This is a genomic window from Bifidobacterium imperatoris (assembly GCF_002860405.1).
GTDB classification, from domain to species: Bacteria; Actinomycetota; Actinomycetes; order Actinomycetales; family Bifidobacteriaceae; genus Bifidobacterium; species Bifidobacterium imperatoris.
Genome location: NZ_NMWV01000016.1, coordinates 115,344 through 158,221 on the forward strand (window position 1 = coordinate 115,344; position 42,878 = coordinate 158,221).

The 42,878-nt window shown below is 52.8% G+C and carries 42 protein-coding genes, 2 tRNA genes and 1 pseudogene (1 of these 45 only partly in view); 27 read left to right on the forward strand and 18 right to left on the reverse strand.

What is annotated here, in order from left to right; translation table 11 throughout:
* The 13 genes from Tam1G_RS06710 to Tam1G_RS12050 form a co-directional block, all read left to right on the forward strand.
* A tRNA-Gly gene (locus Tam1G_RS06710) sits at positions 1–41 on the forward strand (it extends 35 nt beyond the left edge of the window).
* Positions 42–315: 274 nt separating this feature from the next.
* On the forward strand, positions 316–2,349 hold the full coding sequence (gene thrS / locus Tam1G_RS06715; protein WP_101625920.1) for a threonine--tRNA ligase: 2,034 nt from the start codon (positions 316–318) through the stop codon (positions 2,347–2,349).
* Positions 2,350–2,446: 97 nt separating this feature from the next.
* Positions 2,447–3,202: a YebC/PmpR family DNA-binding transcriptional regulator gene (locus tag Tam1G_RS06720; RefSeq protein ID WP_033890849.1), complete on the forward strand. Its 756-nt coding sequence runs from the start codon at positions 2,447–2,449 to the stop codon at positions 3,200–3,202.
* 6 nt (positions 3,203–3,208) lie between these two features.
* Complete coding sequence (gene ruvC / locus Tam1G_RS06725) at positions 3,209–3,793, forward strand: crossover junction endodeoxyribonuclease RuvC (RefSeq protein WP_033890847.1); 585 nt, start codon at positions 3,209–3,211, stop codon at positions 3,791–3,793.
* A gap of 64 nt (positions 3,794–3,857) precedes the next feature.
* Entirely contained in the window at positions 3,858–4,484 is a 627-nt protein-coding gene (gene ruvA, locus Tam1G_RS06730) for a Holliday junction branch migration protein RuvA (protein WP_101625921.1), read from the forward strand.
* Positions 4,484–5,548, forward strand: a complete 1,065-nt coding sequence (gene ruvB / locus Tam1G_RS06735) for a Holliday junction branch migration DNA helicase RuvB (RefSeq protein ID WP_101625922.1) — start codon at positions 4,484–4,486, stop codon at positions 5,546–5,548. The genes ruvA and ruvB overlap by 1 nt, the downstream gene beginning before the upstream one ends.
* An 89-nt stretch (positions 5,549–5,637) precedes the next feature.
* Complete coding sequence (locus tag Tam1G_RS06740) at positions 5,638–6,042, forward strand: preprotein translocase subunit YajC (RefSeq protein WP_081890043.1); 405 nt, start codon at positions 5,638–5,640, stop codon at positions 6,040–6,042.
* Positions 6,043–6,095: 53 nt separating this feature from the next.
* Positions 6,096–6,677 (forward strand): adenine phosphoribosyltransferase, encoded by a 582-nt coding sequence (locus Tam1G_RS06745; RefSeq protein ID WP_101625923.1) that lies wholly within the window; start codon positions 6,096–6,098, stop codon positions 6,675–6,677.
* A gap of 91 nt (positions 6,678–6,768) precedes the next feature.
* Positions 6,769–7,971 (forward strand): ADP-forming succinate--CoA ligase subunit beta, encoded by a 1,203-nt coding sequence (gene sucC / locus Tam1G_RS06750; RefSeq protein WP_101625924.1) that lies wholly within the window; start codon positions 6,769–6,771, stop codon positions 7,969–7,971.
* Positions 7,971–8,882 carry a succinate--CoA ligase subunit alpha gene (gene sucD / locus Tam1G_RS06755; protein ID WP_101625925.1) on the forward strand — a complete coding sequence of 304 codons (912 nt, stop codon included), beginning with the start codon at positions 7,971–7,973 and terminating at the stop codon, positions 8,880–8,882. Before sucC ends, sucD begins: the two co-directional genes overlap by 1 nt.
* Before the next feature lie 74 nt (positions 8,883–8,956).
* Positions 8,957–10,231 (forward strand): cell division protein PerM, encoded by a 1,275-nt coding sequence (locus tag Tam1G_RS06760; RefSeq protein WP_479855845.1) that lies wholly within the window; start codon positions 8,957–8,959, stop codon positions 10,229–10,231.
* Positions 10,228–11,865, forward strand: a complete 1,638-nt coding sequence (gene purH, locus Tam1G_RS06765; protein WP_101625926.1) for a bifunctional phosphoribosylaminoimidazolecarboxamide formyltransferase/IMP cyclohydrolase — start codon at positions 10,228–10,230, stop codon at positions 11,863–11,865. The genes Tam1G_RS06760 and purH overlap by 4 nt, the downstream gene beginning before the upstream one ends.
* A 107-nt stretch (positions 11,866–11,972) precedes the next feature.
* Positions 11,973–12,275 carry a DUF3017 domain-containing protein gene (locus tag Tam1G_RS12050; RefSeq protein WP_081890042.1) on the forward strand — a complete coding sequence of 101 codons (303 nt, stop codon included), beginning with the start codon at positions 11,973–11,975 and terminating at the stop codon, positions 12,273–12,275.
* On the opposite strand, the gene Tam1G_RS06775 is transcribed toward Tam1G_RS12050, so the two are convergent.
* A complete protein-coding gene (locus tag Tam1G_RS06775) occupies positions 12,174–13,112 on the reverse strand; it encodes an MIP/aquaporin family protein (RefSeq protein WP_101625927.1) in 939 nt (312 codons plus the stop codon). The two genes, Tam1G_RS12050 and Tam1G_RS06775, sit on opposite strands and share 102 nt — an antisense overlap.
* Positions 13,113–13,294: 182 nt before the next feature.
* On the opposite strand from Tam1G_RS06775, the gene Tam1G_RS06780 reads away from it, so the two are divergent.
* Both Tam1G_RS06780 and der read left to right on the forward strand, forming a co-directional pair.
* Positions 13,295–14,065, forward strand: a complete 771-nt coding sequence (locus Tam1G_RS06780) for a pseudouridine synthase (protein ID WP_101625928.1) — start codon at positions 13,295–13,297, stop codon at positions 14,063–14,065.
* The gene (gene der, locus Tam1G_RS06785; protein ID WP_101625929.1) at positions 14,062–16,191 is read left to right on the forward strand and encodes a bifunctional cytidylate kinase/GTPase Der; all 2,130 of its coding nucleotides are present in this window, start codon (positions 14,062–14,064) and stop codon (positions 16,189–16,191) included. Before Tam1G_RS06780 ends, der begins: the two co-directional genes overlap by 4 nt.
* A 110-nt stretch (positions 16,192–16,301) precedes the next feature.
* On the opposite strand, the gene Tam1G_RS06790 is transcribed toward der, so the two are convergent.
* On the reverse strand, positions 16,302–16,844 hold the full coding sequence (locus Tam1G_RS06790; protein WP_101625930.1) for an aminoacyl-tRNA deacylase: 543 nt from the start codon (positions 16,842–16,844) through the stop codon (positions 16,302–16,304).
* Positions 16,845–17,159: 315 nt separating this feature from the next.
* On the opposite strand from Tam1G_RS06790, the gene Tam1G_RS06795 reads away from it, so the two are divergent.
* The 10 genes from Tam1G_RS06795 (at position 17,160) to Tam1G_RS06840 (ending at position 28,610) form a co-directional block, all read left to right on the forward strand.
* Positions 17,160–17,233 (forward strand) — tRNA-Pro (locus Tam1G_RS06795).
* 146 nt (positions 17,234–17,379) lie between these two features.
* Positions 17,380–18,651 carry a DNA methyltransferase gene (locus Tam1G_RS06800; RefSeq protein WP_101625931.1) on the forward strand — a complete coding sequence of 424 codons (1,272 nt, stop codon included), beginning with the start codon at positions 17,380–17,382 and terminating at the stop codon, positions 18,649–18,651.
* Between the two features lie 5 nt (positions 18,652–18,656).
* Positions 18,657–19,382: a DNA methylase gene (locus tag Tam1G_RS06805; RefSeq protein WP_133124991.1), complete on the forward strand. Its 726-nt coding sequence runs from the start codon at positions 18,657–18,659 to the stop codon at positions 19,380–19,382.
* Positions 19,383–19,533: 151 nt separating this feature from the next.
* Positions 19,534–20,379 (forward strand): hypothetical protein, encoded by an 846-nt coding sequence (locus tag Tam1G_RS06810; RefSeq protein ID WP_101625933.1) that lies wholly within the window; start codon positions 19,534–19,536, stop codon positions 20,377–20,379.
* A gap of 385 nt (positions 20,380–20,764) precedes the next feature.
* Positions 20,765–22,297 carry a UTP--glucose-1-phosphate uridylyltransferase gene (locus Tam1G_RS06815; protein ID WP_207553047.1) on the forward strand — a complete coding sequence of 511 codons (1,533 nt, stop codon included), beginning with the start codon at positions 20,765–20,767 and terminating at the stop codon, positions 22,295–22,297.
* Between the two features lie 158 nt (positions 22,298–22,455).
* Positions 22,456–24,369, forward strand: coding sequence for a helix-turn-helix transcriptional regulator (locus tag Tam1G_RS06820; protein ID WP_033891119.1), 1,914 nt, complete (start codon positions 22,456–22,458; stop codon positions 24,367–24,369).
* 9 nt (positions 24,370–24,378) lie between these two features.
* The gene (locus Tam1G_RS06825; RefSeq protein ID WP_101625934.1) at positions 24,379–24,696 is read left to right on the forward strand and encodes a hypothetical protein; all 318 of its coding nucleotides are present in this window, start codon (positions 24,379–24,381) and stop codon (positions 24,694–24,696) included.
* Between the two features lie 23 nt (positions 24,697–24,719).
* The gene (locus Tam1G_RS06830; RefSeq protein WP_101625935.1) at positions 24,720–27,296 is read left to right on the forward strand and encodes a DEAD/DEAH box helicase; all 2,577 of its coding nucleotides are present in this window, start codon (positions 24,720–24,722) and stop codon (positions 27,294–27,296) included.
* A gap of 90 nt (positions 27,297–27,386) precedes the next feature.
* The gene (locus Tam1G_RS06835; RefSeq protein ID WP_033891122.1) at positions 27,387–27,734 is read left to right on the forward strand and encodes an RNA polymerase-binding protein RbpA; all 348 of its coding nucleotides are present in this window, start codon (positions 27,387–27,389) and stop codon (positions 27,732–27,734) included.
* A 156-nt stretch (positions 27,735–27,890) separates the two neighbouring features.
* Positions 27,891–28,610: an HAD hydrolase-like protein gene (locus Tam1G_RS06840; protein WP_101625936.1), complete on the forward strand. Its 720-nt coding sequence runs from the start codon at positions 27,891–27,893 to the stop codon at positions 28,608–28,610.
* Between the two features lie 219 nt (positions 28,611–28,829).
* Here the strand turns inward: Tam1G_RS06840 and Tam1G_RS06845 are convergent, their stop codons facing one another.
* From Tam1G_RS06845 to Tam1G_RS06915, 15 genes are all read right to left on the reverse strand, one after another.
* The gene (locus Tam1G_RS06845) at positions 28,830–29,231 is read right to left on the reverse strand and encodes a hypothetical protein (protein WP_101625937.1); all 402 of its coding nucleotides are present in this window, start codon (positions 29,229–29,231) and stop codon (positions 28,830–28,832) included.
* 117 nt (positions 29,232–29,348) lie between these two features.
* The gene (locus Tam1G_RS06850; protein WP_101625938.1) at positions 29,349–29,981 is read right to left on the reverse strand and encodes a MerR family transcriptional regulator; all 633 of its coding nucleotides are present in this window, start codon (positions 29,979–29,981) and stop codon (positions 29,349–29,351) included.
* A 79-nt stretch (positions 29,982–30,060) separates the two neighbouring features.
* On the reverse strand, positions 30,061–30,504 hold the full coding sequence (locus tag Tam1G_RS06855) for an FHA domain-containing protein (protein ID WP_033891128.1): 444 nt from the start codon (positions 30,502–30,504) through the stop codon (positions 30,061–30,063).
* Positions 30,505–30,510: 6 nt separating this feature from the next.
* A complete protein-coding gene (locus tag Tam1G_RS06860) occupies positions 30,511–31,332 on the reverse strand; it encodes a DUF881 domain-containing protein (RefSeq protein ID WP_033891130.1) in 822 nt (273 codons plus the stop codon).
* Positions 31,333–31,334: 2 nt separating this feature from the next.
* The gene (locus Tam1G_RS06865; RefSeq protein WP_033891131.1) at positions 31,335–31,667 is read right to left on the reverse strand and encodes a small basic family protein; all 333 of its coding nucleotides are present in this window, start codon (positions 31,665–31,667) and stop codon (positions 31,335–31,337) included.
* Positions 31,667–32,644 carry a DUF881 domain-containing protein gene (locus tag Tam1G_RS06870; RefSeq protein WP_101625939.1) on the reverse strand — a complete coding sequence of 326 codons (978 nt, stop codon included), beginning with the start codon at positions 32,642–32,644 and terminating at the stop codon, positions 31,667–31,669. The genes Tam1G_RS06865 and Tam1G_RS06870 overlap by 1 nt, the downstream gene beginning before the upstream one ends.
* Positions 32,634–33,251 carry a CDP-alcohol phosphatidyltransferase family protein gene (locus tag Tam1G_RS06875; protein ID WP_101625940.1) on the reverse strand — a complete coding sequence of 206 codons (618 nt, stop codon included), beginning with the start codon at positions 33,249–33,251 and terminating at the stop codon, positions 32,634–32,636. The genes Tam1G_RS06870 and Tam1G_RS06875 overlap by 11 nt, the downstream gene beginning before the upstream one ends.
* 14 nt (positions 33,252–33,265) lie before the next feature.
* On the reverse strand, positions 33,266–34,117 hold the full coding sequence (gene hisG, locus Tam1G_RS06880; RefSeq protein ID WP_101625941.1) for an ATP phosphoribosyltransferase: 852 nt from the start codon (positions 34,115–34,117) through the stop codon (positions 33,266–33,268).
* 107 nt (positions 34,118–34,224) lie between these two features.
* The gene (locus Tam1G_RS06885) at positions 34,225–34,488 is read right to left on the reverse strand and encodes a phosphoribosyl-ATP diphosphatase (protein ID WP_007054261.1); all 264 of its coding nucleotides are present in this window, start codon (positions 34,486–34,488) and stop codon (positions 34,225–34,227) included.
* A 47-nt stretch (positions 34,489–34,535) separates the two neighbouring features.
* Positions 34,536–35,204 carry a ribulose-phosphate 3-epimerase gene (rpe, locus tag Tam1G_RS06890; protein WP_101625942.1) on the reverse strand — a complete coding sequence of 223 codons (669 nt, stop codon included), beginning with the start codon at positions 35,202–35,204 and terminating at the stop codon, positions 34,536–34,538.
* 59 nt (positions 35,205–35,263) lie between these two features.
* Positions 35,264–36,199, reverse strand: coding sequence for a prolipoprotein diacylglyceryl transferase (gene lgt / locus Tam1G_RS06895; RefSeq protein ID WP_101625943.1), 936 nt, complete (start codon positions 36,197–36,199; stop codon positions 35,264–35,266).
* Positions 36,200–36,294: 95 nt separating this feature from the next.
* Entirely contained in the window at positions 36,295–37,164 is an 870-nt protein-coding gene (trpA, locus tag Tam1G_RS06900; protein WP_101625944.1) for a tryptophan synthase subunit alpha, read from the reverse strand.
* Between the two features lie 32 nt (positions 37,165–37,196).
* Positions 37,197–39,284 carry a bifunctional indole-3-glycerol phosphate synthase/tryptophan synthase subunit beta gene (locus Tam1G_RS06905; RefSeq protein ID WP_101625945.1) on the reverse strand — a complete coding sequence of 696 codons (2,088 nt, stop codon included), beginning with the start codon at positions 39,282–39,284 and terminating at the stop codon, positions 37,197–37,199.
* 145 nt (positions 39,285–39,429) lie between these two features.
* Complete coding sequence (locus Tam1G_RS06910) at positions 39,430–40,278, reverse strand: deoxyribonuclease IV (RefSeq protein ID WP_101625946.1); 849 nt, start codon at positions 40,276–40,278, stop codon at positions 39,430–39,432.
* Positions 40,279–40,344: 66 nt separating this feature from the next.
* Positions 40,345–40,791, reverse strand: coding sequence for a hypothetical protein (locus tag Tam1G_RS06915; RefSeq protein ID WP_101625947.1), 447 nt, complete (start codon positions 40,789–40,791; stop codon positions 40,345–40,347).
* A gap of 241 nt (positions 40,792–41,032) precedes the next feature.
* On the opposite strand from Tam1G_RS06915, the gene Tam1G_RS06920 reads away from it, so the two are divergent.
* Positions 41,033–41,398, forward strand: coding sequence for a YccF domain-containing protein (locus tag Tam1G_RS06920; protein WP_101625948.1), 366 nt, complete (start codon positions 41,033–41,035; stop codon positions 41,396–41,398).
* An 8-nt stretch (positions 41,399–41,406) separates the two neighbouring features.
* Here Tam1G_RS06920 and Tam1G_RS06925 read toward each other — a convergent pair whose 3' ends face one another.
* Positions 41,407–42,213, reverse strand: coding sequence for a DUF1287 domain-containing protein (locus tag Tam1G_RS06925; RefSeq protein ID WP_423220489.1), 807 nt, complete (start codon positions 42,211–42,213; stop codon positions 41,407–41,409).
* A 312-nt stretch (positions 42,214–42,525) separates the two neighbouring features.
* On the opposite strand from Tam1G_RS06925, the pseudogene Tam1G_RS06935 reads away from it, so the two are divergent.
* Positions 42,526–42,878 (forward strand): annotated as a pseudogene (locus Tam1G_RS06935) (integrase catalytic domain-containing protein); the annotation flags it as partial.

Here is a 42,878-nt window from a genome sequence, read left to right on the forward strand (position 1 = left end):
CAAGGTTGAGACCGCGGGTTCGAGTCCCGTTGTCCGCTCCACTTAAAGCCTCGCTTCAGCGAGGTTTTCTTGTATTCCAATGCATAATCCGCTACTCGCAGCTGGTGGTTGTAATACGTGTGTTCCGACACACTCAAGGCCGTTCGGCCAAGCCTACGGTCGGAACACACGTATTACAACCACCAGCGCCCAATCCCGTTAACGATAACAACGCGCTTTTGCCATTGTCTGACGCAGTGCCTATCGTGTCCACTGTTGATTAACAGTCCAGGCCTGCACATTAGTAACGCGGACCCCGATAGCAAAGGACATATCATGGCGCAAGCTACCATCTCCATAACAGTCAACGGCGAAGCGAAGGAGGTGGAAGCAACCACCACTGGCGTCGAGCTGTTCGCGGAAGATAAGAACATCATCGCAGTCAAGATCAACGGCGAGAACCGTGACCTGTACACTCCGCTTTCCGACGGCGACTCCGTAATGCCTATCGCCCTCGATTCCGAGGACGGTCTCGCAATCATGCGTCACTCGGCCACGCACGTCATGGCCCAGGCCGTGCAGGAAATCTACCCGAACGCCAAGCTCGGTGTTGGCCCGGTCATCAAGGATGGCTTCTACTACGACTTCCAGGTCGACAAGCCGTTCACCCCGGAAGATCTGAAGGACATCGAAAAGCGCATGCAGCGCATCATCAAGTCCTCCCAGTCCTTCCGTCGCCGTTCCGTGACTGAGGAAGAGGCACTGGCCGAGGAGACCGACCAGCCGTTCAAGATCGAGCTCATCAAGGATAAGGAAGCTCATCTCGACCCGGCTGCAGCCACCGAGATTTCCGAGAAGGAACTGAGCTTCTACGACAACGTCGACCGTGACGGCAACGTGGTCTGGAAGGATCTGTGCCGCGGCCCGCACCTGCCGAACACCCGCTACATTAAGGCATTCAAGATCGAGCGTTCCGCAGCCGCCTATTGGCGCGGCTCCGAGAAGAACCCGACCATGCAGCGCATCTACGGCACCGCATGGGCCACCAAGGAAGACCTGAAGGCTTACCAGACCCGTCTGGAGGAAGCCGCCAAGCGCGACCACCGTAAGCTCGGTGCCGAGATGGATCTGTTCTCCTTCCCGGATGAGATCGGCCCAGGTCTGGCTGTGTTCCATCCGAAGGGCGCTGCTGTGATCAACGCGATGGAGGATTACTCCCGCGAGATGCACCGCAAGTACCACTACAGCTTCGTGCAGACCCCGCACATCACCAAGGGCGGCCTGTATGAGACCTCCGGCCACCTGCACTGGTACAAGGACGGCATGTACCCGCCGATGCACCTCGATGAGGAATACGACGAGGATGGCAACGTGACTAAGCCGGGCGCCGACTACTACCTGAAGCCGATGAACTGCCCGATGCACAATCTGATCTTTAAGTCCCGCCAGCGCTCCTACCGTGAGCTGCCGTTGCGCTTGTTCGAGTTCGGTACTGTGTACCGTTACGAAAAGTCCGGCGAGGTGCATGGTCTTACCCGCGTGCGTGGTTTGACTCAGGATGATTCCCACATCTACTGCACCCGCGAGCAGATGAAGGATGAGCTGACTAACCTGCTGACCTTCGTGCTGAAGGTGCTGCGCGACTTCGGTCTGTCCGACTTCTACCTGGAGCTCTCCACCAAGGATGAGAACAAGTACGTCGGCTCCGACGAGATTTGGGAGGAGGCCACCAATACTTTGCGTGAAGTGGCCGAGGCTTCTCACCTCAGCCTCGTGGCAGATCCGGGTGGCGCTGCCTTCTACGGTCCGAAGATCTCCGTGCAGGCCCGTGACGCCATCGGCCGTACCTGGCAGGTTTCGACCATTCAGCTTGACTTCAACCTGCCTGAGCGCTTCCAGCTTGAGTACATCGCCAAGGATGGAACCCACCAGCGCCCGGTGATGATTCACCGTGCTCTGTTCGGTTCCATCGAGCGCTTCTTCGCTGTGCTGCTCGAGCACTATGCAGGTGCGTTCCCGGCATGGCTGGCTCCTGTTCAGGTGCTTGGCGTTCCGGTTGCCGATGAGTTCGCTCCGCACCTGGCAGGCTTCGTCAAGTCCCTCGAGGAAGACATGGTCCGTTGCGAGATTGATTACTCCGATGATCGTTTCGGCAAGAAGATTCGCAACGCTTCCAAGTCCAAGGTGCCGTTCATCCTCATCGTTGGTGAGGAAGACATGAACAACAACGCCGTGAGCTTCCGCTTCCGTGACGGTAGCCAGCTCAATGGCGTGCCGGTTGATCAGGCTCGTGAGCAGATTCTCACCGTGATCAAGAAGCGCGTTCAGGTCAACTCCGTCGACGACTTCAAGGCCGCCGTCGAAGACTGATCTCATTCCTTAATCCCAGGCCGGTAGTTGGCTATGTCTGATTACCGGCCTACAATCATTCCGTTTGACAACATTCGTTTAATCGCTAGGAGCACCAATGTCAGGTCATTCCAAGTGGGCGACCACCAAGCACAAGAAGGCCGCTATCGACGCTAAGCGCGGCAAGCTCTTCGCCAAGCTCATCAAGAACATCGAAATCGCTGCCCGTCTCGGCGGTGGTGACCCGGACGGCAACCCGTCCCTGTATGACGCCATCTACAAGGCCAAGAAGGCCTCTATGCCGGCCGACAACATCGCCCGCGCCGTCAAGCGTGGCTCCGGTGCCGAAGATGGTGCCGCCAACTACGAGGACATCGTGTACGAGGGCTACGCTCCGGCAGGCGTCGGCCTCATCATCGAGTGCCTTACCGATAACCGTAACCGTGCTGCCGCTGAAGTCCGCTCCACCTTGACCAAGGGCAACGGATCCTTGGCCACCTCCGGTTCCGTGTCCTTCAACTTCGAGCGCAAGGGCCAGATCGTGGTTCCTTCCGAAGGCGTGGATTACGACAAGCTCTTCGAAACCGCCGCTGAGGCTGGTGCCGAAGACGTAACCGATGACGGCGAAGTCTACACCGTTATCACCGGCCCGTCCGATCTGTTTGTGGTTCGTAAGGCCCTGCAGGAGGCTGGTTTCGATTACGATTCCGCCGATCAGGTCATGCAGCCGAAGAACGAGGTCGAGCTGAGCCTCGAGGATGCTCGCAAGGTCTCCAACCTCATTGATAAGCTCGACGATCTTGACGATGTGCAGAACATCTACTCCAACTGGACCGCTTCCGATGAGGTCATGGCCCAGCTTGACGAGGAGTAATCTTCAGTGATTATCCTTGGCGTCGATCCCGGGCTTACACGCTGCGGGGTCGGCGTGATTGAAGCCGGCGAACATCGCCGGCTTTCGTTTATTCACGTCGACGTAGTGCGTTCATCCCCGGATATCTCTCAGGATCTGCGATTGTTGGCCATTTACAATGGGCTGTCGGAAAAAATGGATCGTTTCGCCCCGGACAGCGTATCCATCGAACGCGTTTTCGCGCAATCCAACCGCAATACCGTACTTGGCACGGCGCAAGCCGCAGGTCTTGCCATGCTTGCTGCTGCGCAACGCAATATTCCAGTTGCTCTGCATACGCCGACCGAAGCAAAACTGGCTATCACCGGCAATGGTCAAGCACAGAAGATTCAGGTGGAGCGCATGGTGACGCGCATTCTGAACCTTACTAAGATGCCGACGCCCGCCGATGCCGCTGATGCTTTGGCTTTGGCCATCTGCCACGCGTTACGCCCTGCTGGAGCTCTGCAAGGCGGAGAACGAGAACAACATTTGACCCCGGCACAACGGCAATGGGCCGAAGCGGCACAGCATATGGCCAAGCGACGTATCAATCACGACCGAGGTATGTAGTATACTTCGAACAGTTGTTCGATTACATGTGCATGAGAGCACCACGGCGTGAAAGGATGCATGGATGATTGGAATGCTGACCGGTCGCGTTGAATCGGTGGACACCGATACAGCGCTTATTGACGTTGGGGGAGTGGGATACGAAGTTCGCATGGCCGCATCCGATCTCGGTAGAATTCATGCCGGTCAAGAGGCTCGCGTCTACACCTATATGAATATCTCTCAGGATGCCGTCACTCTGCATGGTTTTTTGGATAGGGATGCCAAGAAAACATTCCTTCAACTCATCAAAGTGTCCGGTATCGGTCCAAAAGTCGCGCAATCATTACTTTCCACATTGACTCCGATCCAACTCGCTCATGCTATTGCCGATAATGATGCGATAGCCCTCGCCAAAGCACCCGGTCTCGGCAAAAAAGGTGCGCAAAAAATAATTCTTGAGCTCAAGGGGTCAATTGACCTGAGTCAAATCGAGGGGGCCCATACTGCCGAAACCGCTGTACGTCAGCCTGTGGATACCGGCACGGAACAAGTCGTGGAAGGTTTGATTTCACTGGGATGGCGTCAACAGGACGCGCAGCAGGCAGTAAAGGAAGCCATTGCGGATAACGATATCAATACGCCGCTGGCCGCTGAAGATGTGCCTCGCGTGTTGCGTTTCGCCCTCGCACTCATGGATAGGGGACGGTAATGAACGAATCACTTGATTTCGGTACGTCAAACACCGGCGCAAATGAGGAATCCCTGCGCATGGTGTCCTCACAACCCATTGGCAACGAGCCCGTCAGCGACGAGGAGCTGCGCCCTCATGTGTTGGATGGCTTTATTGGCCAGCCAAGGCTGAAGGCTCAGCTCCAGCTGTTTCTGGATGCCGCGCGTAAGCGCGACGTGCCACCGGATCATATTTTGCTTGCAGGCCCTCCTGGACTTGGCAAAACCACACTGGCGATGATTGTGGCTAACGAATTGGAAGTTCCAATACGTGTCACTTCAGGACCAGCTGTTCAGCATGCCGGTGATTTGGCTTCAATACTGAGCTCATTGGATACCGGCGAAGTTCTGTTCATCGATGAGATTCACCGACTGCCTCGCGCCGCGGAAGAGCTGCTCTACATTGCTATGGAGGATTTCCGCGTGGATGTGATGGTGGGCAAAGGACCTGGTGCGAGCTCCATTCCACTCACCCTTCCCCGATTTACCGTAATCGGTGCTACCACACGCGAAGGCATGCTGCCCAGCCCGTTAAGAGCACGTTTCGGCTTCACCGCCCATTTGGATTTCTACCCGCATGAAGAGCTGGAGAAGCTCATCGACCGCTCGGCGAACGTGCTGGGCGTGAACCTCGATGAGGGCTCGGCACATGAAATGGCGTTGCGATCGCGCGGCACACCGCGAATCGCGAACCGACTGCTGCGCCGCGTACGCGATTGGGCCATTGTTCATGACCTGATTGTGGTGCGCCCAGCAGATGTCAAAGAGGCGCTGTCCTTGTATCAGATCGACTCCGAAGGTTTGGACCGTTTGGACATTGCGGTATTGAACGCCATAGTGCGTAACTTCAATGGTGGTCCGGTCGGTCTCAATAACCTTGCGGCTATGGTCGGCGAGGAATCCGAAACCGTGGAGACGGTTTGCGAACCATATCTGGTACGCGAAGGTTTCCTTGTCCGCACGCCAAAAGGCCGTGTAGCCACACAGAAAGCATGGCAGCACCTGGGATTGACTCCCAGCGATGATGTCAGCAAGCTCTTCTAAACTTTAGCCTGTTTGCATAATCCGGTTATGTGTCAATCTTTGCCGTAGCCGATGTTCTAAAGGAGTTTTCCGTGGATTCTTCATACGTAATGATTATCGTGATGATCGTGGTCATCGGCGGCATGATGTGGTGGCAGTCCAAGAAAGCCAAGCAGCAGCAGGCCGAGAAGCAGGACTTCCGTCGTAATCTGCAGCCTGGCACCGAAATCATTACCATCGGTCAGGTTATCGGCAAGGTCGTGGAAGTCGATGAGCAGTACGAGGAGATCGTCATCGATTCCGAAGGTTCCAAGATGCGTTTTGCCTTCAACGCCATCGCTCGTGAATACACTCGTCCGGCCTACGTTTCCGATGATGAGGTAGATGAGAACGGCAACCCACTGCCGACCGACGAACAAGACGCTCCAGCCAACGATGAGGCCGGTCAAGAGCCCATCGACACCACCACCGTCGAAACTGAAGACGGCAACAAGAACGAAACTGAAACCAAGTAATTTCTTGTATTCAACAGCACACGTAACCACACGATCAAAAGGCGAATAGCACAATGGCACAGTCTGACATCACCATCGAAGCACTGAGCAAAGTAGGCCAGGAAGATGCCGAATACATGGTATCTCTGGTGCGTTCCGTACCCGGTTTCCCCAAGGAAGGCATTATCTTCCGTGATTTCATGCCGGTAATTGCCGATCCTCGTGGTTTGAAGATCCTGTTGAAGGCTCTTGAGGAGACTCTTCCCGTCAGCCCTGACGAATTCGATGCCGTTGCCGGACTCGAATCTCGTGGTTTCCTGTTTGGTCCTTCTCTTGCTGCACATCTCGGCAAAGGCTTTATCGCCGTGCGCAAGGCAGGCAAGCTGCCTCCTGAAACCATCGGAGAGTCCTACGACCTGGAATACGGTACAGCCAGCGTGGAAATCGAAACTGAAGCAGTTGCCAAGGGTGAGCGTGTGCTTATCGTCGATGATCTCATCGCCACGGGCGGCACTGCCAAAGCCGCGGCTGACCTCATTGAAAAGGCTGGCGGCAAGGTAGCTGGCTTCAGCTTCGTCATGAAGCTCAACGGTCTGGACGGTATCGACAAGCTCGGTGGCGTTCCGGTGAGCTCCCTTATCTCGATGCCCGCTTGATTCGTCTCACCAATTAATCTCCGCTTTTATTGTCCGGCATGTACCATGTACAGTTACATGCCGGATTATTCATTTCATCAGGGAAGGATTCATGGACCTTTACGAATACCAGGCACGAGAGTTGCTTGAGGAACAGGACATCCCCACCCCGGGTGCCATCTTTGCCCAGAACTCCCATGAAGTTGCCGAAGCAGCAGATAAAATCGGCTATCCCTGCGTTATCAAGGCACAGGTGAAAATCGGACACCGTGGGCAGGCTGGCGGCGTAAAGATTGCGCATAACCGAGACGAGGCCATTCTCGAATCGGAGAGCATTCTGCCAATGACCATTCACGGGCACAAGGTGTCCGGCGTACTGGTGGCCGAGGCTAAAAACATTCTGCACGAATACTATGTATCCATCTCCGTAGACCGCACTTCCCGTGATTTCGATGTGCTCGCCACCGCCAATGGTGGTACCGAAGTCGAGGAAATCGCTAAGGAACATCCGGAATCCGTAAAGCGTCTCCATATCGAGGCACTGGGTGATTTCGACCTTGCCGCAGCAACCAAGATGGCCGAGAGCATTGGCTTCTACCATGCCGACGTTGATCAGGCGGCTCAAATTCTGCTGAAAATGTGGCATTGCTTCAAGGACAATGACGCCACACTGGTGGAAATCAACCCTCTAGCCAAGATTGGCGATCCGGATGATGAGTCCACCAAGCAGCTGTGCGCACTTGATGCCAAGATTTCTCTGGATGATAATGCAGCCTTCCGCCACGACGGTTGGACTCGCTTTGTTGATCCCATTGTTCCTGACCCCTTCGAGCAGAAGGCTCGTGAGCATGGATTGCACTATGTGCATCTGCACGGCGAGGTCGGTGTTATCGGCAATGGTGCAGGTCTGGTGATGAGCTCTCTGGATGCTGTTTCCGGCGCTGGCGAAGAGCAAAGAACAGGCATTAAGCCGGCCAACTTCCTCGATATCGGCGGTGGCGCATCGGCAGCGGTTATGGCCAGCAGTCTCGAAATCGTGCTGTCCGATCCGCAGGTCGAATCGGTATTCATCAATGTCTACGGTGGCATCACCTCCTGCGTTGAAGTGGCCAATGGCATTCTTGAAGCCGTGAAGACGCTTGGCAGTTCCAAGCCCATCGTGGTTCGTTTCGACGGCAATGCCGCAGCGGAAGGCCTGCATATTCTGTCCGAGGCCGCCAACCCCACCATTCACGTATCTGAAACTATGGAGGGCGCAGCCCAGAAGGCCGCACAGCTTGCCGCTGAAGCCACCCAGTCCAAGGAGATTCACTGATGCTGTTTGTTGAAGACGGTGCACCTGTCATCGTACAGGGTATGACCGGTCATCAGGGCATGACTCATACCGCACGCATGCTCAAGGCCGGTACCAATATTGTCGGTGGCGTTAATCCGCGCAAGGCTGGAACTTCGGTAACGTTTGCCGGTGCGCATAACGGTGAAGATATTGATATTCCGGTATTTGCTACCTGCCAGGACGCTCGTGAAGCAACTGGTGCCAAGGCAAGCGTGGTGTTTGTGCCTCCGCGATTTGCCAAAAATGCTGTGGTCGAAGCTGTGGAAGCCGGCATTGAGCTCATCGTAGTGATTACCGAAGGCATTCCGGTTGCCGACTCCGCGTATTTCGTCGAGCTAGCCAATGAAAAGGGCGTTCGCATCATCGGACCGAACTGCCCAGGCCTCATCACTTTGGGTAATCCCGGTGTAAATCTGGGCATTATTCCGGATGGTATCGTCGGCCGCGGCCCGCTTGGTCTGGTTTCCAAGTCCGGAACCCTCACCTATCAGCTGATGGGTGAGCTTTCCGACATTGGCTTTACTGCATGCCTTGGCGCTGGCGGTGACCCCATCGTGGGTACCACGCTGCTGGAAGCGCTGGAAGCATTCGAAGCGGATCCGAATACCAAGGCTGTCATGATGATTGGTGAAATCGGTGGTTTCGCCGAACAGGAAGCTGCAGCTTGGGCTAAGGAGCACATGACCAAGCCAGTAGTCGCCTATATTGCCGGATTCACTGCTCCTGAAGGTAAGCAGATGGGTCATGCTGGAGCTATTGTTTCTGGAGGCAAGGGCACGGCTCAGGACAAGAAGAACGCTCTTGAAGCTGCCGGTATCCCTGTAGGCAAAACTCCAGGACAGGCTGCGCAAATCATGCGTGACGTCCTTGCTGAAAACCACATTAACTGATCGCGTATAGAACGGTCTTTATGAAAACATTGATACGCCGATGGATGCGGGGGATTGTAGTATCCCTCGCATCCTTGGCAGTATATGCCATTGCTCTAGGTTGTTTTATCGCATTGATGCTGCTAGTCATCTCTATGGAAGAGGGAGGTGACAATCTCACTGACAGCACCATACCTCTGACGAAAGCAATAATGCTGCTGAGCGAAGGCTCCGGGTTTGAAACCGATTCAATAAAACTCACCATCATTCCATTGCTACTTACTGTTTTGCTGATATGGCTTATCGATACGATGGCAGTTCGCCTGAAAGCAGTAGGTATCCATGAATTCGCAGCCGGCTTGATTGCGTGGCTCATCATCAACGAATATTGCCGACGCTCTCTCAATGGTGGACTTGTCGATGCGCAATGGGTTGTATTAGCCAAGGCAGCTCTAATATTTATTCTTGGATATGCATTGGCATTGCTGATTCATTCCGAAGTCATTTTGTCGTTGAATCAGCGACTGCATAGTGTGCTATCCGTTGAAGCCATCAGATGTATTAAACTCGGCATCTTCCTAGGGCTTACTATTCTGGGCCTGTATTTGTTGGCCGGTCTGATCACTGTAATCGTTTGGATAGCATTGAACAATGCTGCAGTGGTCTCGATTTTCACCATGTCGGGAATGGAAACAGGTTCAAGAATCCTGACCAGCATCGCCATGATAATTTGGCTTCCCAACGTAATGATTTGGGCTATCTCATGGTTGGTTGGTGCAGGTTTTGCCATTGGCGATCTTGCCAACTTCACATTGTGGGTCGGGCAATCCAGTTCACTGCCGGCAGTCCCGGCGTTCGGCATTTTCCCCGAACCGGTGACCAATGAGATTTGGCGGACAGTGGCTATGTGCACACCGTTTATCATCGCATTCATCGCTGGCCTATTGATGCTGTTCCTGCCTCGGGGATTCCGCTACCGCCCTATGAAAGTGCGCGACGCACAGATACGAAGCTCCGTGATACTGGATTTGCTTTATCCTGCTGCATCGTTCTCAATCAGCGCCGTAATTATTTCTTTGGGCTCTTCGTTGTGCTTTGTTTTGTCCAACGGCTCTCTAGGCAGTCATCGACTCGCCAATGTCGGTGTCAATGTCATGGCATCCACTAGGGCTGTGGGCCATCCGGCTGCATTGGGACTTGCCGCGGCATGGCTCATCGCACTGATTGGCACAGCGCTTGTTTTTTCGATATTCTGGATAGTTGGAAAAGCCAAGTCTTCCAACACCACTGTTCAGACGGCTCGTAGCACAGCTTCCAAGCCGCACTCAGACGTGTCACAATCCCAAAAATCCAAGGAGGAACAAGGATGACAAACACGAACAGGCCGATACGACGGGCACTGGTTTCCGTTTTCCATAAGGAAGGGATCGAAGTACTCGCCGACGCGTTCGTGAAGGCAGGTACCGAGGTCGTGTCCACCGGCTCGACCGCTAAGAAGCTTGCAGAGCTAGGTGTCAAGGTCACTGAAGTGTCCGACGTCACCGGTTTCCCCGAATGCTTGGATGGACGTGTCAAGACGCTGCACCCGTACATCCATGCCGGCATTCTGGCGGATATGACCAATCCTGAGCACGCCAAGCAGCTCGAAGAGTTTGGCATTAAGCCATTCGATTTGGTCGTTGTCAACCTGTATCCGTTCGCGGATACCGTGCGCTCCGGAGCCAATGAAGCTGACACCATCGAAAAAATCGATATCGGCGGCCCCTCTATGGTGCGTGGCGCAGCCAAGAACCATGCAACCGTAGCCATTGTGACCGATCCGGCTGATTATGCATTGGTTGCTGCTCGCGTGGCCGATGGTACCGGATTCTCTCTGGAAGAGCGTAAGTGGCTTGCCGCTAAGGCCTTCGCACACACTGCGGCCTACGATGCCACAATCAACGAATGGACTTCCAAGCACTGGACGAAGCCCGCTTCCCTTGAATCTGCAGAAGTGGATAAGGATGATCAGGGCACCGAGGTTGATTCTCAGAAGTTCCCGGCTCAGTACACGCGAACCTGGGATCGTGCTCATACACTGCGCTACGGTGAGAACTCTCATCAGCAGGCCGCCCTGTACATTGATCCGCTCAACCAGACCGGTTTCGCTCACGCCGAGCAGCTCGGCGGCAAGCCGATGAGCTACAACAACTACGTGGATGCCGATGCCGCATGGCGCACCGTGTGGGATATGGCTCCGTCTATTGCTGTGGCTGTGGTCAAGCACAACAACCCGTGTGGTTTGGCTATCGGTGCCACCGCTGCCGAGGCCCACAAGAAGGCACATGCCTGCGACCCGATGAGCGCTTACGGTGGCGTGATTGCCTGCAATTCCAAGGTGACACTCGAAATGGCTGAAAGTGTGCGCCCGATTTTCACTGAAGTCATCGTAGCTCCTGATTACGAGCCGGAAGCTCTGGAACTGCTGCAAACTAAGAAGAAGAACCTGCGTATTTTGAAGGTTGCAGAACCACCGAAGGGCCACGAATCCGTGCGCCAGATTGATGGTGGCTTGCTGGTGCAGGATACTGACCTTATCAATGCCACTGGCGATGATCCGGATGCTTGGAAGTTGGTTTCCGGTGAAGCTGCTGATGCCGACACCCTGAAGGATCTGGTGTTTGCTTGGCGTGCAATTCGTTGCGTAAAGTCCAACGCCATCCTGCTGGCTCACGATCAGGCAACGGTTGGTATTGGCATGGGTCAGGTCAATCGCGTGGATTCCTGCCACTTGGCCGTCGAGCGTGCCAATACGCTGGCTGGTGGCGCTGATCGCGCCACCGGTTCCGTTGCCGCTTCCGATGCGTTCTTCCCGTTCGCCGATGGTGCTCAGGTACTCATCGATGCCGGTGTGAAGGCTATCGTGCAGCCTGGCGGTTCCATCCGCGATGAGGAAGTCATCGAAGCAGCTAAGAAGGCTGGCGTGACCATGTATCTGACCGGTACCCGTCACTTCTTCCACTGATCGACGCTAATGAGTCACAGTATTACTCATTAGTACCCAGTAATAAGGCTCCTCTCGTATACTAACGAGAGGAGCCTTGTCGTATCCAGATTGTAAGAAAGAACACCATGCATAATCATCCGTACGTTTCCGAAGCGCATGAAGGCAAACCCTGGTTCGAGTGGATCGTGCTTGGCGTTGTCGTGGTTATTACTGTCATAGCGGCATGCGGATACACAATGGCCGCCACGGTGTTACTTTCCGTGACGGCCATGAGTACGGGACTCATCCGGTTAGTGTTACGAGAGAAGAGTCCGTGGAAGGTGCGCTCAGTGGCGTTCGACTCCTTCATCGGCATCGCTCTGGGAATCGGCCTGCTGATTACGTACTTCAGCTTCTTCGGCCTGTTCTCCAGTTCCTTCCTCCACTGAATCAAATGATTCCTGTGCTGCACCATCGTTCGCTACGGCAGCCGCAGCATCTTCGGTAGACTCAGCCTTCGGCTTCGGCGTGGTGGCCATCTGCACCACAATCATTGCCAGAGCCACAATAGCGGCGGCAAGCACTGGGGCAAGCCAGAAGACCCAAAGCTGCTGCACCGGGTTCTGGGTCAAACCCTCATTCATGGCTGCAAGAGCAATACCAGTGGAACGAGCCGGGTTCAGGCCGGCACCGGTCACCGGATAGCTGATGGCCACGGCAATGCCATAAGCGCCACCCATAATCAGCGGATAACGGTCTGTGGATTCATTGTCCTTGCCGATAGCGGACATCGCAGCTGCCACCACGATCAGCGAAGCAACAACCTCCACCACAATCGCCAATGTTATAGAGAACGTAATGCCGTACTGGGTAAGCAGGCTGTAAGACACCGAACCCTGTTCAAAACCGTTGATAGCGGGGGAGAGCCATACCTTGGCGGCGACCTGTTCGGAAGTCGGCAGCAGCTTGACTACAGCGAAGGCAGCGGCAACGGCGCCGATGACCTGCGCGATGATATACAAAATACCATCCACCACATTGGTTTTGGAGGTCAGTACCGCAGCTACAGTGACAGCCGGGTTCAAATGGCCACCTGATACACGGGCAAACAATGCGGTGATCACCGCATAAGCCAAGCCGGTAGCTAGCGGCACAAAGACAACATTGACGCCATATACGGCAGAACCCCAGGTGGAGAATGCGTAGATGGCGAAGCACAGCAGTAGGCTACCGGCCAGTTCAGCGCAGACACGCAAAGCCAGCGGCTGTTGCTTGGTTTCTTCCATAGTTGTAATCCTTTTCATCTGTTGGAAGGCGGGCGAACCCGCACAAACGTTTGCCAGTCTATCAGTAGTCCGCCTTTCTGGTATTATGTAAAGGTTGGAATTGGCTGAGAATTTCAGCCGCCAATATACGTATTAGATTTCAGGTTGGTTTTTACAACCTGCCCGGCCACGTTGGGAGAACGATGCCAAACGCATATTCTCGCGCCCAGAAGGCGCATGATGATTCCAATTCCATTCGTCTGCAGAAACTGCTTGCCCAAGCCGGCTTCGGTTCCCGCCGCAAGTGCGAGGAAATGATTACCGATGGTCGTGTTGAAGTGGACGGCGAACTGGTTACCGAACTTGGTTCCCGAGTGAATCCTAAGACTCAGCAGGTGCGAGTGGATGGTTCCCGCGTACGTGTGAATCCGAACCATGTAACCCTTGCCCTGAACAAGCCGCGCAAGGTACTCTCCGCTATGGAGGATCCGAAGGGCCGCTACACGCTGCGCGACATCGTGGGAGATAAGTACGAGCGTATCTTCCATATGGGTCGTTTGGATTATGATTCCGAAGGCCTCATCCTCATGACCAATGATGGTGAACTGTCCCAGCATGTCATGCACCCGAAATACGAGGTCGAGAAGACCTATATTGCCACCGTAGAAGGTAAGCTGTCCGGCACTGTGTGCCGTCGTCTGGTGAAGACCGGCGTGCAGCTCGATGACGGCTGGATCAAGCTCGACCATTGCGCCATCATCGACGCCAACCGTGATTACACGATGGTCAAGGTGGTGCTGCATTCCGGCAAGAATCGTATTGTGCGCCGAATCTTCGGTTCCATCGGCTTCCCGGTCAAGCGTCTGGTACGCACCCAAATCGGCCCGATCAAGCTCGGCGATCTGAAGTCCGGCTCCTACCGTGTGCTGTCCCAGACCGAGGTTCGTTCGCTGTCCAAGGAGGTCGGACTGTGATTCGCGTTGCCATCGATGGCCCTGCTGGTGTGGGCAAATCATCTACTTCCAAAGCACTGGCCAAATACTTCGGATACGCCTATCTTGATACCGGTGCCATGTACCGCGCCTGCGCATGGTGGTGCCTCAAGCAAGGCATTGATTTAGACGCCGAAACCGTGGATGAGCGTATTGTGACCGAAGCGGTGGGCGAGTTCTTCACCGGCGATCATTTCGATATCTCCGTTGATCCGGATGCTCCTGGCGTATTCGCTGATGGGGAGAATATTTCCGAGGCGATTCGCTCCTCTGAAGTTTCTTCTCATGTATCCAAGGTTTCCAATGTGATTCCTGTGCGTAACGTGCTTATCGCCGCACAGCGCGCCTACATCGCACGAGAAGCTTCCGCGGATTCCTTCTCCGGTGGACTGGGCATTGTGGCCGAAGGCCGCGATATCACCACCGTGGTGGCTCCGGATGCCGAAGTACGTGTGCTGTTGACCGCCCGCGAGGAGGTGCGCCAGGCACGCCGTACCGGTCAGGCTGTTTCCGGCGTGGGTGCCGAGGATGTGGCCGCCCGCGATAAGGCTGATTCCAAGGTGACCAGCTTCCTGACCGCAGCGGATGGCGTGACCACCATCGACAATTCCGATATGGATTTCGAGCATACGCTTGATGTGCTGATTGGCTTGGTGGAAGACGCCATTGAGAATCAGGAATACGAGCAGTATGCCGCCAATCTGGAAGGCTACGACCTCGATGAGGCCGACGAGGCACTGATTTCCGGCCGCGGCTTTGCTGAAGGCCCGCGCAAGGCCGGCCCGAAGCCGGTTGGCGTGCTCGCCGTGGTGGGCCGCCCGAACGTGGGCAAGTCCTCGCTGGTGAATCGTATTCTTGGCCGTCGTGCTGCAGTGGTGGAAGATACCCCTGGCGTGACGCGTGACCGCGTAAGCTATGACGCCGAATGGGCCGGCACTGATTTCAAACTGGTGGATACCGGTGGCTGGGAAGCCGATGTGGAAGGCATTGATTCCGCTATTGCTTCTCAGGCACAGGTGGCTGTGCAGTTGGCCGATGCTGTGGTGTTCGTGGTGGACGCTCAGGTGGGTATGACCGATACTGATGAGCGCATCGTCAAGATGCTGCGCGCGGCTGGCAAACCGGTCACGTTGGCTGTCAATAAAATTGACGATCAGGCCAGCGAATACATGGCTGCCGAATTCTGGAAGCTTGGCTTGGGCGAACCGTATGCGGTTTCCGCTATGCACGGTAGAGGCATGGGTGAACTGCTCGATGCTGCAATCGATAAGCTGAAGAAGGCCGAAAAGACCTCCGGTTTCCTGACCCCTTCCAATCTGCGTCGTATCGCTCTGGTGGGTCGCCCGAATGTGGGCAAGTCCTCACTGCTGAACCAGCTGGCTCGTGAAGAGCGTTCCGTGGTTAACGATTTGGCTGGTACCACGCGCGATCCGGTTGATGAAATCATCGACATTGATGGCGAGGATTGGCTATTCATCGATACCGCAGGCATCAAGCGCCGCCAGCATAAGCTGACTGGTGCGGAATACTATTCCTCACTGCGTACGCAGGCCGCCATCGAACGCTCCGAATTGGCTCTGATTTTGTTCGACGCCTCGCAGCCGATTTCCGATCAGGATCTGAAGGTTATGTCTACCGCAGTAGATGCCGGCCGAGCAATTGTGCTGGTGTTCAACAAGTGGGATGCGATGGATGAATTCGACAAGCAACGTCTCGAGCGTTTGTGGAACACCGAATTCGACCGTGTGACATGGGCTCAGCGCGTAAATCTTTCCGCCAAGACCGGCTGGCATACGAATCGTCTGGCCAATGCCATGCATACGGCATTGGAATCCTGGGATCAGCGTATTCCCACCGGTAAGCTCAATGCGTTCCTTGGCAAGATTCAGGCCGCGCACCCGCATCCGCTGCGTGGTGGCAAGCAGCCGCGTATCCTGTTCGCCACGCAGGCTTCCACGCGTCCGCCGCGTTTCGTAATCTTCGCCACCGGCTTCCTGGAGCACGGCTACCGCCGCTACATCGAACGTCAGCTTCGCGAGGAATTCGGCTTCGAGGGCACGCCGATTCAGATCTCAGTGAACATTCGCGAGAAGAAGAAGCGCAAGTAGTGTTCTAGCACCGTGCAAGCGTTATCACTTGAGCACCAACGCTTGCACATAGCTAAAGATATAGGGCCTTGCTTGATGTGCATCAAGCAAGGCCCTATATGCGTTGTTGTCTACTTCAGGTAATCGTCGCTGTTGAAATAGCCGACGATATCATTGCTGTCGATGATGAGTTTGGGCGCAATAGCAAGCGTGTGGCGCGTATCCTCCGTACCGCAATACACCATGTCATGTTCCAGTAGTCTGTTGTCAAAGAACATGCGCACACCGTTCAGAAATAGTGGGCCAACCGTGCCAACATCGTAGCCCGTACGTTCCTTAACCATCTCCGGTGATGCCAGGTGAATCTGATGCAATCCCAAAGCACGGCCGAGCTGACGCCACTTCAAGTGTCCCACTGCGGAAGCGACAACGGCGAACATGCCTTCTTTGGACTCAACAATGTAGGTGGCTGCCGCCTTGGTAATGTCGAACACCTTCGCGCCCGATTCCAGATCGACAATCGCAACCTCGTGTTCGATAATCCGGGCCTGATTGGGATGCAGCTCCGCGAATTGCTTGATTTGTTCAAAACTGACCATGTCGCCCACGCCCAAAAGATCTTCCCGCGAATCCGGTCGAGGTTCGAGGGTTTTGTGCTCCCAGAGATTCTTCACATGGTAAGTGCACCAGTAGGCATTTCCTCAGTTCCCTGTCGGTGAGATCGGGATCGCCGCCCTCCGTCATGGCCGAGCGTCATGAAGAAACGAAGGTGACTGTCCAATCCAAACAATTCCGACGCATTGCGCGTGATGGAAGGTATCTACTGGTGTCGCTATACAACGTCACATCGTTCGACTCGGCATTGCGGCTATAGACTATATGCTGTCTTGGAATTCAACTGCCATGAATCATCTTCCCATACGACACGCATCTGATTTTGAGTGATTGGCAATGCATGGTAAATTACCTGACTGTTGCTTTTGCAGCATCGGACCATAGCGCAGTTTGGTAGCGCACTTGACTGGGGGTCAAGGGGTCGCGGGTTCAAATCCCGCTGGTCCGACTAGAGCACCCGGAATCTCAGTGATTCCGGGTTTTGTTTTTGCAAGGCAGCAAAACGGCATTTTTCACCTTTCCGAGTTGCCGATGAAGCATTTTGGAAAACGGAAAGTTCACAGCTCGTCAAGAATCCCGCTAGTCTAGATTCTTATGAAGCAAGACGAGACTAGGCAGAAAGCTGCCACAACGTTCATAGACAACCTTAAGTTGCCGATACACGGCTGGTACCGCTACTCCGCCGGTTTCTCCGCGCAATGGGCGGAATCCGTTATTAAGTCTGAGCATGTACGTACTGGAGGAAAAGACGACTTCACGGTTCTGGACCCTTTTGCGGGCAGTGGAACAACAATGCTTGCTGCCGATCAAGTCGGCGTGCGCTCTATCGGTTTTGAGTCCCATCCATTGGTAAATAAAATTGCCGCGGCTAAGCTTGCTTGGGATACGGATCCAGAAGCATTCGTCCGAAAAGGAAAAGCTATCGCTGATGCTGCAGTCAGTATTACCGATCCAATGTATGAGTATCCAACCATTGTTGAGAAATGTTATAGCAAAGAGAATCTGCAAGAAATCGATAAATTGCGAAAAGCCCTCGAACGATCTGCAGATGATACTCCAGAATATAAATTGGCAAAGATTGCTTTTATTTGTATTCTGCGTTCAGCATCTCACGCTGGAACAGCAACATGGCAATACGTGCTACCTAATAAAACAAAAGCTAAAGTCTCTGACGCTCTCAAAGCCTATCTGCATCAGATTGACGTAATGGCAAATGACCTAATCTATATGCAGAACAGTGGTGCTGTGAAGCAGTCCAGCATTCTAGAGCAGGACTCGCGCAAATACCAGGAAGGAATGGATAACGGAATAGATTTAGTCCTTACTTCACCACCGTATGCCAATAATTATGACTATGCTGATGCCACTCGACTAGAGCTAAGTGTTTTGGGGGAGATTAAAGGATGGGGAGACCTTCAAGACGTAATTCGTCCTGGTCTTGTTCGATCATGCTCCCAGATGGTTTCAAAAGAGAAGAAAAAAACTTTTGAATATCTGGAAAATCCTATCCTCGCACCTATCCATGATGAAATAATTGATGTTTGTAGAAGATTAGATGAAGAAAAAGAGCATCATGGAGGGAAAAAGAACTACCATACGATGGTGGCGTTGTATTTCCTTGATCTTGCTCATGTTTTCCGCAATCTTCGTGCATATTGTAAAGATGGTTCGCGTGTCTGCTTTGTGGTAGGCGATTCGGCTCCATATGGCATATATGTGCCTGTTGATGACTGGCTGGGGCGTTTAGCTCAGTCCGTGGGATTTAATAGTTACTCTTTCGATAAAACGCGTGATCGCAATATCAAGTGGAAGAACAGGAAGCATCGCGTACCCTTGAAGGAAGGGTACCTCTGGGTTGAGGGATGATAACAATGGCAAATTCTCCTACGCACCGTTTCGGTCAGATTATTGGTGATTTACTTGAACAGGCCACAGTTGAGACCGTGCGTCCAATAGTTCAAAAGCATCATATGTATCTAGATTTCATTCACCCTCGTCCAGCTCGCAACGGCAACAGGAAGATACATGTTGAAGATGCCTTAGGCAATTTCCATGATTTGGATTTGGTTGTAGAGGAAGGCGGTAGTGAGGAGGTAATCGGCCGACCGCGCGCCTTCATCGAAGTCGCATGGCGTAGATACACGAAGCACTCAAAAAATAAAGCACAAGAAATCTCTTCTGCAGTACTGGCATGCGCACGTAAATATGCAGACGATGCTCCCTTTACAGGAACGGTACTTGCCGGAGAGTTCACCGAAAACTCATTGCAGCAGTTGAGATCTCAGGGATTTGTAGTAGTACATTTTCCCCTTCGGTCGATTGTAGACGCATTCAAGACAGTCGGTATTGATGCGTATTGGGAAGAAAACACCCCTGACGAAAAGATTGAGGAGCAGGTAAAGAAATTCGAGCATTTGACGGATTCCGAAATAGAAACAATTAAGCACCATCTTTTCCAGGAAGAAAAAGATTCTTTTGAGATTTTTGCAAAAGTGTTGGATCAGTCCCTTGATCGCCATGTGAGTAGAGTGTCTATCACATCGTTGTGGGGTAATAAAAAACCTTTGGAACAATTGAAGATGCTCGTAATTATATAGAATCAATGGACCTTAATGAAAGCACTGGATATGATTTCATTCGTTTTGAGATTCGCATCGACTATTCAAACGAATCAAAAACCATTATGGAATTTACAAATAAATATGATGCTCTAAGGAAACTAGCGCTTATGGACAACGATTAGACAGCATGCGTATTTATAGCATCGGCCCATCAGAAGATGATGTGGAAGAAGTCATATTAGATAGTAATCTCGTCAATCCACTTGTTATCGCAGTCTCCGGGAAGAAACCCATTCAGAGTCTCTTCCCGGATAGACTGATATGGACACTATCCAATGATTGCTCATTGCCAGTTAACTGGCAATTTGGAGCGTGCGAAGAGTATCGTCAACGAGCACATGAGGATAAAGAACAAGTCATTTCCTATTGCAACTCGCTTTTCCCGTACATAAAAACTCTGAGCTATCAACGCTTATTAGAGTTTCTGAATGATACCGCTCGCTCTATTCCTTCTCTGTCAATTTCTAAGACAGCAGATATGTATAACAAAATTTATGCAACACATTTATCATCATATTTTGCACTGCTCCACCTCTTTTCATTACAAAAAAAGATTTCATGGAATGATTTCTATCATTGGATTTTGAGCAATAGGTTTTATTTGGATTCGGAAACACTTAGGTTTTCTAAAGCCTTCCTTTCGGATAGGCTGGGCTTCGCATTTAACCGTCTAACTCATGATAGTGGATCTCATACGGGTGACATGATTGCGAAGTCCGCCTGGAACGTCTCATGGGATTTAACCATGCTGAATGTCACATCTATCAGGCATGGGTCGGTCTTACTTACACAAGATGCTGCACTCTTAGACTATTGGAGATATAGCAGGAATGTATATATCAAGCCTTTAGAGGTCAGTTCGACGAATACGGATATTCAATCTCTCCTGATTAACGAGGAGAATCGACTGAATGTTACCAATCATTTTAATGCTTCTTTAGCCTATGCCGGAGGACTGCGGACGCTCCTTTAGTATCGTTCATCGTCATTCAACATACCCTTGGCACTTCTATACAGGCTTGGCAGCACGCATTGTCTCCACTCCGAAAATCCGAGGACATGATTATGACCGGACAGTGATTTATCAAGTGCCTTCAAGCAATGGAAGACTGGCGCTTAATAAAGAATGATGACTTTCGAAAGGATGGCGGTCCCAAAATTCGGATTTCTATAACCCACGAGCAATGTTCGTTCCGAAACCCCATATACCCCCTATATGTAAGGGGTTGTTACCACGATAGGCACGTCAATCACCCTATGTTCACCATAAAAGCACCTCTTTATTAGGCTTGTTGCGCCACATTCCATCGATTCAAGCGATAGACTTATGCCTTGTAGTTTTGATGAAAGGGACCTGAATGACCGAACAGAACGATGGCACTCAGCTCAGTAACGGGGGAGTGGACTCCAACACTGACATCACTGCCGCTACTTCCGTCAATCCCTCAGCTGTCAAGAATACCGATGAAGAAATTTTCGAGCATTCGGCAGCCAAGATGCGTGAACAGGGCATGACCGAAACAGCCATCAACCAATTCCACCATCTATTCAATGTTTGGCGTCGAGAAGAAGCCTCCAGTTGGATTCGTGAGGATGATGTCGAACCACTGGAACGAGTGCCCAGTTTCCACGATGTTTATGAGACCATCAACCACGATAAGGCCGTGGACGCTTTCGCAAAGACAGCGTTCCTGAAGCTCAACGGTGGCCTTGGCACTTCGATGGGTCTTGAATGTGCCAAGTCATTGCTCCCTGTACGGCGTCATAAAGCCAAGCAGATGCGATTTATCGACATCATTATCGGTCAGGTGCTTACCGCGCGTACCCGTTTGAATGTCGAGCTTCCATTAACCTTCATGAATTCCTTCCGCACCTCAGCGGATACCATGAAGGTGTTGAAGCATAATCGTAAGTTCGAGCAAACCGAAATTCCAATGGAAATCATCCAGCATCAGGAGCCAAAGCTTGTGGCCGCGACCGGTGAGCCGGTGAGCTTCCCTGAGAATCCCGATCTGGAATGGTGTCCTCCCGGACACGGTGACCTGTTCTCTACCATTTGGGAATCAGGCCTTCTGGATGTGTTGCAAGAGCATGGTTTCGAATACCTGTTCATCTCCAACTCGGATAACCTCGGCGCGCGTCCTTCACGCACGTTGGCGCAGCATTTCGAAAACACTGGAGCACCATTCATGGCCGAGGTGGCCATACGCACCCCAGCAGACCGTAAGGGCGGCCATATCGTACGCGATAAAAGGACCGGCCGCTTAATGCTGCGTGAAATGAGCCAGGTGCACCCGGACGATAAAGCCGCGGCACAAGACATCACCAAGCATCCGTATTTCAATACGAATTCGATTTGGATTCGTATCGATGCGCTGAAAGCCAAGCTCACCGAATACAATGGTGTGCTACCGTTGCCGGTTATTCGCAACAAGAAAACCGTCGATCCCACCAACCCGGATTCGGAACAGGTTATCCAGTTGGAAACCGCTATGGGAGCAGCAATCGGACTGTTCAACGGTGCCATTTGCGTGCAGGTTGATCGTATGCGCTTCCTGCCTGTAAAGACCACCAATGATTTGTTCATTATGCGTTCCGATCGCTTCCATCTGACCGATAGCTATGAAATGGAAGACGGCAATTACATCTTCCCGAATGTCGAGCTGGACCCGCGCTTCTACAAGAACATCCATGATTTCGATGAGCGTTTCCCCTATGCAGTACCATCATTGGCCGCTGCAAACTCGGTAACAATCAAGGGTGACTGGACATTCGGCCGTGATGTGATCATGTTCGCTGATGCCAAACTTGAAGATAAGGAAGAGCCGAGCTACGTGCCGAACGGCGAATACGTTGGCCCGCAAGGCATCGAACCGGATGATTGGGTGTGATTTCACCACAAAATTTCAAGAAATTTAACGGCCCCGACAAAAAAGGGCCGTTAAATTTTGCGAAATGACGCATATCATGGAAAAAAACCTCTAAGATAGAGGAAGTGCGAATAACAATCGCATACTTATAAAGAAACAATAACTATACGTGAGGACTAATGGCAGAAGGTACAAGCGGGCGTCGGCGTTTTTCCGACAAGTGGGGCAAGCACGAGCTAGACGTACTGGCTGTGTTGTCATCCGCGTTCCCGCAATGGCTGACTTCTCGCCAAATTGCGCAGCGAGTCAAGGCATATGCGGACTCTTATGGGGAGCTTGCCGATCAGGCAGCCAAGGCTGCATTTGCCAAGCAATTCCAGCGTGATCGCGCCAAGCTTGCGGCTATGGGAATCGCCATTGAATCAAGGCAACCTGAATATTCTTCCAAGTCTGAAGGTCAGGATTTCGCATCCTATCGTCTTCAGCTAGGTGATGAACCTCGTATTCGGCTCATGTTTGAACCAGAAGACATGCCTGTGCTTGCTGCAGCCAATTATTTGGCTCGCTCTATGGCCATCTCTTCTGAACCTGATCAATCGCAAGTCGCACAGCGCGCATCACGTACTACGCCTCGTGTGCCGCAAACGCCGATTCCGGGACTGGGCTTGGATTCCATTGCACCTGGCTTAGGAACGCAGCATATTCCTGACTCTTTGGTCAAGGTCATTGATTCGCGTCGTTTCGCGGCCACTGTGGACGTGGATGGCGAACATCTGAATGTGGCATACACGGATTCCGATGATTTGGCCATGTATGTGCTTGAACATCCGGGTGCCACTATCGTCAGCCCGCAGGAGGCTGTGGATGCCTACCATCGTCGTCTGCATGCCGCCAGCCAGTTCACGCTTGCGGATGAATCCGCCGGCCCTGTCAGCGCTTCTGTGGTATCGCCTTCCATTAGCCGTGATGTCAGCGAGCCTGGTGATCCTGAATCGATTAAGGCTCAGAACAAGAAGAATGGCTCGGCATTCCAGACCGGCAGTGAGGTGGATCGCCGTCTGAGGTTGATGTTGTTCCTTTCCGCTCACCTTGGTGAAGAATTCTCGATGAGCGAACTGGCTGTACGATTTATCGGCAAGCCGAAGAATGATGATGAGTTGAAGAAATTCGTCAACATCATTCATAAGGACATCAACACTCTCACCACGGTGTCTGATGACGGCGAAATGGCTGGTAGCCAGTTCTTTGATATCGATTGGCCGCTGTTGGATGCCGAAGGCATTGTTTCCGCCACGAATTCGCTGGGCTTGGAGCGTCTGGCAGGCATTTCACCGCAGTATCTCAGTATGCTGACCGCTTCAGTCAGCTACTTGGCTCATTCTCCATTGCTGCCTGATAAGCAGCGTGCACAGGCTGAATCACTGTGCACGCGCCTCCGCCGCCATGTCAGCCCCGGTCAGACCCCGTGGTTGAGCTTGACCGGCTACGAATTGGAACCGCGTAGTTTCTCCGTGGTCAAGCGTGCAATCAACACTGATTCGCTGCTTGATATGGAATACACCGATGGTACCGGTCGTACACGCCGCAAGCTCGTTGCGCCTGCCAAGATTTTCATCGATGAGGGTGTCTACTACGCGGCCGTCTATACTGACGTTGGCGCTGCAGCTCCTAAGGAGAAGAAGGCTTACGTCTCTAAAGACAAGACCATCGATAAGGCGAATGGCAAGCCTCGCACATGGCAGGTCTTGCGTTTGGCACGCATCGAAAAGGCCGAAGTGGTTAAACCCACGAAGACCATCGATGTGCCGAACATGCCGGTCAGTGAATTACGCAAATGGAGTTTCGATAATGGCACCGAAGCGGTATTCATTACCGATCAAACGGATTTGCCATTCATTAAGACCCTGCCGGGAGCCACTGTAGAACAGTGCGGAGCAGGGGAGAAGGTTCATCTGACTGTATCTTCTGATTCCTGGTTCGTGGCATTTTGCATCGCTCATGCACGCCATATCACGGCAGTCGCGCCAGATACGCTTCGTACGATGATTATCGCTCGAGCGGAGCGAGAACTCAGCTTGAGCGCAGATAAGTAAGGAGCTTCCATGCCTTGGTGGATATGGCTGGTGCTGGCGTTGTTCATGCTGGCCATGATCATCGCCGGACTAGTGTATGCCGGCGTGCATGGCATGCATGCATTACGAGATGTGAGTGAAATCGGCGGACGGCTAGGAGAGAAGTTCGCTGAAATGAGCGATACGGACGACGACCATCGTGTCATGACGCCCGTATCGTTCACTCAACCGTTGAGCGCGGCACAGGATCGATACGCGGACGCTCATGCGGAGGTCATCAAGCGTAAGGCAGCCAAACGGGAACGTCATATTCAGGCGTGGAATAGGTGGAAGCGGTTCAACAACTAGTCAACTACTAGGCGGAAGACATTATGGCACGTCACCATCATCAGAAGAATGAAGCATCAACAACGCTGAGTCCTTCGCAACGGTACGCATCATTTCAAAAAGTCAAGCAGCGCAGAGCATCTGTTGCAGCACGTTTTGCCGCAACACTGCCCTTTGATTTAGACGATTTCCAGACCGAAGCTAATGAGGCATTGGAACAAGGTAGCAATGTACTGGTTGCAGCGCCTACCGGTGCTGGTAAAACGGTGGTAGCTGACTTTGCCATATATCTTGCTCAGGAACGTAATGTCAAAGCGTTCTACACCACTCCCATCAAGGCACTAAGCAACCAGAAGTACCATGATTTGGTGGAGATTTATGGCCAGGATAAAGTAGGACTGCTCACCGGAGATACCTCCATTAATTCCGAGGCGGATATTGTGGTGATGACCACTGAAGTGCTCCGCAACATGATTTATGAGCGTTCAACGACTTTGACGGCGTTGCGCTATGTGATTTTGGATGAGGTGCATTATCTTGCCGATCGATTCCGCGGACCGGTTTGGGAAGAGGTCATTATCCATTTGCCGCAAACGGTGAGAATCGTTGGCCTATCAGCCACCGTATCCAACGTGGAGGATTTCTCTAACTGGATTTCCTCGGTTCGAGGAGACACCAAACTGGTTATCAGCGAGCATCGTCCGGTGCCGCTTGAACAGCATGTTATTGTGCAGGCTGATGATCATACCGAGCCCGAGGTCCTTGATTTATACCGCAGGGATGGCAACGGTCAGCAAACCACCAAGCTCAATCCGGAACTCATCAATACGATGGATAGATTCGATCGCAAAGCGGCACGACGTCGCGGTGAACAACGCCCAGACAAGCGTAAAGGGTTCAAGGGAAAAGGTCCTAAAGGCCATACGCCCAAACCTCAACGACATACGCCTCGCCGCTGGGCTGTCGTCGATGAATTGAATTTCCTCGGCATGCTTCCGGGCATTTACTTCATTTTTTCCCGTAACGGCTGCGATCAAGCTGTGGAACAGTGCATCAATGCTGGTCTGGAGCTCACCACCGATGAGGAAGCAGTCAAGATTCGCCGCATCGTAGATGAAATGGTATCTGGCCAGCTGAGCCAGGAGGACTTGAAGGCCCTTCATTTCTCGAGGTTCCGTTTTGCTCTGGAGGAAGGTTTCGCCTCGCATCATGCCGGTATGATTGCTTTGTTCCGCCAGATTGTCGAAAGACTCTTTGAAGAGGGTCTCGTCAAAATGGTATTCGCCACTGAAACACTGGCTTTGGGCATCAATATGCCAGCGCGTTGCGTGGTGGTGGAAAAGCTCGAGAAATTCAATGGAACCGGTCATGTGGCGCTCACGCCTGGAGAGTTCACACAGCTCACCGGCCGTGCCGGCAGACGTGGCATCGACACGATTGGCCATGCCATTGTGGTTGATCATCAAGATTTCGTACCTGCTACTGCTGCAGCTCTGTCATCCAAGCGTGTTTATCCGCTCCATTCCAGCTTCCGGCCAACATTCAATATGGCTGTGAACCTGCTGAATACCAGCGACTATGAGACCGCACGCGTCACATTGGACCAATCATTTGCACAGTGGGAAGCCAACGAATCGGCATGGCAGCTTGAATCGCAGATCATCACATTGAAGAACGCTTTGGAAGGCTATGAACAGGCGTTCCAATGCAATCATGGTGATTTCAAGGAATTCATGACCATTCGCATGCAATTAAGCGAGGTTGAAAAAGAAGGCCGCCGCAAACTCAAGCATGAAATATTCCTCACCGAGCAGGATCGTGCCCACGCGTTCCAGCAACTCGATGAGAAAATCAGTACGCTGCGCAAAGCCGAACGTGAGCATCCTTGCCGTAATTGCCCGGATCTTCAACAGCACCTGAAGTGGGGGCATCGGTGGGCACGGGAGACACGGGAACTTGCACGAGTGCAAAATCGTTATGATTCACGCACCGGTTCCGTGGCAAGGCAATTCGATCATATCTGCGATATCCTGTGCCAGCTTGGTTATTTGGATAAGCATGAGCATGATTCAGGCCATATTGATATGACGCTTACGGATAAAGGCCGACTACTGCGTCGAATCTACAGTGAGCATGACCTCGAATTATGTGAAGCGTTGTTGGCGGGAACGTTCAACAAACTCGATGCTCGAGGATTTGCCGCCGTGCTGTCCAGTCTGGTTTATGAATCACGCCGAGGTTCACAAGGGGAGCCGCGCCATTATCCAGGTGGCATTTCCGGTAGGATTGCGATCGCCTCGTCACAGCTTAAAGGCATATGCGCCGGCATCGATATGTTGTGCGAGGATCACGGTCTTGATGAAATGCAGCAACCCGACTGCGGCATCGTCGACATCATGTACGAGTGGGCGGATGGCGGATCACTGGCATCCTGCTTGTATGGTACCGATATGACCGGCGGTGATTTTGTACGTACCGCAAAACGTCTGGCTGATGTACTTCAACAGGTTGCCGTTGCGGGACCACTGCCTATGGATGGGGGAGATGCGCTGCAAGACATCGCCCATGAGGCAGCCGACCGTGTCAATCGAGGGATCGTCTCCTATTCCGGAGTTGAATAATCAGCCGAATCATAAGTATGGGAATAGGCACCAAGTCCGAACTGTTGCGTACAGTAGTACGGTTACTGAAATTGCAAGGAGGATGCCAATATGGCAGAACGTAGCCTTAGGGGTATGAGCATCGGAGCGAAGTCGCTGGAATCCGACGATAATGTGGATTTCGCCGCAAGGAACGATGTGGCATACGTGTGCCCGAAGGGTCACCGTACCATCTTGCCGTTCGCTGAAGGCGCTGAAGTGCCGGATGAGTGGGAATGCCGTTGTGGTTCCGTGGCACATCGTGAAGGCGATGATGACCGTGAAGCTGACGAAATCAGCAAGCCGAGCCGTACGCATTGGGATATGCTGCTGGAGCGCCGCAGTGAGGAAGAACTTGCCAAGCTGCTTGAGAAGCGTCTGCAAATGCACCGCGACGGTTGGATTCCTGATTACGAGTGATGATTTGCTCCTAATTTCACGGAGCAAGTTGAACAACACGTAAACTTATGCCCAGTCAAAGCGACTGGGCATAATCATTGCTGGACATGTTGCTCATACTGCTGGATGCAGCATCGGCAACGCACATCTCAAGAAAGAAAACAGGGGAGTACCTTCATGGCACAGCATCCGAGGAATGTGGTTCTGCTTGATCTCGATGGCACGCTGACCAAGTCTGATGGCGGTATCATCGCATCCGTTGTTAAGACGTTTGAAGCGCTGGGCCGCCCCGTACCGGATGACGCTGAACTGAAGCGATTCATCGGACCTGCCATTATCGAATCCCTGCAGCGCAATCATGTGCCAGCCGACGAACTCGATCATGCGGTCGACATCTACCGTAGCTACTATGCCGATAAAGCCGTATTCGACGATCCGAATGAGCCTGGCAACAAGGTGCCCGGCCGCTTGGTGAATGTGGTATTCCCAGGTATCCGCGAACAGCTTCTGAAGCTTCGCGAGGACGGTTATTATCTGGCATTGGCCAGCTGCAAGCCTGAATACCAGTGCATTCCGATCTGCGAGCATTTCCATTTAACCGAGCTGCTTGATGGTATTTACGGCGCTTCCAAGGACAATACTCGTCTCGACAAGGATCAGGTTATCCGTTACTGCTTCGACAAAATCGGCTTTGACCCGGCGCAAGGGGATAAGGCCGTGATGATCGGCGATCGTTATACCGATATCGATGGTGCCCGTGCTTGTGGGCTGGATACCATTGGATGCCGTTGGGGTTATGCGCCAGAAGGTGAAATGGAAGAACACGGCGTCTACGAAATCATCGAGACCACTGATCAGCTTGAAGACGCAGTGAATCGTTACTTCGCCTCGCACTGATACATGATGAGTGTTAGCGTGAGAGGTTTGGTGTTGTAGTCCTAGGATCGCTCCGGGCCGCTCGGGCCGAGTCTTACGCCTAGGACTACAACACCAAACCTCTCACTATGTGCATCTTAATAAGAAACTGCGTGGCATGTCGGATAGCTCGGGGAGACTGCAGCGCAAACTTGATATAAGAAAAAGCGCAATCTAATCTGACATAACGTACATTATCGGCTATTTTGCCATATCGCCATTCTTATGGATGGCCAGGCCAAGCTGTCGGTCCATTTCGGTTTCCATCGCATTATGCGCTTGCAAATACATAACCAAAATCTCAAGCATCACCAAAACAATAATGATGATTGCCGCAGCCAATGCATTCATTTCATAGAAATCGCGAACATCAGTGTCCATATACCCAGCAGTCAAGGCATATACGGGAAACGGTACAATTGCCATAATAAAAGACACAACATGCAGCATCACCATATTCCAGCTGACCGGATATACCGGTGGACGTTTGCTGCGTGGCGTAAAAATGTGACCTCGCATAATGGTCATACAAATGATGTTGAACGCTAGTACAGCTGCGATAATCCACAGTAATGCCGGTAGTAATTCGACAAACATCGTCATCTCATTCCTATGTTGGTCAGTTCAATCAGTTCATATCGGTACATCAACAGTTTTGCTGATAAAGAAAAACGATTTGCTGATATGCTCAACAAATCGTCCAGATATTTCATCGATGGGTTAAGCCATCTCACGTTGTAATCGACGTGCTTCAAGCTTTTTGCGCATACGCATCGCAGTCAGTTCATCAATCGGCCGACTGGTACTGATTTTCACCGGTTGCGCTTCCAAATCGACATAATCCTCATGTTCCAATGCGGCCTCAATCTGGTGCCACAACGAACCTACAGACACAGCGAACACAGCTTTGCCGCTTTGCAACAGCTCGAGCATTTGCTCGCTCGTAGTGCACTCATGCACATGCTGCCCATCGCACATGATGGTCACATTCGCCAACTGATCAGTACTTCGTTGAGTAAGGAATCCTATGGCAGCTGTCACATTCTGCAGATTAACTCCGGCATCAAGAAGCCTTTTGGAGACGGCCAAAATAACCACATCTTTAAACGAATACAAACGCCGTGATCCTGAACCATGCGATGGGGTTATTGATGGCTCAACAATCTGTTTGCGAGCCCAATAATCCAGCTGGCGATAGGTGATACCGGCTACTTTAGACGCAACAGTACCACGATAACCGCGTTTCACCTCTTGTTCATCAGCAGTGGAGAACAACTCCCCCTGAATCGCTTCATCGTTCAAGTTCTCACGCTCCTCGAGCGGAATATGAAGATGCAGTCCGGTGGCTCCCATCACACACTCCTTCACCTACGCTGGCCTGAACTGTGGATTACCATTGCTCAGACCAGTGTAAGTTCATCGGAGGGTCTGCTTAGTGAGAGATAACGGCGGATTTAGTGAAGAATACGAGTCGGAATTTGCCGATCATGATTTCATCGCCGTTCTTCAGCACGGCCTGATCGACACGCTGACGATTCACATAGGTACCGTTCAAGCTGCCGGCATCGATAACGGAGAATTGTCCGTTGACACGGCGGAATACTGCATGCTGGCGGGAAACCGTGGAATCATCCAGAAGAATATCCGCACGAGGATCACGGCCAACGGTAATCTCATCCTCGTCAAGCAGATAACGGGAACCGGAAACCGCTCCCCTAGTGGAAATCAGCAGTGCCGTTCCTTCAGCCAAACGGGTGATCGTATCCAGATCCTCTTGGGTCAGGGGACGGTCGCCAGTGGAGGTAACGGGCAATACATTAATAGCAGGCAAACCGATAATGGTGGTTTCGCCTGCGCTTGGAATCGGATCAGTCATAACTCCTCATTCTACCGTCTTCGCGTACTTATTTTGCGTAGCTTCGCGTACTTCGTCAATGATGATGTTATCCGAGGATTGTACATCGACGCTGGAACCATATTTAACCTGCAGCTGGGCTCCAACACCGCCTGCGATATCGACTGCGTTGGAGAGCTCTTGCGGATTGCCGATGGCTTTGACCACAAACGGTGGTTTGATGGTCGTACCATCACAAATCAGTCCGTCATCAGTGTCCTGAATGTATGTGGATGCCACCACACGAACACTGTTGATGGCCATAACCTCGGCACCGGCATTGCGTAACTCTTCAATGAGATTGAACATAATTGAAGCATCGACTTTGGCTTCGGTGCCTCTGCTGATAGTAACGGTCACTCCCCTGCCGCGCGCTGGCAATCTACCAGAAATCAGGCCGCTTGTTTCCTCATTCTGCTTGGCGATTTTGCGAGCCTGTTCCTGCTCGTTCGCAGCGGATTTCAAGGAATTCAGCTGATTGGACAGCTGAGTTTTGCGTTGCTCAAGATTGGAAATCTGAGTGTTTGATTCGTTGAGCAAGCGCACAAGTTCGTTTTCATCCAACGTTTCATACGTGGATTTGCTGTTATTGATTTGACTCATGTATGCAAATCCCAATAATGCGCACATGAGCATGACCAGAATAGAGGAAATAAGGCGGGAACGGTTGGAGTGCGCGTTCAAATCCCTGCGAGGCTTTTTGCGCACTTTAGGGAATGAACCGGTTTCCATCCGGTCGTTAACCTTGTCTTGGGCATGCTGGTCGTGCAGTTTCTCCAGCATGTTATCCGAGCGTGATCTGCGTGCCATCGTCAGCCTCTGAAGATAAAGCGCCTGATGGCGGACACATTGGAGAAGATGCGGATGCCCAGTACCACGATGACTGCGGTCTGCAACTGCGAGCCTACGCCAAGCTGATTGCCGAGGAACACCAACAGTGTTGCGGTGATGACGTTGGCAAGGAAGGAGATGACAAACACGCGGTCTGAGAAGCTCCGTTCAAAGTAAGCGCGAGCGGCGCCAAGCAATGCGTCCAATGCGGCGACCACCATAATCGGCAAGTAGGGCTGCATCACCACGGGGATGTCCGGCTTAACGAACACGCCGACGACAACACCGATAATCAGACCTAGAACGGCTGCCATCACTTATTCCTCTCTGCATACTGGATATCACCAGAAACCGCTGCTTCAAGTGTAATCGAATTCGATGTACTTACCTGTGGGTAGATACCGGCTTTTTTGAATGAATCGTAAAGGCTTTTGAGTTTCTTCTGCCCCATTTGTTCCGCCAATACGTTTTTATCGCCTATGGCTTCAATACTGTAGGGGCTTTCGATGGCGATCATGCCAATCAGAATATGTCCTCCTGCTTTGCGAATGGAAGTTTGCGCGCCGATACGGTTACCGTTGATGGATATTGCTTCGGCACCATTGCTGAACATGAGTGACACCAATTGTTGAAGGTCGAGGTCAGTGATGACTCGAATATTGCTGGTTGTGCCGACGCGAGTTGAGGTGGATTGATCGGATTGGCTGGCTGCAATCGGGTCAGCCAGCGTCATGGTAATACCTGGACCGGTGACTCGAACGGTACCGTTGACCATTTCATCCTGCAGCAATGTGCTGCTTTTCACATTGCCGGAAATTTTCTTCGATTGATTATCAACCTGGGTATTCAGCTCATTCACATCGCCGGTAAGCTGCTGAATCTGATCATTACGATCCTCGAGTTGGCTCACCAGAGTCTGCCGAACCTGTTTGCGTGGATCGGATTGCAGTTGCTGCACGAAAAGACTACCGGCAAAACCCACGCCGACACAAATTACGAAAACGATGATGCGATTGAACCAAATGGAAAAAGCGGAACGATGCTCATGGATCAATCGAGAATCCGAGAACATCGGATCCATTGGTCGATTAACCAAATCGTCAATCAGCCGCAGTGAATCGTCATCAGTCTTACGTCGGCGACGAGTACGAATGGCGGTGGCATCATTAGGGGCTAACGCATGGTGGGAATCTATGCCGGATATGGAGGATGAGAAAATGGCGCGACGATGCACCGGCGCGTTATCCTCTGGTACAGGAAACGAGACCGGCGCAACGGAATCAAGCGCCATACTTCTCCCCCAGTTCCTTACGCAGCAATTCAACACCCTGACGCGTGTAAATGTATCCAGCAAGCCAGTACATGGCGATACCCCAAACGCCAGCGGCAAGAGCAGCCAAATACAACGTATGGAAGAACGGGTTGGAACCCAAATCAGCCACAATCAGTGCAGCAATGGAAATCATAAGCAGAGCTGTACCAGCTTTGCCGACGAAATGCACCGGCAGCGGACCGTAGTCATACTGGGCAAGCCATATAACCTGAATCGCCATCCATAAATCGCGCAAACCTACCACAATCAGCATCCACATAGGGATGATGTTGGCAATACCCAGAGCCAGAATCGAGCATATAATCAGCAGACGATCGGCCAGGGGGTCGAGAATCTGGCCGATCTTACTCACCTGATTGAATTTGCGAGCGATAATGCCGTCCACACCATCGGATGCTGAAGAGATGGCGATGAGCGCCAACGCCTCTATCATGCTATGGCGTGAGATCAGTGCTGTGATGAATGGAATCGAAATGATTCGTAGTGCACTGATCAGATTCGGAATCGTGAAATAGATATCACGGGCTTCCGGACTGTACTGCTTATCGGTGTTCTGTTGGGTCATAACAGCTTTACAGTTTAGATGCGGGATGCTTGCAATGCAGTGACGATAATGCCTCGTGCGCCGACTTCATACAAATCATCCATAAGCTGGTTGACCTTAGCCTTAGGCACCATAACACGCACAGCGTTCCACTGCTTATCATGCAGAGGAGAAATGGTCGGGCTTTCGAAACCTGGAGTAACGGCCACTGCGGCGGAGACCTTGCTTACCGGAATATCATAATCCATCAGCACATACTGATGTGCCGTAAGCACACCCTGAAGTCGGCGGGTGAGCACTGCCAGCCGCGGATCCTTCTCGTCCAAACGAGGAGAACGAATAAGGCAGGCCTCGGAATGCATCAACGGTTCAGAGAACACACGCAGACCGGCGTTGCGCAACGTAGTGCCAGTGGAGACCACATCAGCAATCAAATCAGCCACGCCAAGCTGAACGGAGGATTCCACAGCACCATCCAAGTGGATGGTTTCGGCTTCAACACCGTGCTCCACCAGATAATCATGAACAAGCTTGTCGAACGTAGTGCCAACACGCTTGCCTTGAATATCTTCCAACGTGGAAATAGGGGAATCGTTCGGAGCTGCGAAACGGAAAGTCGAGGCTCCGAAGCCAAGCGGCATATGTTCAAGTGCCTCAGTGCCGGAATTCTTCAGCAAATCCTCTCCGGTGATGCCCACATCGATGGCGCCACGGCCAACGTATACCGCGATGTCAAGCGGACGCAGATAGAACAGTTCAATATCGTTGTCGAGATCCTGCACCACGAGCTGACGCGGATTGGTGCGCAGACGATACCCTGCTTCGGCGAGCATATTCCATGCCGGCTCGGACAGCATTCCCTTGTTGGGTACGGCGATTCTCAGCATGACTACTCCTCTCCCCTATTGGGAGTTGTTATTGGTTAGTGATGAAGTGTTGTGCTAATCGGTCCAAAGACCAACAGGCCCGGCACTGGGCGCCGGGCCTTGAAGGGTCACAGATGCTTGTAGACATCCTCAAGGGTGAGGCCGTGCTTAATCATCATGACCTGCACATGGTAGAGAAGCTGGCTCATCTCCTCAGCAGTACGGTCAGCGCCTTCGTATTCGGCGGCCATCCAGGTTTCGCCAGCCTCTTCGATAATCTTCTTACCGATGAAGTGGGTGCCCTTGTCGAGCTCATCGACAGTCAGAGAACCTTCAGGACGGGTCTGGGCTTTTTCGGAAAGTTCAGCGAACAGGGATTCAAACGTCTTCATAATACATGTCCTTTATGGGAGCCTGTGGCTAGGCAGCCTTGTTAATTTCAGTCCTTGTAAGCGGCTTCAGCCTTGGCGCGGATATCATCGATGGCCTGTGCAGGGCTCTCGGCACCGTACACAGCGGAACCGGCCACGAGCACATCAGCACCTGCCTCGGCCACGATATGAGCGGTCTTGGGGCTCACACCACCATCGACCTGGATACGGGTCTTCAGACCGCGGCGAGTGATCTCGTCACGCAGACGACGAACCTTGGCCATTTGGTTGTCCAGGAACTTCTGGCCGCCGAAGCCGGGTTCAACGGTCATGATAAGAATCATGTCGAACTCGTCGAGGATATCGAAAATCGGCTCTACCGGTTCAGCCGGACGAACCGCGAAGCAGGCCTTGCAGCCCATGTCGCGCAACTGGCGGGCCAGACGAACCGGGGCGTGGGTAGCTCCCATGTGGAAGGAGACAGATGCGGCGCCAAGCTTGGCATATTCCGGAGCCCAGCGGTCGGGGTCCTCAATCATCAGGTGCACGTCAACCGGCAGGTCGGTAACCTGGCAGATGCGGCCAACAATAGGCTCGCCAAGAGTCAGGTTCGGCACGAAATGATGGTCCATAACGTCAACGTGAACCAAGTCAGCGTTGGAGATGGCCTTGAGGTCACGCTCAAGGTTGCAGAAGTCGGCGGACAGAATGCTAGGTGCGATTGCGATCTTACTCATGGTTCCTTACCTTATCTTTGTAATGGGACTTGGTTGTACTATTTTCCACGATTTTCTTGTTACTTGCGCTTCTTCTGAGCGTCTTGCTCTTCCTGAATGCGCTGGCGCTCAAGCTCATCAGCGGTGACTGCGGCGAGTCGCTGTGCCTGGGCCTTGGGATCCGGCCCATATTGGTACAGCACCACGAAGAGGACGCATCCGAGGATGAAGACGATGATGGCCGTCCACACGTTGGTTCGCAATCCGAGAATGACCGTGGAGTAGTTGATACGCACGTTTTCGATCCAAGTGCGGCCAAGGCCATACCACATCAAATACATGGCGAATTGCTGTCCAGCCTTAAGTCGGTCATACAGTCTGGAGCCAATGTAGATGATGAGCGCTGCACCAATGAGGTTCCAAATCATCTCATAGAGGAAAGTTGGATGGAACAACGTGGTCTTGTAGTCCGGGCATTGTGAGCCGTTGTAGCAGATTTCGGATTTGCCGATGGCATCGGCATCATTGAGTTTCAGCCCCCACGGCAGATTTGTGGGCCAACCGTACAGTTCCTGGTTGAACCAGTTGCCCAGTCGACCGATAGCCTGTGCCACCGGCAATGCCGGAGCGATGGCATCAGCGAAAATGGCGAATGGATAATGCTTGTGACGACACCAGAGAAATGCAGCCAAAGCGCCTACGGAAATACCTCCGAAGATGGCCATACCGCCTTCCCACACCTTTACGAGGTTGATGAGATTGCCGGTAGGTGGGAAGTAATCATAAGGCGTGGTGATGCAGTGATAAAGGCGTGCGCCTACCAAAGCACAGGGCACAGTGACCAACGTGGTATCGAGAATCTGGTCGAAGGTACCGCCATAGCGCTTCCAGCGCTTGGTCAAAATCCATACGGCCACGCAAATGCCCGCCAGAATGCAGATGGCGTACATGTGGATGGTGACCGGACCAATCTTGAACTGTGAGAAGGTTGGTGAAGGAATATAAGCCAGATTCATGATGCCTCGTGTTGTACCGTATTCATTGCTCGTGTCTGCCGAGTCACTACCCTACTGCGTCATAGACGAAACAAGGTAGTGACTCGCCAGAAAGTTCATCGAGCGTTATGAATGCCCTCAGCAAGTTCCTCGCTCTTGGCGGCAAGCAACTTCAGGCCCTCGGCAGTATCGCGGGCGGTCTTGTTGTCGTCGGCCAGCAACGTGTGCACGAGAGCGGAACCAACGATTACACCGTCGGCGTAGGAGCCAACCTTGGCGCCCTGCTCAGCAGTAGACACACCGATGCCCACGCACACGTTCTTCGCACCAGCCTTGCGGGTGCGATCCACAAGCACTTCCGGAGAAGCGTCGATAGTGGAACGCTCACCGGTGACACCCATGCGGGCTGCGGCGTAAACGAAGCCACGTGCGTTACGGGCCACGGTTTCCAGACGGTTGTCCGCGGAATCCGGAGAAACGAGGAAGATACGGTCCAGACCGTGGCGGTCAGAAGCTTCAATCCATTCCCCTGCTTCATCTGGAATCAGATCCGGGGTGATGAGGCCAGCGCCACCGGCGTTCTCGAAATCGGTGGCGAAACGTTCAACGCCATAGTGGTAGATAAGATTCCAGTAGCTCATAATCAGTGGTACGCCGCCAGCATTGGCGACGGTTTCCACAGCTTCGAATACGCGTTTGATGGTTTCGCCGTTCTTCAAGGCGATGGAGGATGCGGCCTGAATCACGGGACCATCCATCACTGGATCGGAGTATGGCAAGCCGATTTCCACAGCGTCAACGCCATGCTCAACCATCGTCTTGAGTGCGTCCAGAGAAACCTCCGGATCTGGGAATCCATACGGCAGATAGCCGATGAAAACGGGCTTGTTTTCGGCCTTGAACTTGGTAAACATCGCCTCGGTCTGGCTAGGCTTGTGGCTGATACCCAGCGGCTGACCTGATGGCGTGGTTGCTGTATTGGTCATAATCTTTTCTCCTACTTACGCATTCTTCGGGATCATGCCACGGTGTTACCGTGTGCGCCGGTGACTTCCAAGGCCTTGGCCTGATCGTCAGTCAGGTAGCCGAACCACTTACCTGCGGTGGCCATGTCCTTGTCGCCTCGACCGGAGATGTTGATGATCATCACAGCCTTGTCATAGCCCTTGGCCTTGAGGTCTGCGGCGGCCTTGTAGGCACCAGCCACGGCATGGGAGCTTTCGATGGCGGGAATGATGCCCTCGGTCTGGCTCAGGTCGCGGAAGGCATTCATAGCTTCCTCATCAGTGGCCCAGGAGTAGTTCACACGGCCAATATCCTTCAGCCATGCGTGCTCAGGGCCAACGGATGCGTAATCGAGACCTGCGGAGATGGAGTACGTGTCAAGGGTCTGGCCTTCGTCGGTCTCCAACAGGTAGCTCTTGGCACCTTGGAACATACCGAGTTGGCCGGTACCGGGCGCGAAACGAATGGCATGCTTGCCGGATTCGGGGCCGTTGCCGCCTGCCTCGTAGCCGTACAGATTCACACGGTCGTCATCGAGGAAAGCGTTCATTACGCCAATGGCGTTGGAGCCACCACCCACGCAGGCGCAAATCGCATCCGGATGGTCGATGCCGTACCAATCCTTGAGCTGCTGCTTGGCTTCCTCACCAATGATCTTCTGGAAATCACGTACCATAGCCGGGAACGGGTGCGGACCGGCGACCGTACCGAGCAGGTAATGCGTATCTTTGACGTTGGTCACCCAATCGCGCAGAGCTTCGTTGATGGCATCTTTCAGAATGCGGTCGCCGAGGGTCACTTCGACCACTTCAGCACCAAGCATGCGCATACGGGCCACGTTCAGGGCCTGACGGCGGGCATCAATCTGTCCCATGTAGATACGGCACTTGAGACCGAGCATGGCGCATACGGTAGCGGTGGCCACGCCGTGCTGACCGGCACCGGTCTCGGCGATCACGCGGGTCTTACCCATGCGCTTGACGAGCAGTGCCTGACCGAGTGCATTGTTAATCTTGTGGGCACCCGTATGGTTCAGGTCTTCGCGCTTGAGGAAGATGCGTGCATCGAGACCGGTCTTGTCTTTCACGAGTTTGGCGAAGCGAGGAGCTTCGGTCAGAGGGCTCGGACGGCCTACGTAGCGCTGCTGCAGGGTCATGAATTCCTTATGGAATTCCGGATCAGCCTTGGCTTCGTTGTAGACGCGTTCAAGTTCATCAAGTGCGGTGATGAGGGCTTCCGGCACGTAACGGCCACCGAACTGTCCCCAGTACGGTCCCTGATGTTCGCTTAATGGGGTGGTTTCGGATGCTTTCACTTGTGCTCCTGCCTTTACTAGTCGTTCCACTGCAAGTTCATGATTATCGGCGGTGGCCACACCCTCGCCGACCAAAACTGCGTCCGCTCCTGCGCGGGCGTAATCCTCTACTTCGACTGCACCGAATACTCCGGATTCGGCCACTTTGATGACATCTTCCGGTAAATCGGCAGCCAGTTCGTTGTATTTGTTGACATCCACACGCAGGTTCTTCAGATTGCGGGCGTTGATGCCGATCACTCGGGCACCAGCCTTGCGTGCACGTTCGATTTCCTCACGGGTATGCGTTTCCACCAGCACGGTCATGTTGAGTTCGTGTGCCAGATCGAGCAGATGCTTGAGCTTGTCATCATCAAGTGCCGCCACAATCAGCAACACTAAATCGGCACCGTGCGCACGAGCCTCGTAAATCTGATAGTCGGTGACAATGAAATCCTTGCGCAGCACCGGAATGTGCACGGCGGCGCGAACTTTATCCAAATCGTCAAGCGAGCCGAGGAAACGGCGGCCCTCGGTAAGCACGGAAATCGCGCTTGCACCGCCCTTTTCGTATTCGCGGGCCAAACCGGCCGGGTCCGGAATGTCAGACAAATGGCCCTTGGACGGAGACGCGCGCTTGATTTCGGCAATCACCGGAATGCCATCCGCGCGCTTAAGCCATCGCATCGCGTCAATCGGAGCCGTGGCCGCAAGTGCGGCCTTCTTGACATCCTCCAGTGACACGGTGCGTTCACGGGTCTGCTGGTCTTCCAGCGCACCCGCTACTAATTCGTCCAGAACCGACATGATCCTCCCTTTGCTGGTAGTCGATCATGCGTCACTCTAGGTCACTGCGAGGGTAAAGGCCGCGCCCGTCCTACATTCTGGGCTATTACCTGCAATTCGATCATTGGCTTGGAGCACTGTGCGTGCAATCATCGGCCAGTCATAACTACTTCACGAGCGAACGCAATAGCGCGATTTCATCACGGTGAGTGTTTGGCGTCTGTTCCTTGGTTTCCAGAATCATTGGCAGTTTCGCCATCATCGGGTCGTTCACAAGCCGCGTGAAGAATGGAATGCCGAGTTGGCCTTCTCCAATGTTGGCATGGCGGTCTTTATGCGAGCCTAGACCGAACTGGGAGTCGTTCATATGAATGGCTTTGACCTTGCCGAAACCGATAATCTCATCCAGTTGATTCATCACATCGTCGTAATGGTTTACCAGATCATATCCAGCGTCCAGCACATGGCAGGTGTCGAAAGTGATGCCAACGTTTGCCTTGTTGTCGATGTCATTCATGATAGTGGCGAGTTCTTCAAAGCTACGTCCGCATTCGGTGCCTTTGCCTGCCATAGTCTCCAGCAGTACCGGGATGCCGTTCGCACGTTCAAAGACTTGGTTCAGGCCTTCACTAATCAGCTGGCAGCCGGTTTCAGCGCCTTGCCCCACATGGGAGCCCGGATGAATGTTGATGTAGGTCTCCTGCCCGGCTTCGCGAATCGGAGTCAACAGTTCAATATCTTCAATCAATGCTTCGATGGCAAATTGGCGCTTAGCTTCATCCTTGCCGGCAAGATTGTAAACATAAGGCGCATGTACCACCAGTGGACCATAGCCTTGCGCCTTCAATCGTGCTCCAAACTCCGCTGCTTGCGTCGGGTCCAACGCTTTCGACCGTTTGCCATACGGAGAGCGAGGGAAGAATGCGAATGCCGTACCGCCTTCGTCATGCGAACGCTTGAGCAATGCGTTCCATCCGCCAGTCGTTGACAGATGCGACCCAATGAACAATTCCATGCTTCCCTTCGCCTTTCATTCACTACATTGCTACCGAAATCTTACGTTAGCCGGCCTAGCCTGGTTTCACCCGTTACCGTGGTCAATTTCCGTCCAGGTCTTGCCATCATTATTCAATCGCAGATACCAGGTCATGGATTGGGGTCCTTTGGATAGGGACATGTCACTGCCATCGCAAGTAAAGTCAACCGTGGCTACGAACATACGCTCTCGATCATTCTCGTCGTATTCCCAGTCCAAGAACTTATTGGCCGCGGCCTCATCATATGAGACTTTGTTCAGCGTGCACCCCGTGAATCCCGAAAAGGACTGGGTAACGGTTTTGCCGGCAGCATCAAGCTGCGCCTTGTCGAATTTGCTAGATGCCGAATACGAATATTGGACATGTGAGGTATCCGCTGGACGATCCATCCACCATTTCTCAAAGACGCACAATGCCACGACGATCAGCACCGCAATAACTACAATCACCACACCCCATCGGTATCCTTGCCTGTCTTGTGTATTCATCATGCAGGATCCTTTCCTATGGACGGCAATCACAGTCTTCTCGCATACAGTATCATCCGCATCACATGTCATTGATTTCCGTCTCTTGCCTTCTGTACCAATACTGCGCACACCATTCTCGGACAATCCGATGGCATCTTATTTTTTCAAGGCAATATCCGGGGAATCCCCGATAATCTCGTGCACAAATCCGCGCGATAATGGAATGATATTGGCAGAAGCACGTACTGAGGGAGGGATCGAGATGCGACTCATCGGTAATATTTTGTGGATTATTCTCGGCGGCATTGAAATCGCCATTGGCTGGGCCTTGGTGGGACTTGTGCTATGTATTTCGATTGTCGGCATTCCGCTCGGCATCCAGGCTTTTAAGATGGCAGGTCTTACATTGACTCCATTCGGTAAAACCGTACGTTACGGCGGCGGCTTCGGCTCCACACTGGCCAACATTGTGTGGGTGGTACTGGTTGGCATCTGGATGGCACTGAGTTATGTGGCTGCTGGCGTGTTCAATTGCATTACCATCATCGGTATTCCGTTTGGTTTGCAGTCCTTCAAAATGGCGAAACTGGCGCTCTGGCCATTCGGCGCGCAAATCGAGAATCTGTAATCCATAATTTACTGCTTCCAGACTTTCAGTACCTGTTGCGGCACCTTGGAAGCGTCGAACCGATAATGTCCAGTTACATTCATGCGATGGGCGAATGCCAGATAATCGTTTTCGCGTTTGTTCTGTGCCATGTTGTGCAACACATAAGTGATGCCGTTGCTATCGCGTTTGTCCGAAACAATGCCAATGTGTTTGGTGTGGTTGAAGACCACGATATCCCCACCTTGCCATGCGGTTTTGTCAGCAGGGTCAACGGTAAGGCTTTGCCCGTATTTGGCGAAGAATACGTCTAGCACGCCGGTTCGGCGAAAGTCGATGTTGGGGTCGGGATTCGGTACCACTTCGGCATAGGAAGCTGGGTCTGCGGCAATATCCGCGTCCACCATAGCTTTGAGATCATAACCGGCCTCGCGGAATGCTCGCCATACCAGGTCGGTGCATGCGCCACGGTCGTCAGGTGGATAGCCGCCTTGATAGTAGCCATCATCATATTGTGGTTTGGCCTGGGCATCCTTGCGCGCTCCGGCAACGATATCCGCATAATCATCGACTCCATTACCATTGAAATCGACCGGGCTTACTGCTTTCGGATATTTCTGATTGGCTTCATCTGCTGGCATTGTCGAAGCATCCGAATCCTGTGAAGTAATGCCTGAGGCGGTGCCTGCTATCCGAGAGGTGACCGCATCTGCTATCGACTGCCAAGGCAAGCTTGTCATATGCCGTATGGCGAGCACACCGCCGAACACCAGCGCCAAGATAATCGCAACAGCAACAATCAGCTTCGTTCGGCGGTGAGTGTTACGCTGTATCACTTTTCGCCTGCAGATTGTTGGTTGTTCTGATTCCGCTTATAACAGTCCCAGAAGTATTCGATTATGTCCAGTGCAATCGCAATCGCAGCAATAATGGCAACCAACAGATTGTCGCCTATAGCACTAATCAGCAATAGCACATAGCACGCGATTCGGACCACTCGCCACCAATTTACACTCATGGTTTTATGGTAGCGCCATGCTTTGAGGCTTTGGTAAAGCGACGTGCCTCACGTTTTTTGAGCGCGTAGGGTGTGGTGGTGCCTCATCGGGAATGAGCGCGAACGGTATCGGTCCTGTTTGGCTTGTCTTATGGAAGACAGGATCAGCATGGCGACGAAGCGGCAGGTCACCCTGAGATTCAGGGATGAATACATGAAGGCGTCGAAGAAGGACAAGGGACGCATCCTCGATGAGATGTGCTCCGTGCTGGGAATCGGCAGGAGCACCGCGAGACGCAGACTCACGGAAGCCGGGCGCGGCAGGCCGTCGATGTCGCCCGCGGAGCGGCCGAAGCGGTATTCGGAGCAGTCGCGCGAGCTGCTGGTCCAGGTGTGGCTGATGATGGATGCGCCGTGCGCGAAGTACCTCAAGGCGATGCTGCCCCTGTGGATGCCCATGCTGCGCGCGCACGGCGAGCTCGCCGACTGGGACGGTTGCGCGTT

Bases quoted from the DNA above. Each gene is read 5' to 3' on its own strand.
- ruvB (WP_101625922.1), top strand. From the start codon at position 4,484: ATGAACGAATCACTTGATTTCGGTACGTCAAACACCGGCGCAAATGAG.
- Tam1G_RS06840 (WP_101625936.1), top strand. From the start codon at position 27,891: ATGGCACAGCATCCGAGGAATGTGGTTCTGCTTGATCTCGATGGCACG.
- thrS (WP_101625920.1), top strand. From the start codon at position 316: ATGGCGCAAGCTACCATCTCCATAACAGTCAACGGCGAAGCGAAGGAG.
- Tam1G_RS06830 (WP_101625935.1), top strand. From the start codon at position 24,720: ATGGCACGTCACCATCATCAGAAGAATGAAGCATCAACAACGCTGAGT.
- Tam1G_RS06820 (WP_033891119.1), top strand. From the start codon at position 22,456: ATGGCAGAAGGTACAAGCGGGCGTCGGCGTTTTTCCGACAAGTGGGGC.
- sucC (WP_101625924.1), top strand. From the start codon at position 6,769: ATGGACCTTTACGAATACCAGGCACGAGAGTTGCTTGAGGAACAGGAC.
- Tam1G_RS06885 (WP_007054261.1), bottom strand. From the start codon at position 34,488: ATGAAGACGTTTGAATCCCTGTTCGCTGAACTTTCCGAAAAAGCCCAG.
- Tam1G_RS06875 (WP_101625940.1), bottom strand. From the start codon at position 33,251: ATGACCCAACAGAACACCGATAAGCAGTACAGTCCGGAAGCCCGTGAT.
- Tam1G_RS06825 (WP_101625934.1), top strand. From the start codon at position 24,379: ATGCCTTGGTGGATATGGCTGGTGCTGGCGTTGTTCATGCTGGCCATG.
- Tam1G_RS06720 (WP_033890849.1), top strand. From the start codon at position 2,447: ATGTCAGGTCATTCCAAGTGGGCGACCACCAAGCACAAGAAGGCCGCT.
- lgt (WP_101625943.1), bottom strand. From the start codon at position 36,199: ATGAATCTGGCTTATATTCCTTCACCAACCTTCTCACAGTTCAAGATT.
- Tam1G_RS06905 (WP_101625945.1), bottom strand. From the start codon at position 39,284: ATGTCGGTTCTGGACGAATTAGTAGCGGGTGCGCTGGAAGACCAGCAG.
- trpA (WP_101625944.1), bottom strand. From the start codon at position 37,164: ATGACCAATACAGCAACCACGCCATCAGGTCAGCCGCTGGGTATCAGC.
- Tam1G_RS06865 (WP_033891131.1), bottom strand. From the start codon at position 31,667: ATGGCAGCCGTTCTAGGTCTGATTATCGGTGTTGTCGTCGGCGTGTTC.
- Tam1G_RS06915 (WP_101625947.1), bottom strand. From the start codon at position 40,791: ATGATGAATACACAAGACAGGCAAGGATACCGATGGGGTGTGGTGATT.
- Tam1G_RS06815 (WP_207553047.1), top strand. From the start codon at position 20,765: ATGACCGAACAGAACGATGGCACTCAGCTCAGTAACGGGGGAGTGGAC.
- Tam1G_RS06870 (WP_101625939.1), bottom strand. From the start codon at position 32,644: ATGGCGCTTGATTCCGTTGCGCCGGTCTCGTTTCCTGTACCAGAGGAT.
- Tam1G_RS06855 (WP_033891128.1), bottom strand. From the start codon at position 30,504: ATGACTGATCCGATTCCAAGCGCAGGCGAAACCACCATTATCGGTTTG.
- Tam1G_RS06860 (WP_033891130.1), bottom strand. From the start codon at position 31,332: ATGGCACGCAGATCACGCTCGGATAACATGCTGGAGAAACTGCACGAC.
- sucD (WP_101625925.1), top strand. From the start codon at position 7,971: ATGCTGTTTGTTGAAGACGGTGCACCTGTCATCGTACAGGGTATGACC.
- Tam1G_RS06845 (WP_101625937.1), bottom strand. From the start codon at position 29,231: ATGACGATGTTTGTCGAATTACTACCGGCATTACTGTGGATTATCGCA.
- Tam1G_RS06745 (WP_101625923.1), top strand. From the start codon at position 6,096: ATGGCACAGTCTGACATCACCATCGAAGCACTGAGCAAAGTAGGCCAG.
- Tam1G_RS06835 (WP_033891122.1), top strand. From the start codon at position 27,387: ATGGCAGAACGTAGCCTTAGGGGTATGAGCATCGGAGCGAAGTCGCTG.
- rpe (WP_101625942.1), bottom strand. From the start codon at position 35,204: ATGAGTAAGATCGCAATCGCACCTAGCATTCTGTCCGCCGACTTCTGC.
- Tam1G_RS06920 (WP_101625948.1), top strand. From the start codon at position 41,033: ATGCGACTCATCGGTAATATTTTGTGGATTATTCTCGGCGGCATTGAA.
- Tam1G_RS06780 (WP_101625928.1), top strand. From the start codon at position 13,295: ATGCCAAACGCATATTCTCGCGCCCAGAAGGCGCATGATGATTCCAAT.
- purH (WP_101625926.1), top strand. From the start codon at position 10,228: ATGACAAACACGAACAGGCCGATACGACGGGCACTGGTTTCCGTTTTC.
- Tam1G_RS06775 (WP_101625927.1), bottom strand. From the start codon at position 13,112: ATGGAAGAAACCAAGCAACAGCCGCTGGCTTTGCGTGTCTGCGCTGAA.
- Tam1G_RS06810 (WP_101625933.1), top strand. From the start codon at position 19,534: ATGCGTATTTATAGCATCGGCCCATCAGAAGATGATGTGGAAGAAGTC.
- Tam1G_RS06805 (WP_133124991.1), top strand. From the start codon at position 18,657: ATGGCAAATTCTCCTACGCACCGTTTCGGTCAGATTATTGGTGATTTA.
- Tam1G_RS06850 (WP_101625938.1), bottom strand. From the start codon at position 29,981: ATGGGAGCCACCGGACTGCATCTTCATATTCCGCTCGAGGAGCGTGAG.
- ruvA (WP_101625921.1), top strand. From the start codon at position 3,858: ATGATTGGAATGCTGACCGGTCGCGTTGAATCGGTGGACACCGATACA.
- Tam1G_RS06740 (WP_081890043.1), top strand. From the start codon at position 5,638: ATGATTATCGTGATGATCGTGGTCATCGGCGGCATGATGTGGTGGCAG.
- Tam1G_RS06800 (WP_101625931.1), top strand. From the start codon at position 17,380: ATGAAGCAAGACGAGACTAGGCAGAAAGCTGCCACAACGTTCATAGAC.
- hisG (WP_101625941.1), bottom strand. From the start codon at position 34,117: ATGCTGAGAATCGCCGTACCCAACAAGGGAATGCTGTCCGAGCCGGCA.
- Tam1G_RS06910 (WP_101625946.1), bottom strand. From the start codon at position 40,278: ATGGAATTGTTCATTGGGTCGCATCTGTCAACGACTGGCGGATGGAAC.
- Tam1G_RS12050 (WP_081890042.1), top strand. From the start codon at position 11,973: ATGCATAATCATCCGTACGTTTCCGAAGCGCATGAAGGCAAACCCTGG.